This window comes from Streptomyces sp. NPDC101234, assembly GCF_044767525.1.
Lineage (GTDB): Bacteria > Actinomycetota > Actinomycetes > Streptomycetales > Streptomycetaceae > Streptomyces > Streptomyces sasae.
In genome coordinates this window covers 394,849-449,229 of the sequence record NZ_JBIWOA010000005.1, presented here as the reverse complement: position 1 = coordinate 449,229, position 54,381 = coordinate 394,849, and the positions used below count along the sequence as shown (strand labels likewise).

57 protein-coding genes and 2 pseudogenes are annotated in these 54,381 nt (G+C 69.7%); 34 read left to right on the top strand and 25 right to left on the bottom strand.

All coding sequences use genetic code 11. The features are described from left to right. Positions 1 to 440: 440 nt before the first annotated feature. Positions 441 to 854 (bottom strand): PIN domain nuclease, encoded by a 414-nt coding sequence (locus ACIRR9_RS12725; RefSeq protein WP_403750517.1) that lies wholly within the window; start codon positions 852 to 854, stop codon positions 441 to 443. After that, positions 851 to 1,105, bottom strand: a complete 255-nt coding sequence (locus tag ACIRR9_RS12720; RefSeq protein ID WP_403750515.1) for a type II toxin-antitoxin system VapB family antitoxin — start codon at positions 1,103 to 1,105, stop codon at positions 851 to 853. Before ACIRR9_RS12720 ends, ACIRR9_RS12725 begins: the two co-directional genes overlap by 4 nt. A gap of 246 nt (positions 1,106 to 1,351) precedes the next feature. Here ACIRR9_RS12720 and ACIRR9_RS12715 point away from each other — a divergent pair, with 246 nt between their 5' ends. The 5 genes from ACIRR9_RS12715 (at position 1,352) to ACIRR9_RS12695 (ending at position 6,495) form a co-directional block, all read left to right on the top strand. Continuing rightward, positions 1,352 to 2,059, top strand: coding sequence for an MFS transporter (locus ACIRR9_RS12715; protein ID WP_403750513.1), 708 nt, complete (start codon positions 1,352 to 1,354; stop codon positions 2,057 to 2,059). A gap of 204 nt (positions 2,060 to 2,263) precedes the next feature. Then, positions 2,264 to 3,175 (top strand): M56 family metallopeptidase, encoded by a 912-nt coding sequence (locus ACIRR9_RS12710; RefSeq protein WP_403750511.1) that lies wholly within the window; start codon positions 2,264 to 2,266, stop codon positions 3,173 to 3,175. Positions 3,176 to 3,584: 409 nt separating this feature from the next. Next, on the top strand, positions 3,585 to 4,166 hold the full coding sequence (locus ACIRR9_RS12705; protein ID WP_403750509.1) for a hypothetical protein: 582 nt from the start codon (positions 3,585 to 3,587) through the stop codon (positions 4,164 to 4,166). A gap of 128 nt (positions 4,167 to 4,294) precedes the next feature. Then, entirely contained in the window at positions 4,295 to 4,744 is a 450-nt protein-coding gene (locus ACIRR9_RS12700) for a hypothetical protein (RefSeq protein ID WP_403750507.1), read from the top strand. A gap of 107 nt (positions 4,745 to 4,851) precedes the next feature. Beyond that, positions 4,852 to 6,495 (top strand): multicopper oxidase family protein, encoded by a 1,644-nt coding sequence (locus ACIRR9_RS12695; protein WP_403750555.1) that lies wholly within the window; start codon positions 4,852 to 4,854, stop codon positions 6,493 to 6,495. A gap of 260 nt (positions 6,496 to 6,755) precedes the next feature. Here ACIRR9_RS12695 and ACIRR9_RS12690 read toward each other — a convergent pair whose 3' ends face one another. The 3 genes from ACIRR9_RS12690 to ACIRR9_RS12680 form a co-directional block, all read right to left on the bottom strand. Beyond that, the gene (locus tag ACIRR9_RS12690) at positions 6,756 to 7,127 is read right to left on the bottom strand and encodes a BlaI/MecI/CopY family transcriptional regulator (RefSeq protein ID WP_403750505.1); all 372 of its coding nucleotides are present in this window, start codon (positions 7,125 to 7,127) and stop codon (positions 6,756 to 6,758) included. Between the two features lie 549 nt (positions 7,128 to 7,676). Continuing rightward, positions 7,677 to 8,090 carry a PIN domain nuclease gene (locus ACIRR9_RS12685; protein ID WP_403750503.1) on the bottom strand — a complete coding sequence of 138 codons (414 nt, stop codon included), beginning with the start codon at positions 8,088 to 8,090 and terminating at the stop codon, positions 7,677 to 7,679. After that, entirely contained in the window at positions 8,087 to 8,341 is a 255-nt protein-coding gene (locus ACIRR9_RS12680) for a type II toxin-antitoxin system VapB family antitoxin (protein ID WP_403750501.1), read from the bottom strand. The genes ACIRR9_RS12685 and ACIRR9_RS12680 overlap by 4 nt, the downstream gene beginning before the upstream one ends. Positions 8,342 to 8,639: 298 nt before the next feature. On the opposite strand from ACIRR9_RS12680, the gene ACIRR9_RS12675 reads away from it, so the two are divergent. Further along, positions 8,640 to 9,677 (top strand): LacI family DNA-binding transcriptional regulator, encoded by a 1,038-nt coding sequence (locus ACIRR9_RS12675; protein WP_403750499.1) that lies wholly within the window; start codon positions 8,640 to 8,642, stop codon positions 9,675 to 9,677. On the opposite strand, the gene ACIRR9_RS12670 is transcribed toward ACIRR9_RS12675, so the two are convergent. The 4 genes from ACIRR9_RS12670 to ACIRR9_RS12655 are packed head-to-tail and all read right to left on the bottom strand — an operon-like array spanning position 9,640 to position 14,282. Then, entirely contained in the window at positions 9,640 to 11,025 is a 1,386-nt protein-coding gene (locus ACIRR9_RS12670; protein WP_403750497.1) for a glycoside hydrolase family 32 protein, read from the bottom strand. The genes ACIRR9_RS12675 and ACIRR9_RS12670 overlap by 38 nt on opposite strands. After that, positions 11,022 to 11,876: a carbohydrate ABC transporter permease gene (locus ACIRR9_RS12665; RefSeq protein WP_403750553.1), complete on the bottom strand. Its 855-nt coding sequence runs from the start codon at positions 11,874 to 11,876 to the stop codon at positions 11,022 to 11,024. Before ACIRR9_RS12665 ends, ACIRR9_RS12670 begins: the two co-directional genes overlap by 4 nt. Positions 11,877 to 11,925: 49 nt before the next feature. Beyond that, complete coding sequence (locus tag ACIRR9_RS12660) at positions 11,926 to 12,876, bottom strand: carbohydrate ABC transporter permease (RefSeq protein WP_403750495.1); 951 nt, start codon at positions 12,874 to 12,876, stop codon at positions 11,926 to 11,928. Further along, a complete protein-coding gene (locus ACIRR9_RS12655) occupies positions 12,873 to 14,282 on the bottom strand; it encodes an extracellular solute-binding protein (RefSeq protein WP_403750493.1) in 1,410 nt (469 codons plus the stop codon). Before ACIRR9_RS12655 ends, ACIRR9_RS12660 begins: the two co-directional genes overlap by 4 nt. A gap of 177 nt (positions 14,283 to 14,459) precedes the next feature. Here ACIRR9_RS12655 and ACIRR9_RS12650 point away from each other — a divergent pair, with 177 nt between their 5' ends. Further along, positions 14,460 to 16,046, top strand: coding sequence for a glycoside hydrolase family 32 protein (locus tag ACIRR9_RS12650; RefSeq protein ID WP_403750491.1), 1,587 nt, complete (start codon positions 14,460 to 14,462; stop codon positions 16,044 to 16,046). Between the two features lie 189 nt (positions 16,047 to 16,235). On the opposite strand, the gene ACIRR9_RS12645 is transcribed toward ACIRR9_RS12650, so the two are convergent. Then, positions 16,236 to 17,402, bottom strand: a complete 1,167-nt coding sequence (locus ACIRR9_RS12645) for an alpha/beta fold hydrolase (RefSeq protein ID WP_403750551.1) — start codon at positions 17,400 to 17,402, stop codon at positions 16,236 to 16,238. A 3-nt stretch (positions 17,403 to 17,405) separates the two neighbouring features. On the opposite strand from ACIRR9_RS12645, the gene ACIRR9_RS12640 reads away from it, so the two are divergent. Then, entirely contained in the window at positions 17,406 to 17,693 is a 288-nt protein-coding gene (locus ACIRR9_RS12640; protein WP_403750561.1) for a hypothetical protein, read from the top strand. A 124-nt stretch (positions 17,694 to 17,817) separates the two neighbouring features. Here ACIRR9_RS12640 and ACIRR9_RS12635 read toward each other — a convergent pair whose 3' ends face one another. Both ACIRR9_RS12635 and ACIRR9_RS12630 read right to left on the bottom strand, forming a co-directional pair. Beyond that, entirely contained in the window at positions 17,818 to 18,477 is a 660-nt protein-coding gene (locus tag ACIRR9_RS12635; RefSeq protein WP_403750489.1) for a response regulator, read from the bottom strand. Next, positions 18,462 to 20,483 carry a histidine kinase gene (locus ACIRR9_RS12630; protein ID WP_403750487.1) on the bottom strand — a complete coding sequence of 674 codons (2,022 nt, stop codon included), beginning with the start codon at positions 20,481 to 20,483 and terminating at the stop codon, positions 18,462 to 18,464. The genes ACIRR9_RS12635 and ACIRR9_RS12630 overlap by 16 nt, the downstream gene beginning before the upstream one ends. Before the next feature lie 404 nt (positions 20,484 to 20,887). Between ACIRR9_RS12630 and ACIRR9_RS12625 the strand changes: the two genes are divergently transcribed. Continuing rightward, positions 20,888 to 22,045 (top strand): serine hydrolase domain-containing protein, encoded by a 1,158-nt coding sequence (locus ACIRR9_RS12625; protein WP_403750485.1) that lies wholly within the window; start codon positions 20,888 to 20,890, stop codon positions 22,043 to 22,045. A gap of 214 nt (positions 22,046 to 22,259) precedes the next feature. Beyond that, the gene (locus ACIRR9_RS12620; RefSeq protein WP_403750483.1) at positions 22,260 to 22,757 is read left to right on the top strand and encodes a hypothetical protein; all 498 of its coding nucleotides are present in this window, start codon (positions 22,260 to 22,262) and stop codon (positions 22,755 to 22,757) included. A gap of 49 nt (positions 22,758 to 22,806) precedes the next feature. On the opposite strand, the pseudogene ACIRR9_RS12615 reads toward ACIRR9_RS12620, so the two are convergent. Then, positions 22,807 to 23,504 (bottom strand): annotated as a pseudogene (locus ACIRR9_RS12615) (response regulator). Then, positions 23,501 to 24,787 (bottom strand): sensor histidine kinase, encoded by a 1,287-nt coding sequence (locus ACIRR9_RS12610; RefSeq protein WP_403750481.1) that lies wholly within the window; start codon positions 24,785 to 24,787, stop codon positions 23,501 to 23,503. Before ACIRR9_RS12610 ends, ACIRR9_RS12615 begins: the two are co-directional and overlap by 4 nt. 134 nt (positions 24,788 to 24,921) lie before the next feature. Here ACIRR9_RS12610 and ACIRR9_RS12605 point away from each other — a divergent pair, with 134 nt between their 5' ends. After that, complete coding sequence (locus ACIRR9_RS12605) at positions 24,922 to 25,281, top strand: class I SAM-dependent methyltransferase (RefSeq protein WP_403750479.1); 360 nt, start codon at positions 24,922 to 24,924, stop codon at positions 25,279 to 25,281. Positions 25,282 to 25,500: 219 nt separating this feature from the next. Here ACIRR9_RS12605 and ACIRR9_RS12600 read toward each other — a convergent pair whose 3' ends face one another. Together ACIRR9_RS12600 and ACIRR9_RS12595 are read right to left on the bottom strand one after the other, a co-directional pair. Beyond that, complete coding sequence (locus tag ACIRR9_RS12600) at positions 25,501 to 25,914, bottom strand: PIN domain-containing protein (protein ID WP_403750477.1); 414 nt, start codon at positions 25,912 to 25,914, stop codon at positions 25,501 to 25,503. Further along, positions 25,911 to 26,174: a type II toxin-antitoxin system VapB family antitoxin gene (locus tag ACIRR9_RS12595; protein WP_403750475.1), complete on the bottom strand. Its 264-nt coding sequence runs from the start codon at positions 26,172 to 26,174 to the stop codon at positions 25,911 to 25,913. The genes ACIRR9_RS12600 and ACIRR9_RS12595 overlap by 4 nt, the downstream gene beginning before the upstream one ends. A 217-nt stretch (positions 26,175 to 26,391) precedes the next feature. Here ACIRR9_RS12595 and ACIRR9_RS12590 point away from each other — a divergent pair, with 217 nt between their 5' ends. Next, positions 26,392 to 27,810 (top strand): MFS transporter, encoded by a 1,419-nt coding sequence (locus tag ACIRR9_RS12590; RefSeq protein WP_403750473.1) that lies wholly within the window; start codon positions 26,392 to 26,394, stop codon positions 27,808 to 27,810. A 441-nt stretch (positions 27,811 to 28,251) separates the two neighbouring features. On the opposite strand, the gene ACIRR9_RS12585 is transcribed toward ACIRR9_RS12590, so the two are convergent. Continuing rightward, a complete protein-coding gene (locus ACIRR9_RS12585) occupies positions 28,252 to 28,422 on the bottom strand; it encodes a helix-turn-helix domain-containing protein (protein ID WP_403750471.1) in 171 nt (56 codons plus the stop codon). Between the two features lie 154 nt (positions 28,423 to 28,576). Here ACIRR9_RS12585 and ACIRR9_RS12580 point away from each other — a divergent pair, with 154 nt between their 5' ends. From ACIRR9_RS12580 to ACIRR9_RS12570, 3 genes are read left to right on the top strand one after another with little or no spacing between them, the layout of a single operon-like run. Continuing rightward, a complete protein-coding gene (locus tag ACIRR9_RS12580) occupies positions 28,577 to 29,650 on the top strand; it encodes a cupin domain-containing protein (RefSeq protein WP_403750469.1) in 1,074 nt (357 codons plus the stop codon). Next, entirely contained in the window at positions 29,647 to 30,477 is an 831-nt protein-coding gene (locus ACIRR9_RS12575) for a fumarylacetoacetate hydrolase family protein (RefSeq protein ID WP_403750467.1), read from the top strand. Before ACIRR9_RS12580 ends, ACIRR9_RS12575 begins: the two co-directional genes overlap by 4 nt. Further along, positions 30,474 to 31,199 carry a maleylpyruvate isomerase family mycothiol-dependent enzyme gene (locus ACIRR9_RS12570; RefSeq protein WP_403750465.1) on the top strand — a complete coding sequence of 242 codons (726 nt, stop codon included), beginning with the start codon at positions 30,474 to 30,476 and terminating at the stop codon, positions 31,197 to 31,199. Before ACIRR9_RS12575 ends, ACIRR9_RS12570 begins: the two co-directional genes overlap by 4 nt. 150 nt (positions 31,200 to 31,349) lie before the next feature. Here the strand turns inward: ACIRR9_RS12570 and ACIRR9_RS12565 are convergent. Beyond that, positions 31,350 to 31,583: pseudogene (locus ACIRR9_RS12565) on the bottom strand (LLM class flavin-dependent oxidoreductase); the annotation flags it as partial. 34 nt (positions 31,584 to 31,617) lie between these two features. Here ACIRR9_RS12565 and ACIRR9_RS12560 point away from each other — a divergent pair. From ACIRR9_RS12560 to ACIRR9_RS12540, 5 genes are all read left to right on the top strand, one after another. Further along, the gene (locus ACIRR9_RS12560; RefSeq protein ID WP_403750463.1) at positions 31,618 to 32,448 is read left to right on the top strand and encodes an Lrp/AsnC family transcriptional regulator; all 831 of its coding nucleotides are present in this window, start codon (positions 31,618 to 31,620) and stop codon (positions 32,446 to 32,448) included. Between the two features lie 523 nt (positions 32,449 to 32,971). Next, complete coding sequence (locus ACIRR9_RS12555; RefSeq protein WP_359279715.1) at positions 32,972 to 33,355, top strand: VOC family protein; 384 nt, start codon at positions 32,972 to 32,974, stop codon at positions 33,353 to 33,355. 54 nt (positions 33,356 to 33,409) lie between these two features. Continuing rightward, the gene (locus tag ACIRR9_RS12550) at positions 33,410 to 33,832 is read left to right on the top strand and encodes a VOC family protein (protein WP_352046073.1); all 423 of its coding nucleotides are present in this window, start codon (positions 33,410 to 33,412) and stop codon (positions 33,830 to 33,832) included. Positions 33,833 to 34,016: 184 nt separating this feature from the next. After that, positions 34,017 to 34,616 carry an NADPH-dependent FMN reductase gene (locus ACIRR9_RS12545; protein WP_403750461.1) on the top strand — a complete coding sequence of 200 codons (600 nt, stop codon included), beginning with the start codon at positions 34,017 to 34,019 and terminating at the stop codon, positions 34,614 to 34,616. 72 nt (positions 34,617 to 34,688) lie between these two features. After that, positions 34,689 to 35,963, top strand: coding sequence for an FAD-dependent monooxygenase (locus ACIRR9_RS12540; protein ID WP_403750459.1), 1,275 nt, complete (start codon positions 34,689 to 34,691; stop codon positions 35,961 to 35,963). 82 nt (positions 35,964 to 36,045) lie between these two features. Here ACIRR9_RS12540 and ACIRR9_RS12535 read toward each other — a convergent pair whose 3' ends face one another. Further along, positions 36,046 to 36,834: an IclR family transcriptional regulator gene (locus ACIRR9_RS12535; RefSeq protein WP_403750457.1), complete on the bottom strand. Its 789-nt coding sequence runs from the start codon at positions 36,832 to 36,834 to the stop codon at positions 36,046 to 36,048. A gap of 71 nt (positions 36,835 to 36,905) precedes the next feature. Beyond that, positions 36,906 to 37,661: an IclR family transcriptional regulator gene (locus ACIRR9_RS12530; RefSeq protein ID WP_359279720.1), complete on the bottom strand. Its 756-nt coding sequence runs from the start codon at positions 37,659 to 37,661 to the stop codon at positions 36,906 to 36,908. Between the two features lie 130 nt (positions 37,662 to 37,791). Between ACIRR9_RS12530 and ACIRR9_RS12525 the strand changes: the two genes are divergently transcribed. The 5 genes from ACIRR9_RS12525 (at position 37,792) to ACIRR9_RS12505 (ending at position 41,910) form a co-directional block, all read left to right on the top strand. Next, on the top strand, positions 37,792 to 38,529 hold the full coding sequence (locus ACIRR9_RS12525) for a class II aldolase/adducin family protein (RefSeq protein ID WP_403750455.1): 738 nt from the start codon (positions 37,792 to 37,794) through the stop codon (positions 38,527 to 38,529). 14 nt (positions 38,530 to 38,543) lie between these two features. Then, positions 38,544 to 39,200: an MBL fold metallo-hydrolase gene (locus ACIRR9_RS12520; RefSeq protein WP_403750453.1), complete on the top strand. Its 657-nt coding sequence runs from the start codon at positions 38,544 to 38,546 to the stop codon at positions 39,198 to 39,200. A 5-nt stretch (positions 39,201 to 39,205) separates the two neighbouring features. Further along, entirely contained in the window at positions 39,206 to 39,850 is a 645-nt protein-coding gene (locus ACIRR9_RS12515; RefSeq protein WP_403750451.1) for an RraA family protein, read from the top strand. Between the two features lie 87 nt (positions 39,851 to 39,937). Further along, positions 39,938 to 40,591, top strand: a complete 654-nt coding sequence (locus ACIRR9_RS12510) for an RraA family protein (protein WP_403750449.1) — start codon at positions 39,938 to 39,940, stop codon at positions 40,589 to 40,591. Positions 40,592 to 40,866: 275 nt separating this feature from the next. After that, on the top strand, positions 40,867 to 41,910 hold the full coding sequence (locus ACIRR9_RS12505) for an alpha/beta hydrolase (protein ID WP_403750447.1): 1,044 nt from the start codon (positions 40,867 to 40,869) through the stop codon (positions 41,908 to 41,910). A 35-nt stretch (positions 41,911 to 41,945) separates the two neighbouring features. Here ACIRR9_RS12505 and ACIRR9_RS12500 read toward each other — a convergent pair whose 3' ends face one another. Beyond that, a complete protein-coding gene (locus ACIRR9_RS12500; RefSeq protein ID WP_403750445.1) occupies positions 41,946 to 42,563 on the bottom strand; it encodes a TetR/AcrR family transcriptional regulator in 618 nt (205 codons plus the stop codon). A 95-nt stretch (positions 42,564 to 42,658) separates the two neighbouring features. On the opposite strand from ACIRR9_RS12500, the gene ACIRR9_RS12495 reads away from it, so the two are divergent. Both ACIRR9_RS12495 and ACIRR9_RS12490 read left to right on the top strand, forming a co-directional pair. Beyond that, complete coding sequence (locus ACIRR9_RS12495) at positions 42,659 to 43,885, top strand: LLM class flavin-dependent oxidoreductase (protein ID WP_403750443.1); 1,227 nt, start codon at positions 42,659 to 42,661, stop codon at positions 43,883 to 43,885. Positions 43,886 to 44,003: 118 nt separating this feature from the next. Further along, a complete protein-coding gene (locus tag ACIRR9_RS12490) occupies positions 44,004 to 44,351 on the top strand; it encodes an antibiotic biosynthesis monooxygenase family protein (RefSeq protein ID WP_403750441.1) in 348 nt (115 codons plus the stop codon). 33 nt (positions 44,352 to 44,384) lie between these two features. Here the strand turns inward: ACIRR9_RS12490 and ACIRR9_RS12485 are convergent, their stop codons facing one another. Next, on the bottom strand, positions 44,385 to 44,660 hold the full coding sequence (locus tag ACIRR9_RS12485; RefSeq protein WP_403750439.1) for a hypothetical protein: 276 nt from the start codon (positions 44,658 to 44,660) through the stop codon (positions 44,385 to 44,387). Between ACIRR9_RS12485 and ACIRR9_RS12480 the strand changes: the two genes are divergently transcribed. Both ACIRR9_RS12480 and ACIRR9_RS12475 read left to right on the top strand, forming a co-directional pair. Beyond that, complete coding sequence (locus ACIRR9_RS12480; RefSeq protein ID WP_403750559.1) at positions 44,632 to 44,883, top strand: hypothetical protein; 252 nt, start codon at positions 44,632 to 44,634, stop codon at positions 44,881 to 44,883. The two genes, ACIRR9_RS12485 and ACIRR9_RS12480, sit on opposite strands and share 29 nt — an antisense overlap. A 467-nt stretch (positions 44,884 to 45,350) precedes the next feature. Continuing rightward, complete coding sequence (locus ACIRR9_RS12475) at positions 45,351 to 45,974, top strand: TetR/AcrR family transcriptional regulator (RefSeq protein WP_403750437.1); 624 nt, start codon at positions 45,351 to 45,353, stop codon at positions 45,972 to 45,974. A gap of 396 nt (positions 45,975 to 46,370) precedes the next feature. On the opposite strand, the gene ACIRR9_RS12470 is transcribed toward ACIRR9_RS12475, so the two are convergent. Both ACIRR9_RS12470 and ACIRR9_RS12465 read right to left on the bottom strand, forming a co-directional pair. Next, positions 46,371 to 46,847, bottom strand: a complete 477-nt coding sequence (locus ACIRR9_RS12470) for a hypothetical protein (RefSeq protein ID WP_403750435.1) — start codon at positions 46,845 to 46,847, stop codon at positions 46,371 to 46,373. Positions 46,848 to 47,054: 207 nt separating this feature from the next. Next, the gene (locus ACIRR9_RS12465; RefSeq protein ID WP_403750433.1) at positions 47,055 to 47,264 is read right to left on the bottom strand and encodes a response regulator transcription factor; all 210 of its coding nucleotides are present in this window, start codon (positions 47,262 to 47,264) and stop codon (positions 47,055 to 47,057) included. Positions 47,265 to 47,604: 340 nt separating this feature from the next. On the opposite strand from ACIRR9_RS12465, the gene ACIRR9_RS12460 reads away from it, so the two are divergent. After that, complete coding sequence (locus ACIRR9_RS12460) at positions 47,605 to 48,387, top strand: hypothetical protein (protein ID WP_403750431.1); 783 nt, start codon at positions 47,605 to 47,607, stop codon at positions 48,385 to 48,387. Positions 48,388 to 48,653: 266 nt separating this feature from the next. Here the strand turns inward: ACIRR9_RS12460 and ACIRR9_RS12455 are convergent, their stop codons facing one another. Continuing rightward, a complete protein-coding gene (locus ACIRR9_RS12455) occupies positions 48,654 to 49,808 on the bottom strand; it encodes a substrate-binding domain-containing protein (protein ID WP_403750429.1) in 1,155 nt (384 codons plus the stop codon). Positions 49,809 to 50,321: 513 nt separating this feature from the next. Between ACIRR9_RS12455 and ACIRR9_RS12450 the strand changes: the two genes are divergently transcribed. Genes ACIRR9_RS12450 through ACIRR9_RS12435 form a run of 4 tightly spaced genes read left to right on the top strand, consistent with a single transcriptional unit; the run spans position 50,322 to position 54,362 of the window. Then, the gene (locus ACIRR9_RS12450) at positions 50,322 to 52,853 is read left to right on the top strand and encodes an ATP-binding protein (protein ID WP_403750549.1); all 2,532 of its coding nucleotides are present in this window, start codon (positions 50,322 to 50,324) and stop codon (positions 52,851 to 52,853) included. Between the two features lies 1 nt (position 52,854). Beyond that, positions 52,855 to 53,310 carry a roadblock/LC7 domain-containing protein gene (locus ACIRR9_RS12445; protein WP_365349054.1) on the top strand — a complete coding sequence of 152 codons (456 nt, stop codon included), beginning with the start codon at positions 52,855 to 52,857 and terminating at the stop codon, positions 53,308 to 53,310. A 31-nt stretch (positions 53,311 to 53,341) separates the two neighbouring features. Continuing rightward, positions 53,342 to 53,800, top strand: a complete 459-nt coding sequence (locus ACIRR9_RS12440; protein ID WP_403252255.1) for a DUF742 domain-containing protein — start codon at positions 53,342 to 53,344, stop codon at positions 53,798 to 53,800. Then, the gene (locus ACIRR9_RS12435) at positions 53,748 to 54,362 is read left to right on the top strand and encodes an ATP/GTP-binding protein (protein ID WP_365349010.1); all 615 of its coding nucleotides are present in this window, start codon (positions 53,748 to 53,750) and stop codon (positions 54,360 to 54,362) included. Before ACIRR9_RS12440 ends, ACIRR9_RS12435 begins: the two co-directional genes overlap by 53 nt. Positions 54,363 to 54,381 lie beyond the last annotated feature (19 nt).

The window sequence follows — 54,381 nt, the reverse complement described above, 5'->3', positions numbered from 1 at the left end:
GCACACGTCAGGGCAGACAAGAAGCACCTCGGCGCACGCCACGACATTTACCACGCCCCCGGCGCACACCGAAGGTGCGCTGGGTCGCTGACCTGCGCTGACGTGTTCGCCTGACGTCGGGGCAGGTCTCCGTAGGCGGTGTGTGCGAGGGGCTGGACGCCGAATTCGGGATGCTGGCGGGACACGAGGAATCGGGAGTGCCGTCGGGTGGTCTTCCAGTCCGCTGTGCTGCCAGTGGTGCTGGGTGCGTGCGGTGGTCTGTCCGAGTCCGCCGTGGCTGGTCCGAGGCGAGTGCCGGGGATGACGGCCCGTACTGGAAACGGCCCAGCTCGCAGGGTCGGTGCGCGCACGGAGCGAGGACCGTTCGACGGTGGCGTGCGACCCTGGGCGAGTACGGTCGGCGAGAGGCTTGAGGCCGCCCCCGTGCGGCCGCGCAGGCTCTACTGCCTGAGGTCGATCATGCGGACCGGTTGCCCTGTGGTGCGGGCGATGGTTTCGAAGTCGCGGTCGTGGTGGAGCAGGGTGAGTCCTGTCTCTTCCGCAGCGGCGGCCACCAGGAGGCCGACGAGGCCCGCGCTGCGGTGCTCCCCCTTGTCCGTCAGTTGTTCCTGGACGATGCGGGAGCGGCGGTAGACGCCGTCGGGCATGGGGCACCAGGTGTAGTGGGCGTCGAGGGCCGCCTTTGCGCGGGTGCGGTCTGTGGCTGACCGGGCTGAGTGCAGGACTTTCAGTTCGGTGAGGTCGCAGATCGCGACGAGGCCGGCGGCGATCCTGTCGTCCCGTTCGGTCGTGTTCTGGCGGAGCAGGACGTGGGCGAGGGCGGAGGTGTCGATGAGGTGGTCGGCGACGGTCACTCGTCCGCTCCGGCGCTCGGGACGTCACCCGCACCCGTGGGTCGGTATGCGGCCTTGTCCAGCAGCAGGTCCATGTCCAGGGCGCCGTCGGCCGCCAGGCTGCGGGCCTCTTCGAGTGCGCGCAGACGCCGGTAGCGGGCGGTGACTTCCCGTAGGGCGGTGTTGACGGTGTTGCGCTTGGTGGTGGTGCCCAGTTCCTTGGCAGCCGCCTCCAGCGCCTCGTCGTCGAGATCGATGACCGTGCGACTCATGATGTCATCCGCCGTATGCGGGCTGGGTATATCACGATGCTTGATCCTTTATATATCGACCGGACTTCAGGGTGGAGATCGCCGTCGAGCGCGCGCGGCGTGCAGCCTTCGAGTGATCACGTGCCTGCTCGGCACCTCTGCCCTGTGGCATCTCTTCCGCACGCCGGGGGCGCCGCAGCCCCGGGAGGGGCACATCGACGCCGGCGTGTTCCATATCCGTGAACCCGCGCACACCGAGTTCCTGCCGTGCTGCCGCTGCTCGGCGCCCTCGTCCTGTACGGCGCCTTCGCCGCCGTGGAACGCACCAGCCGGGTCCCGCTGATGGACCTGCGGATGTTCACCCGGCGCCCGGTCGTCGCGGGCGCGTTCCTGATGCTCGTCGCCACCGCTCTGCTGATCGCCTTCTTCTTCCTCGGCTCGGTCTACCTGCAGCGGCTGCGCGGCTTCAGCCCACTGAGGATGGGGCTGGTGTTCCTGCCGGTGGCCGTGGCGACCGGTATCGGCGCCCATCTCGGATCCCGGCTGGTGGGGTGGATCGGCAGCCGTCCCACCGCCGTGGTCGGCATGGCGATCGCGGCGGGCGGCAGTGTCCCGCTGACCCGGCTGTCGGCCGGCGGCAGTGTGTACGCCGGACTGCTGCCCGGCCTGGTGATCGCCTCGTTCGGCCTCGGCGCGGTCTTCGTCACCGCCACGACCACGGCACTGGCCATGGTCGCCCACGAGGAGGCGGGTCTGGCCTCGGGCGTCGTCAACACCTCCCGCGAAGTGGGCGGTTCGATCGGCGTGGCCGTCATGTCGACGGTCGCCGCGGCCGGCATCGAGCGCGGTTCGACCGGCGGCTTCACGGACGCCTTCACGCTCAGCGCGGTCGCGGCCGTGGCGAGCGCGCTGGTCGCCCTGGCGCTCGTACCGCGCGGGAAACCGCAGCTGACCGGGGGCCCGCACGTCCACTGAGACCTCGGCGATGGCGGTGGCACAGGCCGCTGCCATCGTCGGCCGCCCAAGGTGCCGACGCGGGAGGTCGGCGAGCGGCGGAGGCTCAGAGCCGGACAACCCGGACCCGGCGGGCGCTCTGGCCGGTTTCGTGGGACAGATGAGTACGGTGGAGGTGGACGCGCTACGCTCGGCGCTCCGAGCGGTGAAGAGGCGGAGCAGCGCATGATCACAGCCGCGGGGCTGGCCGGATACGCGGTCCTGGTGGGTGTCGTGGTGCCGCCCCTGCTGGCCAGGGCGCCGTGGGCGCACCGGGCGCCGGCTGCCGCGGTCCTGGCGTGGCAGGGCCTCATGGTCACGTTCGTCGTCGCCACCGCCCTCTCGGTGTACCACGTGGTGACGGCCGAACAGCATGTGCACGACGGAGTGATCGGGCTGCTCACCGCGTGCGGACTGTCCGCGGACGCCTCTTCGGCGGGCGACGTGCCCCCCTCCTTCGACGACGCCTTGGCGATCGCGGCACCAGTCGCGGTCGTCCTGCTGCCGGTCGGATGGCTGGTCCGGTGCTCCTTGCGTGCGCGACGTGCCCGCAACCGCCAGCTGGACGTGCTCACTCTCGTCGGCGAACCCGCGCCCGAGTACGGCGCCACGATCGTCGACCACGGCATCCCCGCCGTGTACTGCCTGGGCGGGCGCCGCGCCCGCGTGGTCGTCACCAGCGGCGCGCTGGACGTCCTCACCGAGGAGCAGCTGCGGGCCGTACTGGACCACGAGCGCGCCCATATCGTGGGCAGGCATCACCTGCCGAAGATCCTGGTGGACGCGTTCTCGCGCGCGTTCCGCGGCCTGCCGCTCGCCCGGCACGCCAAGCAGCAGACGAACCTGCTGCTGGAGATGGTCGCGGACGACCGCGCCCTGCGGCATCACTCCAGGGACGCGCTGGCGGCGGCGATGTGCGAGGTCGCGGCGGGACGAGCGCCGGCGGCGGCTCTGGGTGCGGGTGGATCGGGAGTCCTCATCCGGCTGCGGCGCGTCCTTGCGCCGCAGCCCCGGCCGCACCGCGTGGCATGGCTGGGCATCATTGTGGCCGCGGTCGCGGCTCCGCTGCTGCCCCTGACGGTGGCGTGCGTGCCCTGACTCCTGTATCAGCCTCCCTTTCATGTTGGCGTGGCACGTGTACACGAAGGGGTAACTGCTCACGCACGGCGATCGCGGCCTCGTCCGGGACGACGTCCGGATACACGTACCCTCGCTCTGGCCTCCCAGCTGGTTCGCCCATACATGGATGAAAGCTGCCGGATCGCGGCGATGCCCTGGTCGGTGCTTGCGGCGACGGGTGCGAGGCGGTGCGGCCGACGAAGGCCGCCCGGGCCGGCCTCGTCCTGATCACCACCCCCGTGGCGACCGCACTGTCCAATGACGAGATCGCCGTGCGGCTCCGAGTAAAGGCCTCGCCATGTGTGTCTGCTGTGTCTGAACGGTCCGCTGTCCGCGAACGTACTAAGTGCATCAGTAGATAATCCGTGTGACAACAAGGGAGAACTCCGTGTCCCGGCACCGCATTGCACTCGTCATGGCCTCGGGCGTCGCCTCGGCGTTGCTGCTCACCGCGTGTGGGTCGTCCAGTGACAACTCCGCGAACACCGGCGCGGCCGCACCTGCGGCCTCCGCACCTGCGGCCTCCGCGCCTGCGGCCTCCGCGCCTGCCGAGACCGCGACGCCCGCCGGCGGCGGCACGTCCGCCCCGAGCGGCGGCACGGGCCACATGGTCAGCACGAACATGCTGATGTCCAAGACGATGTCCGGCATGGGGGCGGTGGTCACCGACGCCAAGGGCTTCACGCTCTACCGCTACGGCAAGGACCAGGTGAACATGTCTATGTGTACCGGTAGTTGTGCGGAGACCTGGATGCCGGTCATGGCCGACGGCACCCCTCAGGGGATGGGCGTGCAGGCCAAGATCGGGGTCCTCACCCGTGACGACGGCATGAAGCAGATCACCCTCGCCGGCTGGCCGCTGTACCGCTACATGGGCGACACCAAGGCCGGTGAGATGAACGGCCAGGGCAAGGACGGCACGTGGTTCGCCGTGACACCGGCGGGCAAGAAGACGGCCGCCTCGGGGTGAGGGGCGCTGCGCGCCCTGCGGAGGCTGGTTTTCGGCCGACGTTGTGTGTGCAGCTCGCTTAGTAGAACCATATACCCCAGTGGGTATAGTGGGTGGGTCGTGTCAGACACAACAGGGCGCGGAAGGCGATGACGACAGCCACAGACCGGCAGGCCGGACCCCGAGGCGGCGCAGCGCGCTGCGCGCGGGCCGTGGTCGTCGCGCTGCTCGCCGCACTCGCCGTACTCGTCCACCACGACACGACGTCCGCGGTCGTGCCCGCCCACTCCATGACCGCGATGGCCGGCATGGATCACACCTCCGCCGCCATGACCCCGTCGGCCGCCTCGGCCGCGCACGGCACGGTCCTCAAGGCCGGGAACATGGCGATGGGCGATGACGGCGGCGCCTGCTCGGGGCCCGGCATGCAGCACTGCTCGGCCGGGGACGTGGGCACGGCGAAACTCCTGCCGCCGCCTGCCGCTGTCACCGTCGTCCGGTCGGATGCCTTCCCTTCCATGTCCGCCCGGCGTGATCCGACCGGGACGGCGTACCGTGCGCCGCCCGCTCTCTCCGTCCTCTCCCGGTTGCTGATCTAGGCCGGACCCCGCGAGCCGCCCCCGCGTCCCCCTGGTACGCGAGCGGTGCTGCCCGCGCGCGGTCCGGCCGACGGCACATCGAGTAGAGGACTCCCCACGTGAACGACATGAACAGCATCAACCGCCGCTCCGTCCTGCTGGCCGGGCTCGGCATCGCGGGCGCGGGCGCGCTCGCCGCCTGCAGCAGCGGCTCCGACAGCTCCGCCCCCTCCCTGGTCAGCCCCGATGACGCGGCGGTCGCCGCAGTCGAGAAGAAGCGCAAGACCACCGGCAGGACGCAGCAGGTGACCCTGACCGCCGCGCGCGCCATGCTCGAACTCGGCGGCGGGGTCACGGCGGCCAGTTGGGCCTTCGGCGGCCGGACCCCCGGCAAGGAACTGCGGCTGTCCGTGGGCGACACGCTCGCCGCCGAGCTGTCCAACCAGCTGCCGGACAAGACCACCACCTCCATCCACTGGCACGGCATAGCCCTGCGCGCCGACATGGACGGCGTACCCCCGGCCACCCAGGCCGCCGTCCGCGCCGGCAGCAACTTCACCTACCGCTTCGTCGCCGACGCCCCCGGCACCTACTTCTTCCACCCGCACGTCGGCGTCCAGCTCGACCGGGGTCTGCACGCCCCGCTGATCGTGGAAGACCCCAGGGAACCGCTCCGGTACGACGACGAGTGGGTCGTCGTCCTCGACGACTGGGTCGACGGGGTCACCGGCACCCCCGACGAGGTCTTCGCCGAACTCAAGCAGGGCATGGCCGGCATGGGCATGGGGGGTATGGACATGAGCGGCGGATCCAGCGCCGGCCCCAGCAGCTCCTCCAGCGACGACATGGGGGGCATGGGCGGGATGGACATGAGCATGAACAGCGGGAGTTCGGACGCGAGCGCCTCGCCGTCCGGCTCCGGCGCCATGTCGACGAAGTTCGTGCTCATGGGGGCCCGGAGCAAGCTGCTCGGTGGCGACGCGGGCGACGTGAAGTACCCGTACCACCTGGTCAACGGGCGTGTCCCCGCCGACCCGGACGTGTACACCGGCAAGCCGGGCAAGCGGGTGCGGCTGCGCATCATCAACGCGGGCGGAGACACGGCCTACCGGATGGCGCTCGGCGGGCACAAGCTGACCATCACCCACACCGACGGATACCCCGTTCAGCACCAGCAGGTCGACGCCCTGCTCGTCGGCATGGGGGAGCGGTACGACGTCCTGGTCACCCTCGCGGACGGTGTCTTCCCGCTGGTCGCCCTCGCCGAGGGCAAGGATGCCAACGGTATGGCGCTGGTCCGAACCGGTTCCGGCAGTGCACCGATGCCGAACGTCCGCCCGGAGGAACTCGACGGAAAGATCATGACCGCCTCCGAGCTGAAGGCGGCGGACGACGTCCGACTGGCGACGAAGAAGGCCGACCGGGTGCACCGAATCGAACTGACCGGCGGCATGGGCAAGTACAACTGGGGTATCAACGGCAAGCGGTTCGACATGAGCAACCCGACCGCGAACCCCATCCTGGTCAAGCAGGGCGAGCGGGTCCGCCTGGACTTCGTGAACAGGACGACGATGTGGCATCCGATGCACCTGCACGGCCACACCTACCAACTCGGCACCGACGGCCCGCGCAAGGACACCACCATCGTGCTGCCGAAGAAGACGGTGTCCGTCCACTTCGACGCCGACAACCCCGGCCAGTGGATGCTGCACTGCCACAACGCCTACCACGGTGAGGCGGGGATGATGGCGCTGGTGGCCTACCAGGCCTGACGAGCGCCGGATCGGGCTCCTCCGTCCGCACCGCTGAGGGCGGCGTGGCGTCTGTGTACGGCCGCAGGATCGGCTGGGCGGGAAAGAGGGCCCTGACCCTCTGAGTGACGGTCGGGTCTTCGAGGAGGCGTCGCTGTGGGTCCAGTTTCTGGGTGGCGACCGCCTGGCCGTCCCCTGCGGGCGGGAGCGTGTCGTAGCGCGGCGATGCGACGATGCTCAGGTCCAGCGGCCTTCGTGCCCCTGTCCTCCGGCGGCGCCAGTCACGTGTCGGCGCGTTTTCCCGCGTTGCGCAGGGCCTTGCGGAGCGCGCTGATCTCGGCGGAAGACATCTGGTCCACGAAGTGGGTCAGCGCCACCGGGCGGTCCTCGCTGGTGCTCAGGGCGTCCTCCATGAGGGCGGCCGCGTACTCCTCCCGCGTGCGGACCGGTTCGTACAGCCAGGCCCGGCCGTCTTTCTGCTCGCGCACCAGCCAGCCCTTGCCGTGGAGGATGTTGGCCACGGTCATCACGGTGGTGTAGGCGACGGGCCGGGTCCGGTTGATGTCGTCGACGACCTCACGCACGGTTGCCGGGCGCCGCCACCTCCACAGACGGTCCATGATCTCCGCCTCTAGATCACCCAGCCGTCGCATGCCCAGCGTCTCCTTCTGTACCGCGGTAATAGGGGTCATCGTAAAGGCTGCGGTACGGCCGGTGGGGTGGCCCGAGTGCGGACGGCCGGACGCGGCCGTCGCGAGCCTGTCGGCGGTGCCACGTGCTGTCGTCGGCCGTCGACCCGGGACGACCGGAACCTGGAATACCGCGCACGTCGAAAACACCTCTTCACCAGCACGGCTTCCGGAGCGGAACCTCTGCGCGGTGGAAAGGAAATCCGTTGCTCGCGGGTTCGGGGTACGGCGCCGAACCGGGAGGACGGACCTCGCGGCGGCCTGGCTCGTCCGTCCAGGACGTGCCCGGGACGCAGGCTGGACACAAGGATCGGAAAAAGACTGACAAGGGTCGAGAAGGACTGAGGTGGAAATGTCTCATCTGAGGTGTGGATTCAGGGCTTTGGTGAAAGGGACTGAATCCGCGGCGCGTGAGTTCGACTCCGTTACCGTCAGCTTTGGTTCGCATCGCCCTGACCCGGGCGGATCCGCGCTCGCGCGAAGCCTGGTGTCTGTCCGGACGGCCCCCAGGGTCTACTGCCTGAGGTCGATCATGTGGACCGGCTGTCCTGTGGTGCGGGCGATGGTTTCGAAGTCGCGGTCGTGGTGGAGCAGGGTGAGTCCGGCTTCCTCGGCGGCGGCCGCCACGAGGAGATCGACGGGACCCGCGCTGCGGTGCTCTCCCTTGGCCGTCAGCTGTTCCTGGACGATGCGGGAGCGCCGGTAGACGCCGTCGGGCACGGGGCACCAGGCGTAGTGGGCGCCGAGGGCCGCCTTTGCGCGGGTGCGGTCTGTGGCTGACCGGGCTGAGTGCAGGACTTTCAGTTCGGTGAGGTCGCAGATCGCGACGAGGCCGGCGGCGATCCTGTCGTCCCGTTCGGTCGTGTTCTGGCGGAGCAGGACGTGGGCGAGGGCGGAGGTGTCGATGAGGTGGTCGGCGACGGTCACTCGTCCGCTCCGGCGCTCGGGACGTCACCCGCACCCGTGGGTCGGTATGCGGCCTTGTCCAGCAGCAGGTCCATGTCCAGAGCCCCGTCGGCCGCCAGGCTGCGGGCCTCTTCGAGTGCGCGCAGACGCCGGTAGCGGGCCGTGACTTCCCGCAAGGCGGTGTTGACGGTGTCGCGCTTGGTGGTGGTGCCCAGTTCCTTGGCAGCCGCCTCCAGCGCCTCGTCGTCGAGATCGATGACCGTACGACTCATGATGCCCTCCGCCGTATGCGGGCTGGGTATATCAGGGTACTTGATCCTTTATATACCCTGGGCTTCGGGGCGGAGAGCGCACTGGGGTGAGGTTGGGGGCTGACGGCCATACCGGGTTCTTGGTCGACCGAACTGCGCCAACACCAGGGGCAGACGTGCTCACGTCCGACCCGGCCCTCAGGGCCCGGGATCTCCCGTGTGCAGGGGCGTCCCCCGCGGATAGGGTGGACTGTGATCGACAGGGACGGGCTGGGCGAGGGCGGCGGGCGGCGTGGGTGGTGCCGAGGACGGCAGGAGCATGGGCACCGGGCGCCCGACGTCACGGGACGTGGCCCAGCTCGCCGGCGTGTCGCACACCGCGGTGTCCTTCGTGTTCAACGGCCGTGCCGAGGGCAACCTCTCGCCCGCCACCCAGGAACGCATCCGGCAGGCCGCCGCCCAGCTGGGCTATCGCCCCGACCCCGTCGCCCGCGGTCTGCGCCGCCGTCGTACGGCCGTGATCGGGCTGGTCACCGACGAGATCGCGTCCTCGCCGTTCGCCGGTCGACTGCTGCGCGGAGCCATGGAGACCGCCTGGGACAGCGACCATCTCGTCCTCACCGTCGACTCCGGCGGTGACCCGGCCAAGGAGGACGCGGCCGTCGCGGAACTGCTCGACCGGCGCGTGGACGGCATCATCTACGCGGCCATGTCACTGCGCCGGGTGCGGGTCCCGGAGGGCCTGCACCGCACCCACTCCGTGCTGGCCAACTGCCTGCCAGAGGACGACTCCCTGCCCGCCGTGGTCCCCGCCGAACGCGCAGGCGGCCGTGCCGCGGCCCGGCTGCTGCTCGGCGTGGGTCACCGCCGGCTCGCCGTGATCGGCGGACTGGACGACATCGCCTCGGTGGAACGTACCCGCGGCTTCCGGGACGCGCTGCGCGCCCAGGGCGTCACCGTGCCCGAGGAGTGGATCGTGCGCGGCGGCGGCGAGATCTCGGCGGGATACGCGGGGGCGCTGCATCTCCTCGACGGGGTCGCGCCGGGCAGCCGCCCGACGGGCGTCCTCTGCTACAACGACCGGGTCGCGGCGGGTGTCCTGCACGCCGCGACCCGGCTCGGGATCGACGTGCCCGCCGATCTGTCGGTGGTCGGCTACGACGACCAGGAGCACATGGCCGCGTTCCTCACCCCGCCGCTCACCTCGGTCGCGCTGCCGCACCGGGCGATGGGCGAGGCGGCGACCCGGCTGCTCCTGGACGCCATCGACACCGGCCGGACGCCGCCCGCGACCGTCCGGCGCCTGGCCGGAGCCGTGGTCAGCCGGGCCTCCGTGGGTCCGGCGCCCACCCGGTGACCCGGGCACCCGGCCCGTCGACCGTCAGCTCGGCGATGTCGCCGGGGCGCCGGTAGACGCGCTCGGTGACCATCGTCCGTTCCGCGACGAAGAGTTCGAGGAGTGAGCCGTCGACGAGCACCCGGAGCGCGAGTTCCGGTGCCTTCGGCACGTGCACGGTGATCGGGGCGGAGCCTTCCCTGCCGGTCCGGGGCCAGGCGCTGCGGTCGAGGTGGACGGTTCCCCTGGCGGGGTCCGCCCGGACGGTCAGCTCCCGGCCCGACGCGTCCTGGAGCAGGCTCACCGTGGTCGGTTCATATGCGGTGATCGTCAGGTCGTACGTCTGCGGAAGCGGAACCCGGTCCGGTGCGGTGACGAACGGCTCGGCCGGGCGCAGCAGGTCGAGTTCCGGAGCCGGGCGGACGCGCAGCGAACCGTCGGGGTGCACGTCGACGACCCGCGGCGCGGTGAGTACGCCTGCCCATCCGGCCCGGTGCACCTCCTCCTGCGGGCGGGCCTCCCACGACCAGCCCCACAGAAGTGCGCGGTCCGGCTCCTGGAGTACGGCGGGGGCGTAGAAGTCCCGCCCCTGGTCGAGCCTGCCCCCGGTGCGGGGCACAAACTTCAACGCGTGCCGACCTTCGGCCTGTAGACGGCCGGTCAGATATCCGGTCGAGCACGGATCTCCGTCCCACAGGGACAGGAGAAGTACGTGGTCGCCGCCCGGTGTCCGGGACAGCTGCGGGCACTCCCAGCCCACCGCCCCCTTGTCACCGAACACCCCTGCGGCCACCGGGTCGTTGCCGTCCAGCAGCACGCCGGCGAACCGCCAGTCGGTCAGGTCGTCGCAGTCGTAGAGCAGGACGGACGGGGTGCCGTCGGCGTGCCCGGCCCCGACGAGGGCCCAACGCCGGTCCGCGTGGCGGAAGATGAAGGGGTCGCGGAACATCACCACGTCCAGGCCCGGTGGTGGTCCCGTCACCACCGGCGTCGGCAGCGGCTGCCACTCGGTCAGCCGTTCGTCGTCCGGGTCCGCCGCCCGCGCCAGGCAGATGGTGCCGAGACCGGTGTGGCCGTGGTCGATTCCCGTGTAGACGGCGGTCGGTGTGCCGTCGTCGTCGACCACGCAGCCGGACCAGCAGCCGGCCTCGTCCGGGCCGCCGGGTGTCGGCGTGAGGGCGATCGGGTGGTGGTCCCAGTGGGCGAGGTCGCGGCTGGAGGCGTGGCCCCAGTGGATGTCGGTGTGGACCGGGGAGTTGGGGTTGTACTGGTAGAAGAGGTGGTGGCGGTCGCGCCAACGGAAGGGGCCGTTGGGGTCGTTGATCCAACCGGCGGGCGGACGGACCCTGAAACGGGGGATGTGGCTCAACGGTTGACTCCTGCCGAGGTGATGCCCTCGCGCAACGGGCGCTGGCCTACGACGAACACGGCGACGGCGGGGAGCATCGACAGCACGACCCCGGCCAGGACCACCGAGATCGACCCGGTGCCGAGGTTGCCCTGGAGGGAGACCAGGCCCAGCGGAAGCGTGTAGTTCTGGCCGGAGGTCTCCAGGATCAGCGGACGGAAGAATTCGTTCCAGTGGTAGTTGAAGGCCAGCACGCCGACGATCGCCAGGCCGGGAGTGGCCAGCGGCGCGTACACCGAGCGGAAGATCCGCCAGGGCCCCGCGCCGTCCAGCATGGCCGCCTCGCCCAGGTCCTTCGGCATGCCGAGGAAGTACTGGCGCATCAGGAAGGTGCCGAAGGCGGTCGGGAAGGCCGGGATGATCAGGCCGAGGAGCGTGTCGGTGAGGCCCATCGACTTCAGCACCAGGAACACGGGCACGATGGTGACCTGCAACGGCACCATCATGGTCGCCAGGACCAGGCCGAACAGCGGCTTCTTGAAGCGGAACTCCAGGCGCGCGAAGGCGTATCCGGCCAGGCCCGCCGTGATCATCTGGCCTACGGCGATCAGCGCCGTCACGAGAGTGGAGTTCAGGGCGAGCAGCCATACGTCGATCTGCTGGAAGACCCCGTGGTAGGCCGCGGTCGTCGGGTGCGTCGGGATGATCCGCGGGGGCAGGTCGAAGGACTGGGCCGGGGTGCGCAGGGAGGTGGAGACGGTCCAGATGACCGGGCCGAGCGTCACCAGGGCGCACACGGTCAGTGCGGCGATCCGGGTCCAGGGGGAGAGTGAATACCGTAGGCGGCTCAGGGCCGGGGTGGCCTGGTTCACAGGGCTCATAGGGCTTGTGGGGCTCGTGGCACTCATGCGGCTCACCGGCTCACTGGTAGTGGACGAAACGCCGGCTGAGCCGGAACTGGACGGCGGTGACCGCCATGATCAGCGCGAAGAGCAGCACGCCCACCGCGGATGCCTCACCGAAGTTCAGCTGCTCGAAGGCCCGCTCGTAGATCACCATGACCACGGTGCGGGTGGAGTCGCCGGGCCCGCCGTCGGTGAGGACGTACGGCTGCTCGAAGACCTGGAGGGCGTTGATGATGCCGACGACCGACGCGACGAGCAGCGTCGGCGACAGCAGCGGCAGCGTGATGCCGAGGTGCTTGCGCAGGCCCTTCGCGCCGTCGAGGGCGGCGGCCTCGTGGATCTCCTTGGGGATGTTGTTCAGACCGCCGACGAACAGCAGGAACGAGAAGCCGAACTGCTGCCAGACGTAGACCAGGATCACCGTGGCCATCGCCGCGTGCTCGGAGGTCAGCCAGGGCACGGGCGCGATGCCGACCAGGCCGATCAGCCAGTTCACCACCCCGAAGTCCTGGTTGAACAGGTACTTCATCACGACCGAGATCGACGCGGCGGACAGCACCAGCGGGAAGAAGAACGCCGAACGGAACACCGACCGCAGCCAGACCGGCATCCGCCCGTTCAGTGTGATCGCCAGCGACAGCGCGATCAGCAGTTGCAGCGCGACCGCGACGACCATGAAGAGGAGCGTGTTGCGGAAGGAGACCAGGACGGTCGAATCCGAGAACATTGTGCGGTAGTTGGCGCCGCCGGCGAAGCGGGGCGGGTCGATCACGTTCCAGTGGAACAGGCTCAGCACGATCGACCCGATGATCGGTACGACCGTGAAGACGACGATGCCGACGACCGTGGGCGCCAGGAACAGCGTGGCCAGCAGCCGGGCGCCGCGGTCGCGGACGGAGGGCCGGGCGGCGGCTACGGGGGGCGTGGTGGGTCGTGAACTCACGGCCTGAACCTGGGTGTTCGTCATATCTCACGCTCCATGGCCTGCTCCAGGTCGCCCTGCATCCGGCGCAGCGCGGGGCCCACCGCGCGCGGCGAGGCCAGCGCGGTGCCGGTGTACTTGAGGAGGACGTCGGTCACCTCGGCGACCTGCGGCGGCGCGGGGATCGGGCCGGTGTCGGGGAACCGGTCGAGGGTGTCGTAGAAAACCTGCCAGTGCGCCGGGCCGCTCTCGGCGTAGCGGGCGGCGTTCAGCATCGAACGGCGGGCCGGGGTGGTCTGGTTGCCCCGGAACAGCCGGGTCATGGTGTCCTTGCGGGCGGTGTACTTGATGAACTCCCAGGCGGCTTCCTGCTTCTTGGAGGTGCGCAGCAGCGCGTAGCCCGCCGCGCCGAACTGGTGGCGCTGGGTACGCCAGCGCGGGAAGTACTGCACGTCGTAGTCGGCGGCCCGCATGCCGGCCAGCTGCAGGCCGCCCGCCCAGAAGCCGCCCGCGGGTGTGACGCCGACGCGGCCGGTGGAGAACACGCCGACCAGGTTGCTGCCGTTGCCGCCCTCGGGCCGGGTGCACAGGTTCTCCTGGACGAGGGTGGCGAGATAGTCGTACGCCTCCTCGACCCGGTCGGCGGTGGCCTGCGGGGTCGTCCAGCGGAAGCCCCCGCCGCGCCCCTGCCGGTCGGCGGCCGGGTAGAAGGTGTCCCACAGCCAGGAACCGCCGGGCGCCTTCGACTCCTTCAGCAGGTTCGTGCCGTTCGCGAAGAGCCAGGGCACCACGCCGCCCCACAGCCGGTTGGTCCAGAAGTACGGCGTGAAGTGCGTGTCGCTCGCCCGCTTCATCTCCCGCAGCAGCGCGGTGAAGTCGTCGCGGCTCCAGTCTGCCGCCGGGAAACCCGCGCCCGCCCGCTTCAGCACCTGCTGGTTGAGGTACATGTCGGCGGCGTTGAACTCCATGGGGAGCTGGTAGAGGTTGCCCTCGTACATCATCGACTCGACCAGCGAGGGGTGGACGTCGGCGAAGTACTCGCGCAGCTCCGCCGCGTCCCGGCGTACCCAGTGGTCCAGCGGCACGCCGAGCTGCCGGGCGAACAACTGCACGCCCTCGGTGGCCACATAGACCAGGTCGGGCGCGGTGCCCGCGGCGATCTGGGTGAGGATCTTCGCGAAGAAGTCAGACCAGTCGACGGCCTGCACCGCGTTCACCCGCAGCGGGATGTCGGGGTGCAGACGGTGGAAGCCCTTGGCGAGGGCGTCGACGGTGGCCGGGTCGAAGGCGGAGCCGAGGGTGGCGACGACGAGGGAGCCGTCGTCGCGGCCGGGGATGTCGGCGCCGGTGAGCCGGTCCCAGCTCACGGCGGTACCGGCCAGGGCGGCGGCTCCCGCCCCGTACGCGCCGTACCGCAGCAGTGTGCGGCGGGGGATGTGCGAGTCAGTCATCGAACGGGCCTAACTCGTGTTAGTTCAGGGACGATGTCCAGATGATGTGAACCGGGCCAGAGCACTGTCAAGGGTCGGGAAGCCTTGACCTTTAACGAGTTAGGTCTACAGTCCTCGTTCACACGAGCCGCTGTTTCACGCCAAGTGCGTGGTGCTTCATGAAAGGGGCGATGCGTCATGCCCGGAACCTCGGGGATCCCCGGGATCTCCCGGAGAGCGTTGTTCGCGGGGTCGGCCGCCGGTGGAGCCGCCGTACTGCTGCCCACGGGAACGGCCACGGCCGCACCGAAGGCCAAGCCCAAGCCCAGGGCCGAGTCCTCCGCAACCGGCCCGAGTTACCGCGCCGCGTACCACTTCACGGTTCCCGACCAGTGGAAGAACGACCCGCAGCGGCCCGTCTGGATCGACGGCGAGTACCACTACTACTACCTCTACAACGCCGACTACTTCACCGGCGCCGTCGGCACCGCGTGGCGGCTGGCCACCACCGAGGACCTGGTCTCCTTCACCGACCGCGGGGTGGCCGTGCCCAAGGACACCACGCCCAACGGCGATCTCTGGTCGGGCTCGGCGGTGGTCGACACCGGCAACACCGCCGGATTCGGCGCCGGCGCGGTCGTCGTCATCGTCACCATGTCCCCCGGCGGCGGCACCGACCACCAGGAGCAGTTCCTGTACTACTCGACCGACGGCGGGCTGACCTTCAGCAACTACGGGACCGACCCGGTCCTGCCCAACCCGGGTGTCGCCGACTTCCGCGACCCCAAGGTGATCCGGGACGAGGACCGGGGCCGCTGGGTGATGCTCCTCGCCGAGAACGACAAGATCGGCTTCTACCACTCCGACGACCTCAAGTCCTGGGCGTACGTGGACGGTTTCGTCCACGACGGCATCGGTGTCCTGGAGTGCCCCGACCTGTTCCGCATCACCGCCGGCGACGGCACCGTCAAGTGGGTGCTCGGCGCGAGCACCAACGGCAAGGGCTCGGGGCTGCCCAACACATACGCCTACTGGACGGGATCCTTCGACGGCAGCGCGTTCACCGCTGACACGAGTGACCCGCAGTGGCTCGACCACGGCTGGGACTGGTACGCCGCAGTGACCTTCGAGAAGAGGGACGCGAGCGGCGCGGTGGACGCGGCCGCTCGGTACGCGATCGGCTGGGTGAACAACTGGGACTACGCCAACACCACCCCCACCATCGACTGCGACGGCTTCAACGGCACCGACTCCGTCGTCCGCGAGGTCACCCTGAAGCGGGCGTCCGACGGCACCCACTACCTCGCCTCCCAGCCCGTCGCCGGTCTCGACGCGCACGTGTCCCGCACCGTGAACCTGGGTGACGTGGCCGTGGACGGCACGAAGCTGCTCGACTACACCGGCATCTCCTACGAGGTGACGACCGAGATCGCCTGGTCCCAGCTCACCGGCGCCGGCCTCCAGTTGAGGCGCTCCCCGGACGGCGGCCGGCACATCGACGCCGGGATCTACGCCGACTACGCCTTCCTCAACCGGCGCAACACGGTGAACGCCGACACGTCCGGCAAGTGGCAGGAGAGCCACACCCCGTTCGACCCGTCCGCCGGCACGGTGAAGCTGCGCATCCTGGTGGACCGTACCTCCGTGGAGATGTTCGTCGACGACGGCCGCTACGTGCACACCAGCCAGGTGTTCCCGTACCTGCTGGACACCCGGCTCGCACTGTTCACGATCGGTGGCAGCGCGGTGTTCCGCAACACGGTGATACGCGAGTTCTCGGTGTGAGGCCGGCCAGGTGCGCGCGCTGACCGTACGCGTGAACCTGATCGGCACGACGGCACCCCGCGACGGACCAGCCGGCCCGGCATCCGGGCCGACCCCGGCTGACTCCGGAACGGGCCGCCCGGTCCTGCCCCGACCTCCCATCGCCTTCCGAGATCAGATCGACAAAGGGCGCCAAGATCCTCAGCGGGCTCATGTTCCGTCGGCCGTGGGAGTTCGACTCCGTTGCTGTAGAAGTTGGTTCGGATTGCTCTGACCTGTGCAGGGTCGATCACACGGACCGGCTGCCCTGCCGTGCGGGCGGCGGTTTCGGAATCGCGAAGTCGCCCGCCATCTGCGCTCGACGCCAGGCCGGCACGACACTCCCTGCGACTCGACCGCCCGTTTTGGACTCAGCCGGTGCCCGTCGGTAGCGGTTCGTCCAGGAGGAAGGCTCGCAGCAGTGCGGTGTAGCGGCCGGGCTGTTCGCCTGAGATGGAGTGTCCGGCTCCCTTGACGGTCACCAACTCGGAGCCTGCAAGTGTGTGTTGGTACTCGGCGGTCACAGCGGGCCTGATGAAGTCGCACTCCCCTCGCATGATCAGGGAGGGGACGCGCAGGGTGCGCAGACGGGGCCGGGGGTCGGGAAGCCGCTCGAAGTCCCTGACGGTCATCTGGTTGCTGTAGAAGCCCTGAGGGTTGTCGTGCGCCGTGGTGGGCGCAGCCCCCTGGCACGAGGTGCTGTCCTTTCCCTGGAGGGCGACCTCGTGCATCCAGTGGTCGACCTCGCGGTCGCCGACCATCGCGTGCGCCGCGCGCGGGTTGATCTGGAGGAGCAGACTCGCCGCGATGATGCGAGGTGCGCTGTTCAGCCGGTCGAGTCGGGCCTTCTGTGCGGGGGAGAGGCGGTTCCAGGGTTCCCCGGCCTGGGAGCCGGGGTATTGACGGCCCCACAGCGCGCGGCGAGGTGAAGACCGCTTTGGCGACGTGCTCGGCATGGGCGGCCAGGTACTGGGCGGTGAGTGATCCGCCCCAGGACTGGCCGACCAGGATGATCCGGTCGGCGCCGAGTGTGCGCCGGATCGCTTCCAGGTCGGCGACCTGGCGGGCGACGGTGTACCCGGTGACGTCCCGCAGCCGTGTGGAGCGGCCGGCGCCGAGCTGGTCGTAGGAGTAGACGTCGAAGCCGTCCGCCGCGAGTTCACGGCCCCCGGTGGGGACGCCCTCACCGGGAGTGCCCGGACCGCCGTGCAGGAAGATCACCGGGGTCGGTCTGGCCTTGCCGGTGGCGGGGGCGTGGACGTAGGCGATGTGTGAACCGGTCGGCAGATCCCAGAACCGCACGCCGGGCGGGGCGGGGGCGGCCGTCGTGATGGGCATCGGATGGAGGACGGTGACGGCGGCGAGGACGGCGACGGCCGCGGTCAGGCCGACCGCGAGGAACGCGGACGCCCGCAGGGCCGGGCGGCGGGCGAGGCCGAACAGGGCGAACGCCGCCCGGCCCAGCAGCCCGCCGGCCAGGGCGCCGCAGACGAGGCCGACGAAGACCAGGACCGACACGCTCGCGGTGACGAACGCCGCGGCGAGGAAACCGGCCACCGCCACGGCAGGGGTCAGCAAGAGCGCCAGGAGCAGCAGGACACCGCCGGCGACACGGAGAAGTATGCGTGACATGTCTTCGAGGCTAGGAAGCAGACGCGGGCGATCCGTCCAGCTCAGGGACGGTCCCGCCGCGTCCGAGGGCCGCCCTGCGGCGGGGCGGCATCCCCGCCTCACGGCGGGGTGCCGGTTCACCTCACGGCCCGCCGCCGGGGCGGATCAGCCCCGTCTCGTACGCAGCGATCGTCGCCTGCACCCGGTCGCGTACGCCGAGTTTGCCGAGGAGGACGGAGACGTGGTCCTTCACGGTGGCCGGACTCACCCCCAGCACCGCCGCGATCTCCGCGTTGGACAGCCCCCGCGCGACCTGCCGCAGCACCTCCGTCTCGCGCGGGGTGAGCAGGTCGAGCCCGGCCGTGTCGAGCGGGCCGGGCCCGGCCGTGAAACGGTCGATCAGCCTGCGGGTCACCGTCGGATCGAGCAGCGCGGCGCCCCCGTGGACCACCCGTACCGCGTCGATCACCCGCTCCGGCTCGGTGTCCTTGAGCAGGAAACCGGCGGCTCCGGCGCGCAGCGCGGCGAACAGGTAGTCGTCGAGGCCGAAGGTGGTGAGCACCAGAACACGGGTCCCAGGGCTGCGTTCGGTGATCGCTGCGGTCGCCGCGAGCCCGCCGATCCCCGGCATGCGGAGGTCCATCAGCGCGACGTCCGGCCGCGCCGACAGCGCGAGTTCGACCGCCGTGTCGCCGTCCGCCGCCTGACCGACGACGCACAGGTCGGGTTCGGCGTCGAGGATCGCCGCGATCCCGGCCCGTACGACGGCCTGGTCGTCCGCGACGGTCACTCTGATCGCCATGGGAACGCCTCCGGGAGCCACACGCGTACCGCACCGCGGTCGGTCGTCGAGAGGGTACCGCCGGCGGCGTCGGCGAGGGCGCGCAGCCGCCGCTCCACCGCGGGAACGGCGGGTGCCGGACCGGAGACCTCCACGCCGTCGGGGAGCGTGCGCACGGTGAGGGTGACGCCCACGGCCATGAGCGCGGAGGCGGTCCGGTACGCGAAGACCTCCACGGCGGCGGGCAGCGGACGGCGTGCTCCGACGTACCGGACGACGGCGCCGTGGCGCGCGGCCAGCGCGGTGATCCCGGAGACGGTGGGCGGAGGGGCGTCGTCCGCGTCGTCTGTGTCGTCCCCTGTGGGCAGTCCCGACAGCAGGTCCCGCAGCGCGGTCAGTCCGGCGCGGGCCTCTTCCCGCACGGCCCGCAGGTCCCCTTCCTCCGCCGCGGCGACGACCGCCCGCGCGTGCCGGAGCGCCGTGGCCCGCAACGCGGTGGCGAACAGCAGACGCTGCGCGGACACCGCCGCGTCGGCGTCCCCGTCGAGCAGGACCCGCCGCCGGGTGTCCGCGGCCCGCAGCCGCTCATGCCGCCGGGCGGTCCGGCGCCCCCACGACCAGACGGCGAGGGCGGGGAGGGCCAGCGCGCCCGCCAGTACGGCCCAGGCCGCCGTACGGCCGCCGGTGATGCCGCTGCCGCTCGCCAGCGCGAGCCCGCCCACGGCGGCCACGGCGAGCGGCGCGCACAGGCCTCGGCGCCACGGCAGACGCACCCCGACGCTGTGGACGAGCGTCAGCTCGACCCACCCGTACACCAGGAAGATGTCGCTCACCGGCGGCTGGGTCCAGCCCGCCCGGTCACAGGCCCACCACAGCAGCAGCGCCGACAGCACCGCCGCGAGCGCGCGGCCGGGCGCTCGTGAGCGCCAGGCCAGCGGCACGGCATGCAGGCCCGACAGCACGACGGTCACCAGCGCGGGCAGCACGGTGCCGAATGGAGCCGGTACGTCGGCCGACAGCAGGCTCGCACCGAGCGACAGCGCGATCGCCAGGGCCACCAGCGCGTAGTCGAGCGCGGCCGTCCCACGCCACAGGGGCCACCGGCGGAGGGGAAGAACCGTCGCCGCGGGCAGCGAGGCCCGCACGCTCCAGCCCGCTCCCGCGTCATGAGGTCCGGCGCGGAACGTCCCGCCTGTCGCGGTGACCGTGGCCGCCAGCCCCGCGAGACCGCGCCCGGTCCCCAGGCCCGGCTCGGCGGCCGTACCGCCGTCGTCCGTGACGGTGACGACGAACAGGTGATCGCCGCCGGCCCGTACGGGCTCGTCCCGGTCGTCCGTCGGCTCGATCCGGACGCGCACGGTCGCGCCCGCGGCGTACCGGGCCGCGTTGGTCAACGCCTCCCGGACGACCCGGTACGCCGCTTCCGTACTGCCCGCCGGTGCCTTGTCGACCGTGCGCCGGTAGTCCACCGCGTGTGCGGCGGCCAGCGCGTCCACCTCGGTGAAGCCGGCCGCGGTCGCGTCCAGCTTGGTGAGGCGCTCCAGTTCGCGGACGGCCTCCCGGCCCGCCTCGTCGGCGTGGCGCAGCGCGTCACCGGTCCGTACCCGGTCGGCGAGCCTGAGCGCGGCGCCCGCGGCCACCACGATCCCGGTCAGCCGATGCGCGGCCACGTCGTGCAGCTCCGCCGCCAGCCGGTCCCGTTCTGCCAGCGCCGCGAACAGCGGGACCGCCGCCGTGCCGGCCTCGTAGTCCGCCCGCGCGGACCGGCGGGCCGACCGGTGCCGGCGGGAGCGGCCCGTCGCCCAGACGACCGCCACCACCCCACCGGCCGTCAGCGCGACCCCTGCCACGTAGTGCGGTGGTTCACCGCGTAGGGCGGGGATCGCGGCGACGGCCAGCGTGAGCACGACGGCTCCCGTGAGGGAGGAACCGGCGGTCCTGCGTACGGCCAGTAGATGGACCGTGATCAGCGTGCAGACCGCCGCGACGAGGGCGAGGACCCACACGTGCCCCGCGAAGCCGTTCATCGCACCACGCCGACGACGGGCGACCGCTCGACGCTCCCCATTCCGGCAGACTAACCCGGCTTTTCCGGTGGGGGTGATGAGACGTCGTCGACCGTCGACCGGCGCGAGACGGAGGGCACTTTCCACGTGCGGGGTATGAGGTTGCGTCCCAAGATCCAGGTCAGTGCCGACGGTTCGGGGGCGGTCCCCCAGGCCAGGAAGACACTTTCGCGTTTCCGCCACAACAGCCGCCGTGCCCGACCGAAACGGCGAAGCCAGGGGAACCCTGATCCCGGCCTCGGGGCGGGCGGACCGTTGTTCGGGGAAATCCCTTCGTCCCCCGGGTGGATTCGTCGTACTGGCGTGGACGGGCACCATCGTCCACGCCGACGGGGAAAACAGGGAACAGCGAGGGCGGGAGAACCATGAGGGGCTCACGATTCGGGGCGTTGGCACTGCTGACGGCGTGCGCGCTGGTTCCCACGGCGGGCGGCGCGGTCGCCGCACCACCCGCCGTGATACCGGACACGACCGCGTTGCAGGCGGCGCTGGACCGGGTGACGGCGACCGGAGCGATCGGCGCGGTCGCCGAGGTCCGGCAGGGCGACGCCGTATGGCGCGGCAGCAGCGGCAAGTCCAGGATCGGCGGCCGGCAACCGGCCCCCGCCGACGGCCGCTTCCGCGCCGGAAGCGTCACCAAGACGTTCACCGCCACCGTGGTGCTCCAACTGGTGGGCGAGGGGCGACTGCGCCTGTCCGACACCGCCGAGCGGTGGCTTCCCGGACTCGTCCCCGTCCCCGGAGGCGACCGGATCACGGTCCGGGACCTGCTCCAGCACGCCAGCGGCCTGCCCGAGTACACCGACGGACTGCTCGACGGCGACGCCCCGCGTGACCGCTTCCGCACCTGGACACCCGTCGAGCTGGTCCGACGGGCCGTCAAGGACGGCGACCGGGACCGCCCTCTGCTGTTCCCGCCGGGCACCGATCACCACTACTCCAACACGGACTACATCGTGCTCGGCATGATCGTCGAAAAGGTCACCGGCCGCTCGTACCGCACCGAGATCGACCAGCGCATCATCCGGCCCCTCGGACTCCGCGACACCCGCCTGCCGGGCGCCTCTCCCTTCATCACCGGACCCCACTCCCACGGCTACGAACCGGTGGAGAAAGCGGACGGGACACTCGTCCCGGTCGACTACACCACCGTCGACATGTCCGTCGCCGGCGCCGCGGGCGAGATCATCTCCACCACCGCCGACCTCGACCGCTTCTTCCGCACCCTGCTCGGCGGTGGTCTCCTGCGCCCGGCCGAGCTGCGTGAGATGACCGTCGACCCCAGCGGCGGCGGCTGGGGCCTGGGCCTGGAGATCGCCACGCTCCCCTGCGGCACGATCGTGGGCCACGGCGGCGGCACCCCCGGCTACCGCACCATCTCCTTCCACACACTCGACGTCACCCGCCAGGTCACCGTGGACTGGACCGACTGGGGCACCGACGCCGCCGCCGACCCTGCGGCCCTCGCCCTGATGACCGCTGCCCTGTGCCCCTCTGACACCCGGTCTGCCACGGTGTCCTGACGCGGAGGCCGGGACTTCCGCGCCGACGCTGCCGGCCCCTTCCCGCCAGGCCTGTGTCCGCGACCTGGAACGGTGTGCGCGACCCGGCGTCCCGCCCCGTCGAACGCGATGCCGTCGCCCGTCGGTGCGGGTGAATCCGAGCACGTCGCGGCCTCGGGCTCATCCTGCCGACCCTCGGTACAGGTCTCGGTCACACCGCGCCCAGGCTGCGGGCGTGGATTACAGCGAGCTTGAAGCGGACGTTCTGCGGCTGGTCGTCGGGGCGACCGAGGCAGGCGTTCGTGCCTTCGGCGAGGAGACGGTCACTCGTCTGGTGCGGCCGGAGCTGCTGCGCGGTGCGGCCGAGGACGAACTCACCGAAGCGGCCCGGACGGCACTGGCCACCGCGTGCGCGAACGTCCTGACGATCAGCGCCGCCGAGCTGCACGACGAGCTTGCGACGATCTATGACGGCATCCTGGTCGACGACGATCTGGACCCTGGAGTCCTCACCGCCATCACCGCGTTGGCGCACTGGAAGAGCTACCTGGAGCAGAACCGGCGCGGCGAGCTCTACGAACTCGCCATCCGTTCCATCGAGGACATCGACCACGAGGTCTCCGCCGACCTCGACGACTTCCTCGCCACACCGGAGATGGCCGCCGAGTACGAGCGCATCCGCCGGCTGCTGGACCCCGGCGCAGGGCAGGAACGCGGGACCCAGCAAAGGTAGTTCTGGAACCACGGCGACACGGGTGGCCTGGCGCTCTGCCCGTCGCTGTTCAGTCCCCGGCCCGTATCAGGCCGCTCTCGTAGGCGAAGATCACCGCGTGGATGCGGTCGCGGAGGCCGAGTTCGGTCAGGATGCGGCCGAGGTGGGTCTTGACGGTCGTCTCCCCGACGAAGAGACGGCCGGCGATCTCGCCGTTGGCCAGCCCCCGGGCGACCAGGGCGAGGACTTCCCGTTCCCGGTCGGTGAGCGCGGCCAGGCGGCCGCGCTGGGCCGGCACAGACGCGGGGGAATCCCGGACGAAGCGTTCGACCAGGCGCCGGGTGAGTGAGGGAGCCACCATGACCTCGCCCCGCAGCACCGCCCGGACGGTCACCAGGATCTCCTCGGCGGGGGAGTCCTTGACGAGGAAGCCGTTCGCACCGGCCCGCAGGGCCGCGTACGCGTACTCGTCCAGATCGAAGGTGGTGACAACGAGGATCTTGGGCCCATGGGGTTGCGCGCAGAGGTGTTCGGTCGCGGCCGGCCCGTCCGGACCGGGCATACGGACGTCCATCAGGACGAGGTCCGGTTCCAGGGCGGCCACGCCCGTGATCGCCGCGTGGCCGTCGGCGGCCTCGCCCACCACGGTGAGATCGGGCCGGCTGTCGATGACCATGCGCAGTCTCTCCGGATCAGTTCCTGGTCGTCGCAGATCAGCACCCGCGACGATGCCGGAGCGGGAGTCGGGGTCGGGGCCGGGCCGGTCATGGGGTCGCCGCGCTGGGCTCGGGCCCGGTGGGGCGCAGGGTGGCGGTGACCCGGTAGCCCCCGTCGGGTGTGGGCCCGGCGTCGACGCTCCCGCCGTACAGGGCCGTGCGTTCGCGCATGCCGGTGAGTCCGTGACCGGAGGAGAGCGCTGGGGCTGGGTGCTCCGGGACGGTTCCCCGTCCGGCTCCGGCCGAGTTCTCGACCCGGACGCGGACCAGCCGCCCGGGCCCCTCGGTACCGGTGTCGACCCGTACGTGGATCCTGGCGTTCGGCGGCGCGTGCTTGACGACGTTGGTGAGCGCCTCCTGCACGATGCGGTACGTCTGCGCGGTGAGATCCGCCGGGAGGCCGCCCCGCTCTCCGCGCAGGTCCAGTCGGGCGCGCGTGCCGTTCGTGTTGAGGCGCCCGACCAGCCGCCGCAGATCGCCCGAGAGCGACTCGGCGGCCCCACCGTCACCGTCACCGTCACCGGGGCCGGGGCCGGGGCCGTCGGCTGGGGCGTCCGTGTCGGGGGTGCGCAGCACGTCCAGCAGTCGGCGCAGTTCGTCCAGGGCCTCGCGGCCGGTCGCGCTGATGACGCCGAGGGTGCGGTCGACGACAGTGGGGTCGGCGTGCCGCATCAGCCTGCCGCCCTCGGCGTTCAGCACCATCACGCTCACGCTGTGCGCGAGGACGTCGTGGATCTCGCGGGCGATGCGTGCCCGTTCCTCGGCGACGGCGACCCGGGCCAGGGCGAGTCGCTCCGACTCGGCGAGCGCGGCCCGCCGTTCGAACTCGGCGACGTAGGCGCGCCGGGCGCGGACGTACTCGCCGAACACCCAGGCCCCGGCCAGCAGGAGCCCCACCGCGAGCGGGGTGAGCCAGGCGCCGCGGGCGCCCGGACCTCCGTAGTCCCGCTGCCACGCCGGGATCCACAGCAGCACGCAGCCGGCGATACAGAGTGTCGTCGCCGCGGCGGCGCGGCGCAGGCCGCGGACCGTGAGGGTGGCCAGGACCGCGGCCAGGGCGACGGCACCGCGTCCCGGTTCCTGTCCCCACACCTGTCCGAGGTACTGCGCCCAGAACGCCGCCGTCACCAGGGCCGCGACCAGCACCGGCCGGTGGCGGCGCCACAGCAGGGGCAGCACCAGGGCCACGTACACGCCCGCCTGTACCCAGACGGGCCGCCAGCCGGGCTGCGGGCGGATCACCGGAGGCACGGCCACCAGCACGACCAGCAGCACATCCGTCAGCCACGGATGGCCGCGGCGCAGGCGGGGCAAGGTCTCGATCAGCCGTTGCACCGCCTCACGCTACGGCCGGGGGCCGCTCCCCGGCATCGTCCTGGCGGGCGTCACCGGGTCCTCCCGCAGTCGTACGGACAGCGGTCGGCCATACGACGTGCGGCCCCCCTCGGGGCGCTTCCAGCATGGCCGGCATGTCGATCACCACCGAGTTCCTCAGACGGCCCCTCATGACCGGTGCGGTGGCGGCCAGTTCACGGCGGCCGGCGTACGCGATGACCGAGGGCATCGGGCTGGAGCGGGCCCGGCTCGTCGCCGAGCTCGGCCCGGGGACCGGGGTGTTCACCGACGCGATCCTGGCCCGGCTCGCTCCCGGCGCACGGCTCGTCGCGGTCGAGCTCAATCCGGTGCTCGCCGCCCGGCTGTCGGCCACCCGGCGCGACACACGGCTGACCGTGGTCCAGGGATCGGCGGCCGAGCTGGCCGCCGTGGTCGGTGAACCGGTCGACACGGTTCAACTCTGTGGCCGTCGGTCTGCGTTGGGACCGCTTTGACCTGCGCGGACGTGTCGGCCTGCGGCTGGAGGACGGCGTCGTGGGTGGGCTGTGCGAGCGTCTGGACGTCGAATTCTGGACGCCGGCTGGACGCGAGGATCCGGAAGTGGTGTCGCCCGGTGACCCATGGGTGTCGGGAGACGGCCCAGGTCGCAGCGGACTGACCGCCAGGCGGCAGGGTCGGTCGGAAGCTCGGCGTCCGTCGGCATCGCGCGAGCTTTACTGTCTGAGGTCGATCGTGCGGACCGGCTGCCCTGTCGTGCGGGCGATGGTTTCGAAGTCGCGGTCGTGGTGGAGGAGGGTGAGTCCCGCTGCTTCCGCGGCCGCGGCCACCAGGAGGTCCATGGGGCCCGCGCTGCGGTGTTCTCCCTTGGCGGTCAACTGTTCCTGGATGACGCGGGAGCGGTGGTGGACACCGTCGGGCATGGGGCACCAGGCGTAGTGGGCGTCGAGGGCCGACTTCAAGTGGGCGCGGTCCGTGGCCGAACGGGCCGAGTAGAGGACTTCCAGTTCGGTGAGGTCGCAGATCGCGACGAGGCCGGCGGCGATCCTGTCGTCCCATTCGGCCGTGTTCTGGCGGAGCAGGACGCGGGCCAGGGCGGAGGTGTCGATGAGGTAGTCGGCGACTGTCACTCGTGCGCTCCGGTGTCGTGGTCATCGTCCGCCGCGCCCGCGCTCGTGGGGCGGTATGCGCTCTTGTCCAGCAGTAGGTCGATGTCCAGAGCGCCCTCGGCCACCAGTTCGCGGGCCTCGTCGAGTGCTCGCAAACGCCGGTAGCGGGCCGTGACTTCCCGCAGAGCGGTGTTGATGGTGTCGCGCTTGGTAGCGGTGCCGAGCTCTCTGGCAGCTGCTTCCAGTGCCTCGTCGTCGAGATCGATGACCGTGCGACTCATGATGTCCTCCTTCGCTCGCCGACTGTCATATATCAAGTTGCTTGATCGTTTATATATTGGCCGGTGCGGACGGGGAGGGTCGCGTCATCACGGAGGGGTGCCGCGCGGGTGGCCGGAGACTGGTGCGGTCTCGGTCGTGAGTCGTAGAGAGCGGTCGGAAGTCGTAGGACGAACTTCCGATGTACGGGCGTACGAGCCGGTCGGCAGCATTACAGGCATGCTGGAAACGACTGACGTAATTCGGACTTCTGCCCGTACTGCACCTCCCACTTGGCTGGTGGTGACGCTCGCCTGTGCGGGTCAGTTCCTGGTCGTGCTGGACATGTCCGTCGTCAATGTGGCACTGCCGTCGATGCGAGCCGGACTGGGACTGAGCGCGCAAGGTCTGCAGTGGGTGGTGAACGCGTACGCGATCGCCTTCGCCGGGTTCATGCTGCTGGGCGGGCGGGCAGGGGACCTGTACGGGCGCAAGCGGATGTTCCTCGTGGGGCTCACGCTTTTCACGCTGGCCTCGCTCGGTGGCGGGCTGGCGCAGGAGGGCTGGCAGTTGCTGATCGCGCGGGCCGTGCAGGGGCTCGGAGCCGCGGTGCTCGCGCCGTCGACCCTGACGATCGTCACCTCCGCCGTCCCGAACGGCACCGCGCGGATGCGTGCCATCGCGACGTGGAGCGCGGTGGGTGCGGGCGGTGGGGCCGCGGGCGCCCTGGTCGGTGGTGCGCTGGTGGACGGGGTGTCATGGCGGTGGGTGCTGCTGATCAACGTACCGGTCGGGGCGATGGTGCTGGCCGGCTCGCTGCGGTGGTTGACGGAGAGTCGCAACGGCGACCGGCGGCGCCTCGACCTGCCGGGCGCGGTGCTGGTGACGGCTGGGTTCGCGACCCTCGCGTACGGGATCTCGCAGTCCGAGTCCGAGGGCTGGACGGCGACTTCGACCCTGCTGCCACTGGTCGCCGGCCTGGCTCTGATCGCGGCGTTCCTGCTTGTAGAGGCGCGTACGGCGGCTCCGCTGATGCCGCTCGGGCTGCTGCGGCTGCGGTCGGTGTCGTCGGCGAATGCGGCCATGTTCCTGAACGGGACCGCGGTGTTCTGCATGTGGTTCTTCGTGACGCTGTACGCCCAGAACGTGCTCGGGTATACGCCGCTCCAGGCGGGTCTCGCGCAGGTGCCGAGTTCCCTGACGGTTGTGCTGGCCGCTCAGCTCGCACCGCGTTTCATGCGGGTGCTGGGGCCACGGAACCTGGCGGCAATCGGCGCGGCGGTGGCGGCGGCGGGCTTTTTCCTGCAGTCCGAGATGACTTTTAAGGGGGACTGTCTCACCGACATCGTACTGCCGGGAATCCTGATGATGCTGGGGTCCGGGCTGACGGTGACCCCGCTGGCCGCGCTGGCCACATCAGGGGTGGCATCGGGAGAGGCCGGTCTGGTGTCCGGACTGGTCAACACCTCGCGTATGTTGGGCGGCTCACTGGGACTCGCGATCATGTCGACGATCGCGGCGGCCCGTACGGGAGGCAGCGGCAACCCTCGCGCGCTGACGGCGGGGTACGCGCTGGTGTTTCGGACAGGAGCGGGGGTCATGGCCGCCGCTGTGGTGCTGATGCTCCTGTGGCTGCCGCGGGAGCCCTCCGACCGGTGAGGCTTGGTGAACTGCTTTTGGCGTGACCGAGACCAGCGCCTTCGTGGTGCCAGGGCCGGCACCGGCCGCCAAGCGGATTGCTTCCCGGGAGACCGGTCCGATGGCCGGCCGCCGCGCGTCACAGTTCCCGACCGATTTCCTGCACAGCTGCGAGCAGTGGCTGAGCCAGGTCCGCGAGCTGAGCGCGGGTGCATCGGACGGAGAGAGCCGCCATGGCTACGGCGGCTACGGCGGCTACGGCGACGCCTACGGTCGCGCACACACGTGCCGACGGCGTGCACTCCATGCTCGCTCTCTTGGGCGTGCCGGTGCGGTGGCTGACACGCAGCGCCTCGGGGCCCTCCACGCCGTCCGCGCAGGTAGTGGGTGGGCGACAGCGATCAGATCGGGGTGTGGGGTTGACCGGTCCCCTCGGATCGCCCGCAGGGTCGGCCCTGGCCGCTAGACCTTGGGGCGGTCCTGCACAGCGAAGCCCTCGGCGACGAGCATTGCGAGGACCCGGTGGGCGGTGGAGCGTGCCACCCCGAGTCGTTCTGCGACCCCGGTTACTCGGAGTTCGTCGAGTTCGTGCAGCAGCTGGACGCCCCGCAGGGCGTTGCCGGCAGCGCTCACGGGAGACGTGGAACTGGATGAACGGCTACTGAATTCTTCACAGTGGAATTGTGGGTGTCATTAATTCCTTTGAGAGGAAATACCCGCGTAGCGTCGGGGCACCGGAATCGAATGCGCTTCCGGCGGTTGCCGAACACACAACGTGGAGGTTTCCGTGACCGACACCACCAGCGAGGCCGAGCAGAAGCTGCTCGACGAGCTGTACGCAGAATTCGAAGAAGTAGGTCTCATACCGCTGTGGACCCAGGTTGAGAACCTCATGCCGATGTCGCCCCGGCCCGCGGCGGTCCCGCACCTGTGGCGGTGGGCACAGCTGCTCCCCATGGCACGGCGTTCCGGGGAACTGGTGCCGGTAGGGCGTGGTGGTGAGCGCCGCGCCATGGCCCTGTCCAACCCAGGTCTTCCTGGGCTTCCCTATGCCACTCCGACCCTGTGGACCGCGATCCAGTATTTGGGGCCGCACGAGACTGCGCCCTCGCACCGGCATTCTCAGGGCGCCTTTCGGTTCGTTCTCGAAGGCGAAGGCGTCTGGACCAACGTTGATGGTGACGCGGTGGCGATGCGGCGGGGTGATCTGCTGCTCACGCCGAGCTGGGCTTTCCACGAACACCAGAACGTCGGCGACGAGCCGATGGCCTGGCTCGACGGCCTCGACATCCCGCTCGTCTCGCAACTCGACGCCGGATTCTTCGAGTTCGGCCCTGACGAACTCTCCACCGCCGCCACCCCGCGGCGTTCTCGGGCGGAGCGACTGTGGGCTCACCCCGGACTGCGCCCGATCAGCCAGCCCGACCGCCCCAACTCGCCGCTGGCCGCCTACCGTTGGGAACACACCGACGCCGCCCTGAACGCACAGCTGGAACTGGAGAACGAAGACGCGCCCGGTGTGATCGAGCCTGGCCACGCCGGAATCCGCTTCTCCAACCCCACCACGGGCAGGGACGCCCTGGTCACGATGCGCACCGAGATGCGCCGGCTGCGGGCCGGGACCCGGACCGTCCCGGTGCGCTCGGTCGGCTCCGCGGTCTGGCAGGTGTTCGAGGGCGAGGCAATCGCCCACGTCGGGGAGAAGGTCTTCGAGATCGCCAAGGGCGACCTGTTCGTCGTCCCGTCCTGGTGCGAGGTCTCGCTCACCGCCCGCACCCGGACCGATCTCTTCCGGTTCAGTGACGAGCCCGTCTACGAGGCCCTCGGCCTCGCCCGGACTTCCCGAGGAGAACACAAGTGAAGCTCTCCACCATCCGGGTCGACGGCGCCACGCGCGCCGTACGCGTCGACGGGGGGACGGCAGTGGACCTCGGCGAGAGCGACCTGGTCTCCTTCCTGCGCCACGACGACTGGGCGGCGCGGGCCGCGCGCGCCGACGGAGCCGTGTACGAGGGGGCCTTCGACTACGCCCCGGTGGTGGTTGCCCCGGAGAAGGTCGTCTGCGTCGGCCTCAACTACCGCAACCACATTCTGGAGATGGGCCGCCAACTGCCCTCGCACCCCACACTGTTCTCCAAGTATGCGCGGGCTCTGATCGGCGCCCACGACGACGTGATCCTGCCCGTGTCCTCCACCCAGATGGACTGGGAGGCCGAACTCGCCATCGTCATCGGGGCGAAGGTGCGGCACGCCGTCCCGGAGGTGGCGCGGACCGCGATCGCGGGATACACCGTGCTCAACGACGTCACCGCCCGCGACTGGCAGTACCGCACCACCCAGTGGGACCAGGGCAAGACCTTCGAGGCCACCACCCCCATCGGACCCTGGCTGGTGACCGCCGACGACCCGGCGGTGGCCGGTCAGGGCCTCAGCCTGACCTGCGAGGTGGACGGCGACACCGTCCAGAAGGCCGACACCGCTGACCTGGTCTTCGACCCGGCAACACTGGTCGCCTACCTGTCCGAGATCATCACGCTCGTGCCCGGCGACGTCATCGCCACCGGCACCCCGGGCGGGGTCGGCCACGCCCGCAAGCCCGCCCGCTACCTCCAGGACGGCTCGGTCCTCGTCACCCGGATCGAAGGGATCGGCGAGTGCCGCAACACCTGCCGCCAGGAGACACGGTGAGTACCGTGCCCGGGGCGACGCTCGACTGGGCGGCCAAGGGCACGGCCGCCTTCGAGGCCACCGTGGACTGGCTGACCGACTCGGGCTTGACCAGGCCGTCCTGTCTGCTGGGCTGGAGCAGGGCTCATGTCATCGCCCACGTGGCCCGTAACGCCGATGCCCTCGTCAACCTTCTGACCTGGGCGCGTACGGGGGTTGAGACACCGATGTACGCGGATGCTGGTCAACGAGCGCACGAGATCGAGGCCGGCGCACGACAGTCGGCCGACGCCCTGCGCGCTGACCTCCTCACGGCTGACGCACGACTGGCCGGAGAACTCGCAGGCCTGCCGGACGCGTGCTGGAGTGCGACCGTACGGACGGCACGGGGACGCGCCGTCCCCGCCTTCGAGGTGCCGTGGATGCGGGTGCGGGAAGTATGGGTCCACACCGTCGACTTGAACGTCACCACCTTCGACGACGTCCCGCGCGAGGTGTGCGCGGCGCTCATCGACGACGTGGCCGCTGCCTTCCGGACCCGGCGCGACAGCGCACGCGTCGTCCTGCGGTCCGAGGACAGCGACGCCCGTGTCTGGAGCCTGGGCGCGCCAGGCGGCGCGGAGCCGGTCATGGTGAGCGGTGACCTTTCGAGCCTGGCGGCCTACGCGACCGGACGCCCCGTGCCCGGCCCCCTGCACTCACAAGGGCCGGGATCTGTGCCGAAACTGCCCGCGTGGTTGTGAGCGAGCGTGAGACGGTCGCACCCTCCTTTCTGCCAGCGGCACACCAAAAGCGGAAAAACCTCGTCGCGACTACAGCAACTCGGCGAGGCGGTCCACCTGATGGGGGTCGACGCCATGGCAGTACAGCATGACCTCATCTGCGCCCAAGTCGGCGAACTCGGCGAGGAGCGCGGTATCGCGCAGTGGAGCGAGCAGCACCTCGGTCTGGACGCGGATACGGGAGGTGGCGCCGGCCAGGACAGCGAGTGTGATCAAGGGTTCGGGGTTGTCGTAAACGAGCCGGTCGAGCAGGCCGAGTGTGCTGAAGGGCCCGGCTTCGGCACACTCGGCCCAGGTGTGAAGGGTGTCAGGTGCAGCGATGGGCAGGCCGATACGGACGTCCATGAAGGGAACCTCCAACGAGAAGGATTCGGGTGGGGTGGGGCATCGGGTCGGACCTCTGGCCGACTCCCTGGTCAGGCGGCAGGACATAGCCCATGCCAATCTGTCCTCCGGCGGCTCCGAGATCATCTGCGTGATCCGGGCACCCGTCGACGCCGAGCGCGAGGATGTCCTGCTGCGCCAACTACCGCGCTCGGCCTCCGTCCTTGACGTCACCATCGACCTGGTCCTGCACAGCTTCGGCCAGACCGACAGCCGCGACTGGACCGGCTACGGTGCAGGCCTGACCTCCGACCAGGTCAAGCGACTCACTGGCAGCGACCGAGCCCTCACTCCCACCGGCCGCCCGCAACCCCCGACGGACGAGGACAGCCTCTTGCTGAACGCCCTCGCCGAGGACGGCCGCACCACCCACACCCGACTCGCCGAACTCACTGGCTGGTCGAACACCCGGGTCGCCCGCCGCCTGGACGCTCTGGAGACCTCCGGCACGCTTTTCTACGACGTCGACCTGCTGCCCGAACGCCTCGGACACGCACTGAACGCCACGCTCTGGCTCCGCGTCGCTCCCGCCTGCCTCAATCAGGCCGGTGAGGAGCTCGTTCGGCACCCCGAGGTAGCCTTCGCAGCTGCCGTCAGCGGACGGCACAACCTGATGGCTACCGTCATCTGTCGTGACGCTGAGGACTTCTACCGGTATCTCACCACTCGCGTCGCCACGATCGCAGGCATCGACGCCTACGAGGTGAGCATCCGCGTCCGCCGCCTCAAACAAGCCGCCTCACTCATCCACCACGGTCGCCTCGTCCGCCCGGCGCCCGCACCGGACCTCAGGACCCGGGCCGGCCGGATGCACGACGGCCGCTGAGAGCACGCGTCGGGACCGGCGCCAGGGCGCGCAGGCGAAGCCGGGTTCCGCACACGGTCCGAGGTCGTAAGACCATCGACGCATGGCGTGCGATATCAGCCCCCAGTAGCGTGACAGCGTCTTGTACCGGTGCGCGCCAGCCGAGCCATGGCCGCCCGCGACTCACCCGTGCGGGCTCGGGCTCGCAGAAGGTCCGAGTCCGGGTCGATTGCTCACGCGGGAGCCAAGAAACCCCTGCAGAGCGTCGCGCCCGCGTTGCACATCTGAAAGCAGAGAAGTGGCGATCACAAAGAACGCTGAAACAGTGCGCGTCTGATGTGCAGGAGTAGTCAAAATGCTGCCGGACGGCCACCCCGGATAACGTCCAGCAGATCCTCGGTTCTGCACAGCGAAAAAGCTGGGGCACACTCTGCCGTCGCCGTCGACGGTCAGTTCTAATGGTTCTTATTGGTCAATGCCTCATCGCTGACATGGCGAGCCGCTAACGACTTCAACCGTGTGGCAACGACCCGACAGGAGGAGCATGTATTTCGGAGGACTCAACCACGCTCACATCAAGGTGAGCGACGTCGAGCGATCGGTGAAGTTCTACACCGAGGGTTTCGGCATGGTGGTCGCGGAGAGCGGTTTCGACGGAAAGCTGGTCACCCTCACCTCGCCCGGCATCGGGGACAACCTGACGGTCAGCCAAGGCGTCCCCTCGGGGCTCCTGGACTTTACCGGCGATGCCGAACCCGGTACCAGTGGCGGCGTCGATCACATCGGGTTCGCTCTCAAGAACGTGTCGGATCTGGACAACGCCATCGAGGCGCTCGTGGAACTGGGTGCCACGCTGGTGTGCACGTTGCGCCCGAACAAGGAGTCCGCGTTCCTTCGCGATCCGGACGGCTACGTCATCCAGATCTAGCGTCCCGCCACCCCACAGCCCCCTCAAGGCTCATCACCCGCCGGAGAAAAGAAAATGCAACTGAACCACACGATCTACAAGGCGCGGGACAAGTACGCGACGGCGCGGTTCCTCACCGATGTCGTCGGCCTGCCGGAAGCCGAGAGCTTCGCCAAGGACCGCTTTCTGATCCATCACCTGGACAACAACGTCTCGGTCGACGTGGGGCAGGTGGACGAGCCGTTCGACCCCGAGCACTACGCGTTCCTCGTCACCGAGGCCGAGTTCGACGAGATCCTGGCCCGTGTCCAGGAGCGGGGTATCGACTACTACCCCGACCCCTTCTACGACGTCCCCGGCAGCATCAACTACAACGATGGCGGTCGCGGCATGTACTTCCGGGATCCCAGTGGACACGACCTGGAGGTCATGACGACGCCGTACGGCGAGGACTCTGCCTCCGTGGGTCGCGTGCACACCATGAACAACCCCGGCTGACCAGACCTTCACCAGTTCTCGCTTCACCACGAGAACGTGGTCGAGTTCGAGTTCGCCGGCAAGAAGACCGGACGGCGGGGTCGAGGGAAACGACACCCTGACCCCGCCCAGCGATGTCTGACGTGATGACCTGCAACCCCGCTGACGCGGGCGATCCCGTCGCCGCGGCGTCACGAACAAGGAAGTGCGCACTGTGGACGCGACGCCTCGCCTGGCTCTCATCATCGGATCGACCCGGCCCACGAGATACGCTGACAAACCAGCGGACTGGCTGTTGAGGCACGCCATGTCCCGCAGCGACGTCAGGCTCGACAAGCTCGATCTGCGCGATTTCGACCTGCCGCTCTTTGCGGAGACGGCATCCAATCTGCACATGCCGAGCCAAGACGCACGGGTGCTTGCCTGGCAGGACGCGGTCCGCCAGTACGACGGCTTTGTCTTCGTCGTCGCGGAGTACAACCACTCGATCACCGGGGCGCTGAAAAACGCCCTTGACCAGGCCTACGTGGAATGGGTCCGCAAACCCTTCTCCGCGTTGGGGTACGGCAGTGTGGGCGGCGCCCGGGCAATCGAGCACCTGCGCGGCATAGCCGTGGAACTACAGATGGTTCCCTCCAAGTTCACCACCCACATCTGCGGCAGCGACTTCTTCAAAGTCCATCCCTTTGGTGAGAACGCGCCGATCAATGCGATCGAAAGCGCCCTCAAACCATCCGTCGACGCAATGCTGGACGACCTCGTGTGGTGGGCAAGAGCCCTCAACACCTTCCGAGAGACGGCCTGATCCGCTGCACCGGAAACGCGGTCCGCCGACGACGACACCACCACTCTGGCCCTGAGCAGAGGAGACAACCGGATGAACCGGGCAACCACGTCGGACGTCATCGTCGTCGGCGGTGGAATCGGAGGCCTGGGCGCTGCGCTCGGACTGAGCCGCCAAGGCCTCCACGTCACCGTCTACGAGTCGTCACCCGAGTTCGGCGAAGTCGGTGCCGGCCTTCAGATCGCCCCCAACGGCACCCGCGTCCTCGACCAGTACGGCCTGCTCGACGAAGTCAGACGACATGGAGTGTCTCCCGACGCAATGGTCATGCTCGACGCGATCGAGGGCACCGAGCTCACCCGGCTGGACCTACGCGACCTCGAACACCGCTACGGCTACCCCTACCTGGTCACCCACCGCAGCGACCTCCATGGAGCCTTGCTGCGGGCCTGCCAGGACGCCGAGGTCAAGCTGCTCACCGATCACAAGGTGACGGAGTACGAGAACATCCCCGGTGGCGCGCGCGTCCACTTCGAGAGCGGAAGTACGGCATCCGCCGACATCGTGATCGCCGCCGACGGGCTGCACTCGACCGCTCGCCGTCAGTTCGTCGGCGACCGGACGGTCAACTCCGCCTACGTCGCCTACCGAGGTGCCGTGCCGATCGAGCAGGCGCGCGACAACCACATCTTCGAGGACTCCGTCGTCGTCTATGTGGGGCCCCGCTGCCACTTCGTCCAATACCCCTTGCGTGGCGGCGAGATGTTCAACCAGGTCGCCGTCTTCGAGTCGCCGAAGGCACTGGCCGGCATGGAGGACTGGGGGACACCCGACGAACTCGACCACGCCTTCGACGGAACCTGCCAGGCGGTACAGGACGGACTTCCGCTGATGTGGCGGGACCGACGGTGGCGGATGTACGACCGCGACCCGATCAGGAACTGGGTGTACGGCAACGTCGTGCTCCTCGGTGACGCCGCGCACCCACCTCTCCAGTACATCGCCCAGGGCGCGATCATGGCTTTGGAGGACGGGTGGGTCCTCGCCGAACACGTCAGCCTGCAGCAGCGGTCACGACACCGGCCAGGGGCGGGAGTCGATTGGCGCGAAGTCACCCGCGCCTACAACGAGGTCCGGCCGGCACATTGCGAGCGTGTCCAGCTGACCAGCCGGAAGTGGGGTCGGCTCTGGCACCACGATGGCGCTCAGCGGGAACAGCGCAACCTCCTGCTCCGGGCCCGGGACACCTACGACTACACCTACACCGACTGGCTGTACGGCCCCACTGCCCTGACCACGGATCAAGAGCCGCGGATCTACCCCAGCATCGCGCTCGGAGCGGAGTCCATGCGATCCGCTTCGCGGTGACACCGGCCCTCGGCCTTCAGCGCGGGCTTCCGCGCAGCGGTTGTGTGCCCCGCCGAGCCTTCGCTCTCGGCGGGTGCGCCTGTCAGCCCGGCCTGTTCGCCGACCGCAGATCCTCCTCGATCGCTGAGGCTGAAGACTTCAACGTGTCGAGCAGGATCGGCAACCGATCAGGCTCGTATCGCACCGACGGCATGGAAAGCGACAGGCCGGCGATGGGGCGGTCGTCCGCGCCACGAACGGGCACGCCCACCGCGACCAGTCCCCGCTCGGACAGTTCTCTGTTGACGACATGGCCGGATCGTCGAACATGGGACAAACGGGCCTGCAGCGCGGTGAGGTTGGGACGGTCCGGGGAGTCGTCGGGGAATCGCCGTACCGCGTAGAGCTCGCTCAGTTCATCCGGCGGGAGTGCGGCGAGGAGGAGTAGCCCGCCGGTGGTTCGGTGCGCGGGGAAGACCATGCCTTCGCGGGAGCCCACGCGCAGTGCCTGGGAGGACTCCGCGCTGGCGATGAACCTGACGGTATCGCCGGTACGGATGATCAGATTGGCAGTTTCGCCCTGCGAGTCGGCGACGTGGCGAAGGTGCGGCACAGCGGCGGCGCGCAGGGCCGCCACGAGCGATGGGGACTGTACCGACAGCTCAAGGACGGGGCCTGCGCGGTAGGTGCGATCGTCGTTCTGTACAGCGAAGTCACGGTAGACCAGCATGGCCAGCAGACGGTGTGCAGTCGAGCGGGCGACGCCGAGGCGGTCCGCGATGTGCGAGACGGTCAGCCCGCCTTCGAGTTGCAGCATGATCGCAGCGCGCAGCGCGTGGTCCACACTGTTGATGGCATAGGGCGGCGGCGCCTTGAATGCGTTTCTCGCCATGTTCTGCCCTTTCTACGCCTTGGGATGTGACAGTCGCTCGGACTTGTACGCCCGAGCGAGGTTCAGGCAGCTCACAGTTGAGCGCCCAACTCCGCCGCCGACGACCGCAGTGCTGCGACGGCCTGCTGCTCGACCGCGTCGGTGAGGCGGTCCAGCGGCATGGCGACGCTCAGGGCGGCCCGGGGCTCACCGGCCGCGTTGCAGACCGCCACCCCGACGGAGCCGACACCGTTCTCGCTCTCGCCGCGACTGGTCGCGTAGCCCCGTTCACGGGTCGCCGCGAGGTCCCGTTCGAGCGCGTGGGGATCGGAGATCGTCCGCTTCGTGACCGCTACGAGATCGGCGTGGCCGTACAGCGCCTGGAAGCGATCGGGCGGCAGTGCTGCCAGAAGGGCCTTGCCCACGGAGGTCGCGTGTGCCGGGAGGAGGCGTCCGGTGCGACTGGCGACCCGCAGCGCGTGGATGCTCTCCACGCTGTCGACGAACACGACATCCCGTCCGGAGAGGACGACCAGATGGACCGTCTCACCGGTGGCTTCACGCAGCGCCTCAAGGTGGGGTCTGGCCGTGGCACGCAGATCGGTGACAACCGACGCCAGCGCCAGGCATGTCGGGCCGAGGCGGTAGCCGCCGGTGCTCGCGCGCTGGAGGTAGCCGCGAGCCGCGAGCGTCGCGACCAGCCGATGTACGACGGTTCGATCCAGGCCGACCGCCGCGGCGGCCTCGGCGACGGTCAGGGAATCACCGGTGTGCGCCACTGCTTCGAGGATCTGCAGCCCGCGGTCCAGGGTCTGGGCGATCGGCGCCGGTGCTTCACGGCCACTCATCGGAAACCACCTCTTGACGACTCGGAAAACCCCATGCTACATGTGATGTGCCAATTTAGCACGGCACTGTGCGAGTATCGCACATCATAGTCGGGTCGGTCGCTTCGGTCGACCCGCCCAGGAGGCGAATGTGGACAACGAGATACGAAGAACAGTCGCTCTGGCGTCCCGTGTTCTCGGCGCGGCCGGCCACGGGGACCTGGTGTGGGGGCACGCCTCGTCCCGGGACCCCGGGTCGGACGCCGTATACATCAAGGAAGCCGGCTGGGGCCTCGAAGAGGTGCTTCCAGAACGCGTCCATCTCGTGGACGCGGCCGGGACGGTCGTCGACGGATCGGGTCCGCGGCACAGCGAGTACCCGATCCACACCGAGATCATGGCGGCACGTCCGGACGTGGGCGGGGTGGTGCACACCCATGCGCCGTACGTCCTCGCACTTGCCGCTGCGGGACAGCCGTTGCTTCCGGTCAGCCACGCGGCCAACTACTTCGCGCCGCACGGCGTTCCGCGCTTCACCGGCACGGCCGACCTGATTCTCACTCCCGACCTCGGCAAGGAGGTCGCGGCTCGGCTGGGTGAGGCCTCCGCCGTGTTTCTGGTGAACCACGGGATGGTCACCGTGGGCCCGGACCTTCCCACCGCCACCGTGGCCGCGATCCTGCTCGAACAGGCCGCCAAGCAGCAGCTGCTCACGCGCACGTTCGGCGGTTGGGCCACCTGGTCCGACGAGACGGAGTCGGCGTCCAAGCGGGCCCACATCCATTCCGACACAGCCGTTCGCTCGGTGTGGGACTACCTGGTGCGCGGGCTCACCACTCGGTCGGCGCCTGCGGCCGACCTGCCCGAGGGACTGCTGACGACCACATGAACAGAAGGAAGACAGTGCGGCTGACACACCTTGGCCACTCATGCGTTCTGATCGACGATCCGGCCGGCTCCGCCGGCACCGTACTGATCGACCCCGGAACCCTCGCGGACAGCATCGACGCCATCGGTGACGTCGACGCGGTGCTCATCACCCATGAGCACCCTGACCACCTCGAACTGGCGAAACTGCACCAGTTGCGTCGAGCCAACCCCCAACTCGAAGTATTCGTGAGCCCCGGCGTCCCCAGCATGCTGCCGCCCGACGAGCGCGAGCGAGCCGTCGTGCTCTCAAGCGACGACGTCGCCCGAGCGGACATCGCCGGCTGGGACGTGACGGCGAGGACGACACCCCACGCGACCATCCATCCGGCACTGCCGGAGCTGACGAACAACGCCTACGGAATCGGCCGGCGCATCTGGCACCCAGGTGATGCGCTCGTCGTACCCGACCAGCCTGTCGACATTCTGCTGCTTCCCATCGGCGCACCATGGATGAAGCTGTCGGAGGCGGTGGACTACCTGCGCGCCGTCGCGCCGCGTCTGGCGGTCCCGATCCACCAAGGTGGCCTGGCCCCGGCTCATCGCGAGCTTCACTGCGACCTGCTCGCCAAGTTCGCCCCTGCCGACACCGAACTCCTGCTCACGCCGACCGGCGTACCCGTGGAGCTGTGACGCACATGCCATCTTCTGACCGTGCGGAGCGGCCCGAGACGAGCGAGATCACCGTAGGATCCGCTTCCCTGTATGAGGCCGCGGGGAAGGTGGGTGCCCTGCCGGCCGTCATCCGATCCATCCATCCGGGCATGCGGGTAATCGGGCCGGCCCTGCCGGTACGCAGCCCGGCCGGCGACAACCTCTGGCTGCACCGTGCCATTTATGCCGCCGAGCGCGGCGATGTTCTGGTGGTCGACACCGGCTCCGGCCTGGAGCACGGCTACTGGGGCGAAGTGATGACAGCCGCCGCGCAGCATCGCGGCATCGCGGGCCTGGTCATCACCGGCGGGGTTCGCGACTCGGCCGAGCTGATCGCGCGTGGGTTCCCCACCTTCGCGGGTGCGGTCAGCGTCCGCGGAACCACGAAGAACCCCCAAGGCGACGGGGACGTCGGCTCAGCGGTACGCATCGGTGACGTGGTCGTGCGGCGTGGAGATCTCGTGCTGGCCGACGACGACGGCGTGGTGGTGCTTCCCGCCGCGGACGCGGTGAAGGCACTCGCGGAAGCGGAACGGCGCGACTCGGCCGAGGCCGACATCATGACCCGGCTGAGCGCCGGCGAGACCACGATCGACATCTACGGCCTCCCGACGGAACACACCGGATGAGTGGGGCCGTCAGCCGTTACGGACCTCGAAACCTCCATTCTGTGGCCGACCGTCGGCAATCTCCGTTCGCAAGGAGCGACCATGCAGATGCGGGCTGAAGACGCTCAGCATATTTTGAAGACCCTCAGCACCACGGACGTCAGCGACGCCCTCGACCGCCTGGGCATCGACGGACAGTGCCTCGGCATCGCGCCGCTGGACCGCAGCTTCCGACTGGTCGGGCAGGCCTGGACGCTGCGCTACGCGCCCGCGGGCGTCGATGCGGGCACCGTGGGCGACTACATCGACGACCTCGCCGCGCCGCAGGTCGTCGTCATCGACAACTCCGGCAGGACGGACGTCACCGTGTGGGGTGACCTGCTGACCTCCACCGCATCCCGAAACGGCGTGGCCGGCACGGTGATCGACGGTGTCTGCCGCGACGTCGACCGCTCACTGGAACTCACCTATCCCATCTACTCCCGCGGCAACTTCATGCGCACGGGCAAGGACCGGGTCCGAGTCGACTCGATCGGCGAGCCCGTGACCATCGGTGGTGTGCGCGTCTCGCCGGGCGACTGGCTGCTCGGCGACGGGGACGGCGTGGTCGCCATCCCGGCAACCCGGACCGAAGCGGTGCTCGAAGCCGCTGTGGGGATCAGAGACGCCGAAGCGCACATCCGCCGAGCCGTCGAGCACGGAGCAACCTTGCGCGACGCGCGCGCCGAGTTCGGCTACCACCGGCTCCAGACTCCGCGGTGAGTCGGAGCAGAGACGACTGCCGCCCGGGAGACACGCAGTCACAGCGGCGAACCGGGGTGTGCGAAGCAGGTTCGCGAGCATGAGACCGGCGGCCTTGTCGTTCGAACGGTGCATGCGGCGCCGAGTACCTCGGCCGAGGGCCGAGGTCACGACCACTGCTGTACCGCTGTTCGTGCCGGGTGGCCCACATTGAGCCACCCGTCGTCGTCCGTGACCGTGCCCGTCGGGCCGGTCTCGGCCGCACCCAGCCAACTTCCGAAAGGGTGATCTCCGACTTGTCCAAGAGAATCGACAGGCTGCCCGGTTCCCTCCGTGCTGTCGTCGCGGTGGCCGGCGCTCTGACGATCACGACCCTGAGCGTCGTCATGCCGGACCCGGCCGATGCCGGTGGGGACGGCTCCGGCTTCAGCCGCCACACGGTCACGCAGGAGGTCTCGCTCACCGACGGGGGACGGGCCGACCAGGTCCTCAGTTCCGTGATCTACGAACCGGAGGGCCGGCATGTCCGAGGGGTCCAGGTGCTCCTCCCCGGTGCCACGTATGACCACCGCTACTTCGACCTGAAGACCTCCCGCGGCTGGGTTTCCCAGGCACGGGATGCTGCGGGCGACGGGTGGGTCTCCGTCGTCGTCGACCGTATCGGGACCGGCAGGTCCAGCCGTCCGGCCGCGGACGAGGTGAACAACACCAGCCAAGCCACGACCGTTCACCAACTCGTCACGAGGCTCAGGGCCACCTACGAGGGGCTGCCCGTCGCATTGGTGGGCCACTCTCTGGGCAGTGCGGTGGCAATCCAGGAAGCGGCGACCTACAAAGACGTCGACGCGGTCGTCGTCACCGGACTGCTGCATCACGGAGGCGGCGCCGCGGGGCTCTTCGGCACCCTGAACCACCCCGCCGCCGAGGACCCGGCCTTCGTCAGGCGTCCCGTGCCGGCGGGCTATCTCACTACCCGGCCCGGCCTGCGCCACCTCTTCTACTGGCCCTTCAACGCCGACCTGACCACTGTCGACGCCGACGATTCGGTGAAGCAGACCGCCACCGAGGGCGAAGTCTCCGACTTCACGGAGGAACAGTCCGCCGGGCACTTCGCCAAGGGCGTCGTCGTCCCGGTGCTGTCGGTCGTGGGTGAGCACGACACCTTCTTCTTCGATCCTGCCGATCGCGACAGGACCGTCGCCGCGGAGCCGGCCGCCTATCCGGCCAGTCCCCGTGTCGAAGTGAAGGTCGTCCCCGACGCCGGTCACGACCTTGCCCTGCAGCGCAACGGTGAACGCACCACCGGCTGCATAGACGCCTGGCTGAACCGGAGACTGTGATGCCGGCCGGGCCGGTGATGCTCAGGCCGAAGGCGTCAGGTGACGGCCGCACGCGCGTCACGTTCCTCCGCAGGCACGGCCCGGTGGGCGCGCAGAAAGTCGTCCACGACGTTCTCGACGAACTCACGCGTGATGTCCTGCCGCCCCAGGAGTCGCTGGAAGACGAGGGGCCCGGCCAACTCGGCAATCGCCTGTGAGACATCGACGTTGTCGTCGACGTCCCCGCTCTTTCCCGCCGTGCGGACGATCTGTGCAACGGTGCCTGAACAGGCCTCGTACAGCTCGCCGCACAGCTGCGCGAACTCCGCGTCGCGCGAGGCCCGGTCCATGATCGTGGTCATCGGTCGCTCCAGCGAGGGGCTGCCCAGCTGTACCCGGAAGCCGTCGAGTTCCTCGATCAGATCCTCGCGCGTCGCACCCGTCGGGGTGTGGTGGGTCACAGCGCAGTTACGCAGCAGAACGTCGCGGAGGAAGTGCTCGATGGTCGGCCAGTGCCGGTACAGCGTGGTGCGGCCCACCCCGCTGCGCTCGGCCACCGTCACATAGGTCACGGCTTCCGCACCTTCCGACCGCAGGATCTTCTGGCCGGCGTCCAGGGCCGCCGCCTGCGAGCGTGCCACCTGCGGATTGAGTCCGCCGTCCGATGGTGTCATGACCCCGATTCTTACAGATGGAACAGCTTGCCCCAAGTTCAGGCATGGGGCATTCTGTTCCAGTCGGAACATGTTGTTTCAACTTGGGAGCCTCGATGAAGACATTGATCATGTGTGCCACGAACGTCGCCGCATCGCCCGAGGAGCGACGTGCCCGCCGGCCGATCGCCCGTGACACCGACGCCTACCAAGGGATGTTGCGCAGTTACGGAGACATCGCCGGATGGGCCGACGAACTGGGCTTCGACGGTCTCGGCAGTACCGAGCACCATTTCCAGACCGAGGGCGGCGAGACCATCCCCAACGCCCTGCTGTTCTACGCAAAGCTCGCGGCGCAGACCGAGCGGATCATGTTCGTCCCCCTGTCCATCATCCTTCCCGCGCAGAACCCCATTCGCGTCGCCGAGGACCTGGCGTTGTTCAGCCACATGTACCCCGGCAGGATCGGCGTCGGCTTCGCCCGCGGCTATCAGACCCGCTGGATGCAGACGTTGGCCCAGGACGACGCCGTCACCTCCATGCAGCCGGACTCCGACGCACGCAACCGGGAGATCTTCGACGAGTACCTGTCGATCGTGGAGCGGGCCTGGGACGAGGACTCCTTCCAGCACAACGGCAAGCACTTCCAGGTTCCTTACCCGGCCGAGGGCATCCGGAACTGGGCACTGGCCGACTGGACCCGCGCCTACGGCAGCCCGGACGAGGTCGACGCCGAGGGCACGGTGCACAAGATCGGTGTGCTCCCCAAGCCTCTGCACCGGCCGACGATCTTCATCCCCAACACCTACTCACGGCAGACCGCGATCGACGCCGCACGCCACGGCCGGACCCTGCTGTCTCTCGCAGGCGTCGAGCACCTGGGCCCGCTCACCGAGCAGTACCAGGACATCGCCCGCGAAAACGGCCGTGATCTGCCGCGGGGAGAAGGCGTCGGCATCGTACGGAAGATCGTCCTCGGTGACACGTTCGACGAGGCATTCGATCTCGCGGTCCGAACCGCCGGCTACTGGTACCAGAACTTCTTCCAGGCGTTCGGCATCAACGAAGCCTTCCGGATCCCCTCTGACGCCCCGGACCGGCGCCTGGACCTGGGCGACGCACGGGCACTGACCCGCCGCATGCACGAGACGGGCGCGCTCCTGTGCGGCACCCCGGACCAAGTACGCGACGATCTCGAGAAGACGGTCCAGGCGGGCGGCGGCCGACTCGATTGGCTGGTCTGGGAGTTCTGGGCACAGGCCCTGTACGGCGATGACGCACCGGAGATCCAGCGCGGCCAGCTCAAGGCCTATGCCGAGCAGATCATGCCCGCATTCCGCTGAACCGCGCCCGCCGACAGGCGGGTAGCACGACGTCGGCGCCGTGGCCGCAGACTCCGGCGATCACCGCCGCTCCCCGGGTCGCTGACGAAGCCATCCACTGAAATGTGAGGAGACAGAGTTGAACGACAACACCGGACCTGTCACGTTCATCAACGTCTTCGAAATGCCCGCGGAGCAGGTTGACGCCTTCGTCGCGCGATGGCGCGCCCGCGCGCACATCATGGGCAACGCCCCCGGCTTCCTGGGTACGAAACTGCACCGGGCGATGTCATCGGAGTCCCGATTCCAGGTGATCAACGTCGCGCGCTGGGCGAGCCGCGAGGCATGGGAAGCCGCCCAGACGGCACTCCGGGAGCCGGGTGCTCCTCCGAGCCCCTTGGATGACCCGGCGGTAGAGGTTTCCGCGAACCCGGCCCTCTATGAGGTGGTCGCCGATGTCGGCGAGCCGCCGGATCAAGCCGACTGAGCACGCTGACCCGGTACAGCCGTCCGGCACGGCTCAGCCGGACGACCACGCAGATACCGGAAGCGGCGGCAGGCCGGACCGCACCGGGATTCGCCGTCGCGCTGGTGTCCATGGCCGCCACGCTGCATCAGCGGCGATGCGCGGGAGGCCGACCCTCCGGAAACACTGGATATGGCGGGCCACGTCGGGGCGGCCGTGTTGGCCGGCGGTCGGGCTGTCGAACATCGGTGTGTGCAGGGCTCGGGCCGGCGGATTGCTCACGATGACATCCTGGCGGCCGTTGCGTACGAACGCCGAGGACAACGTCATGGAGTCCAGCGGCCACTGGATGCGGGGCGGAACCTCGACGTCCCTGCGGCGGGACGACGTACGGCGGGCAGGCCGGGCCGCGCGGGCCAGGTCGAACGAACTCGCGGCGGCGCCGAAGGAGCTCTGCTCCGTTCCTGACGCCGGACACGTGGACCTCTACGACAAGACCGGCCTGATCCCGTTCGACAAGCTGGAGGAGTTCTTCACGAAGAACCTCGCGTGATCAGCCTCTGGAGGCCGGGGCCCTGCGCCGGGGCCCCGGCCTCCGGCGAAGCGGAGGCGGCGCACACAGCCGGTTCGCCCGTGCGCTGCTCTGGCAGCCGGCCTAGGCCCAAGTGCCGAGTCGGGTTCGGGCTGGGGCCGGTCCCGCCTGGTGGGATGCGTCGCTAGCGTTGCCGACCAGCCGAAGCACACGCGTGACATGACGGACGGGCGGATCTGTCCGCTGCACCCAACCGAGCCGGTGGCCTGCCCGCTTGTCATAGATGTATCGAGGAGACCGATGCCCCGGATCGACTACACGTACCTCTGCGAGTTCGACCAACTGGAGGAGGGCGTTCCGTGGCGCTTCGAATTGGAGCGTGGCGTCGCTGTTTTCCCCTCGACCCTCCGGCGACCCGCCCGTTCCCGTCTATTCGGTGCAAGTGCAGTACGGGCGCGTGTACGTACGTGGGATACCGCGGAGGAGCGATGAAACAGCCACCGCACGATGTGACGGCGGAGCGGGCGGACGCCGTCCGCAACCGAGCCCGGTTGCTGGACGCGGCCACCCGGCTGGTGGCCGACAGGGGAGCCGAACACGTGACCATGGACGAGGTCGCCCGGGAGGCCGGGGTGGGCAAGGGCACGCTCTTCCGCAGGTTCGGTGATCGTGACGGACTGCTGCTCACGCTGGTCGACGACGTCGAGGCGCAGTTCCACGAGGCCTACACCTCCGGTCCCCCTCCGCTCGGGCCGGGCGCATCGCCGGGCGATCGGTTGACGGCGTTCGGTTGTGCGCTGATCGAGCGGGTCGCCGACGGCACAGACCTGGGCCCCGCGCTGGGCCGCCAGATCCCCTGCGACCGCCGCCACACCTCGCACTACGGCCGGGCCTTCCACCACCACGTCTCGTCACTCCTGAAAGAAGCCGGAATCGACGGTGACCACGACATGCTCGCCCACGCCCTGCTCGCCTTCGTGAACCTGGAAACGCTTGACCACCTGCGCAACGATCCCCAGGTCACCACCGAGCGGCTGCGACGCAGCTGGGCCGATCTGGTGCGGCGGGTGGCCGGCATCGCCGACGCGGAAGGCCTCCAAGCCGCACCCTGACCGGCAACGCCGTCGACGGGTCGGGCCGCCGACACCGCCGTCATGGCGGGAAGACGTTTCCGACGCCCGCGACTGCACGGGCTGGGAAGGGCGACCGTTCCTTCGACGGCTGCGTCCCGCCCTACGGGGTGGTGCCGACCGGCCCGGAGGTCTCCTCCCGGGCCGCGGCTCACCGAGGAGTTGATGCCCGACGTCCTCGACGGCACCGCCGAACCTGGGAAGCTCTGCGGTGCGGCGCCCGACTTCGACGGTGCCGGACCGGCCCCTGGCGCAAAGAGCGTTGCTGACACCGGCCCGGGCAGCCGCACAACAGGAGGGTTCTCGCCGGCTTCGCAGGCAGGTGGCATCGACGACGAAGCCGACGAGAGTCTGGTTCCGGCAGTGCCGGATACGTGGTCAGATTCCGGAAGCGGGATCCTCCACCAGTTCGGCCGCGGTCTCCTGGAATTCACGGAGCACAGCGTGGAAGCCACTCGCACCCCACAACGCATGCCCCGTGACAACCACGAACACCGCCGTCATGTGCACCGCCCCGACCAGGTCATGGCGCGCCATCGCGAGCAGTGCCGACTCGTCTCCGTCGGCCCACGCCCGTGCTGCCGCGCCGATGGCGAACTCGTAGTGGGGCGGGGCCGCGGCGGAAACCTCATCCACATACCGAACCAGGTGGCACAGCTTCCACCGTTCGCCCGTCAATTCCATGATGCTGATGGTCGACCGCAGTAGGCCGCTCAGGACCGCGTACACCTCGATCCAGCGGTCGTCCTCCAGACCGGTCAGCGCGTCCCCCACCGCGACGGCATCGTGGTTCGCGTAGCCCCGGACTGCTTCCAATGCGCGGTCGTGGGTGGTATTTCGCGCTGCGTCGCTCATGAGATCGACACTAGTGACTGTCCGCACTGCGGGAATCGGTCTCTTGGCGCAACCTGCATCGGAAGAAAGCACTAAGCCCTCCTCAGTAACACCGTTCCCTGTCGCCCGGCGCCCTTCCGGCTTCTGGTGGAGGAGGACGGTGTTGCCGAGTCGTTTGAATCCAACCCTGCGACAGCGTGGTCGGCGGAGCGGCGGGTGGCGCGGCCTCTACGTGATGTCCAGCAGACCCCGGCGTACCGCTTCGGACACCGCGGCCGCCCTGTTGTCCACACCGAGCTTCCGGTAGACGCGGATCAGATGCGTCTTGATCGTGGCCTCGCTCAGGTACAGGGACTGCGCGATCGAACGGTTGCTGTTCCCCTCCGCCATCAGCCGGACGACCTGGATTTCCCGCCCCGTCAACTCAGTGGAAAGCATGTTCACTTGGGTCACCAGCCGATCGACCAGCGGGTGAGAGGCCCATGCCGCCCTCGGCGGTGCCGCGTACCGCCCGGAAGAGTTCCTCGGGCGGTCCCGCCGCTGAAGCCCCTCATCAAGGGTGCGGATTCAGGTCTTCGGGTCACGGGGCTGAATCCGCTGCACGTGAGTTCAAGTCCGTTTCCGCCGACGCTGGTTCGGATCACTCCTACCCGCGTGGATGTCTTGGTCCGGTGCGAGGACGGGGCACCGAGCCCGGCGTGCGATTCGAGGCGTGGCCATGGCATTCGGGTCGGACACCAAGAGTGCGCAGGTGATTACGCTGTGCGATAAAAGTGTCATGGTGGAGACCCTGACGGCCACGGCCGCCGAAATCAGGATCAGCTATTCCGGCGACGAGGCCCGGCGGGCGATCGCTGCGCTGGGGCTCCAGGACGGCGAGGGCCGTCGCCGCACCATCTACTTCTGTGACAGCCCGAGGAAGGGCGGCGACGGCATCTCGCTGCCCTTCCTCAAGCTCGGGGTCATCTTCCGCCTGCGCGTGGACTCCGAGGACCACGGGGACAGGCGCGAAATGGACATGACGGTCAAGCTGCGGCCGTGTCCGCCTCTGCCGCCGGAGTGGCAGAAGGACCTCGGGGACGAGGACGAGGGCTGGGAGTTCAAGATCGAGGAGGACCGGACCGGTCCCGCCTTCAGACCCCTGCTGTCCGCGTCGCTGCAGGCCGACCGGAAGGCCGACGAGGAGCTCGTGGAGTCGGCGCTCAGGCCCGAGCGCGGGGCGTTGGACGAGCTCCTCACCAAGCCGCACCGCCACCTGTTGCGGGATGCGGTCGCATTGGGGAAGGGAGACCTCAAGGGCCTGAGGGCACTCGGCCCGGTGCACGCGGTCAGGTGGAAGCAGGACTGGGACACTCTGCCCCACTCCGTGGCCGTCGAGGAGTGGACCGTCAAGGACCTGCACTTCGTCGAGGTCTCGGTGCGTGCGGACATCGCCGACGCGATCAGGACCGAGGAACTGCTCGCACAGGCTCTGCGCGACCGCGGCGTCGACCTGCCGCGAACCGGCGAGATGAAGACCCGGCTCGTGTTGACCGCCCTCGCCCGCGACCTGGAATTCTGACGGCGCCTCAGCGTGAAGAACGACTCGACCCGGAGCTGCCGGCGGCCGACGGCAGTGTCCTGGGCGTCGCCGCGTCCGACAGGACGGGAAAGGGCGGTCGATACACCGTCACGCCCTCGCCGTCCTCCTCGAAGGAGTGCGTCCGGCATCGGGACAGGCCGGCCGGAGGCTCATCCACGATATGGGAGCGGGGTCGACAGGCTGGTCGGGCCGTGGGCGAGCAGCACCGTCCGCGTCACCGCGACGCTGTCGAAGGGCAGGCATGGCTACTTGCCCCACACCTTGCGGTACGCCTCGCGGTAGCCCTCGGAGTCCCAGGACGGTGTGCCGCCGCTGTTGGCCGCGGTGGTGATGTGGGCGGGGGCGACGTACCCGCTGGACGGCTTGCCCGCGAACGCCCGGTTGAACTCGTCGATGATCTGCCACCCCTGTTCGGACAGCGGTTCGGGCACGGTGGCGGCCTGGAACTCCTTGCCGTTGATGCGCTGGAAGGCCGACGGGTCGCCGTCACCGGCACCGATGTTGAACGGGGCCCCCGCGCCGTTCTTTCCGGCGGCCCGCAGGGCGGAGCCCGCGTAGTCGAAGTACAGGTCGTTGATGGCGGCGGAGTAGGTCCACCTGGTGCCGAAGCGGGCGGCGAGGGAGGAAACCCTGCCGATGGTACGGCTGTTGGCCTGGGAGATCGGGATGTTCTCGTAGCTCAGCAGCGTCACGCCGGAGCAGGTGGCGAGTTCCTTCCTGATCAGGTCGGACTTGTGCTTGGCGAACGGGATGGTGGCGTCGGTGAACAGCACGACGCCCGCACGGCCGTCGGACTGCGCGATGATCCAGTCGGCACTGAGCCTCGCCACGTCCTCGACCCTCGTGGTGATGTTGCTGAACAGCTTCGGGTTCGCGCTGGGGCCGGGGGCGCCGACGGCGTGCCAGCCGATCAGCGGGATGCCGGCCGCGTTCGCCCGCGCCACCTGGTCGGCGGTGGCGGAGGGATCGAAGCCGCCGATGACTATGCCGTCGGGCTTGAGGGCGAGGGCCTGGTCGAAGGCGGTCCTGAGCCCTGCCTGCGTGCCCTGGCCGTTGATGGTGCGGACGTGCCAGCCGATGATGTCGGCGGCCTCCTGGACGCCCTTCGCGACGCCCTCCACGCCGGGATTGGTCAGCGTCTGGGCGATGTAGACGATGCTCCGGTCCGGGACCGCCGCGGGCCCGCGGGTCGGTCCGGACCAAGGGGCGTTGACGTCCTCGGCAGCCTTGACGTCCCGCTTGGCCCGGGAGAGGGCGCTGGGGCAGCCGGGTCCGGACGAGCCGTCGGAGGTCGCGCTGACGGATGCGGCGGTCGTGGAGCCGCTCTCGCAGCCGGCGACGAGCGTGGCGGTGGCCAGGAGGGCGGTCGCCGTCAGGGCCGCCTTGTAGGTGGGGTGCACGAGGTCTCCAACACGGGGCATGAGCGGGCAGGCAGGGCTGGGTGAGGACAGGATTTTCAGGGTCTGGCGACGGCTCCGGCGGGTGATCCGTCCGCGGGCCCGCCGCGCCTCGGACGGAGCAGCCTGCGGCGACTACGGCATGGTGGCTGATTCCGAGCGGTGGCTCGGAGTGACGGGGGCGGCGGCGTGCTTGCTGCCGAGGATCATGCTCAACCGGTCGGTTCGCGTCAATTCCCCCCGCTCGGCACCATACATCGGCCGACGGCTTGCGATACGACGCGTGCCACCGCAGCCAAGACGTCACGGTTCGTTGACCGCCAGTAAGAATTTCGTGATCAATTTTTGATGATCACAAACCTGTGCAGTCGCTGAGGGTGCAGTTACGCTCACGCAGCCGGTTTCGGTCAATGGCGCGATCTGTTCGTTCCTCTAGGCGGCGAACTTCCGGGATCCGTCATGTCCGTTGCCGGTCGCCGGCGGTCCAGTACGACGCGGCCGCCGCAGCTCAGCACCATGTCGAAGGAGGCCCGGGTGTCCGGGAACAGAGGCAACCCGCCGCCCGCCCCCGAGCCGCCGGGGACGGCCGACGGGAGTCCGCAGCCGCGTCCGGCCGCGGTGGGCTTCCTCGACCGGTGGCCCTTCCGCCGCAAGCTCAACGTCCTGGTGGTCGCGCCCATCGCGGCGGTCGGCGTGCTCCTCGGAGTCGCCGCCTACGGCCAGGCCCAGCAGGCCCGGGACGCGGGCCGGATCGCGGAACTGGTGCGCGACAGCGAACAGGTCGCGAAGCTCATCAACGACGTACAGGCCGAACACCAGCAGGCGCTCGTGCTGTCCGTGCAGTACGACGAGACCGGCCCCGGAGCCGCTCTGCCGCAGACCGCCGACTACCGCCGGGCGCAGCGGAACACCGATGCGCAGGTCGCCGCCGTGCGTACGGCGTTCGCCTCCGGCCTGCCGCCCGAGGAGGTGCAGGCGCTCGACTACATCCGCCGTCTCGGGGTCCTGCGCGACAGGCTGGAACGGGGCTACGTCGCCGTCGCCGACATCGACCCCGCGTACGCTTCCGCGGTCGACTACCTGATCGACGGCATCGGTCTGGAGGGTTACTCCGGCACTTCGTCGTCCACGGTCACGGCACTTCTCGACACGGAACTGCGCGCCGACGCCGCCCACGCGTCCTTCGAGAGCGCGGTGTTCTCCGCGCAGACCCGTGACGCCAACGCCCTCAACGAGTACAGCCGCGCGGTCGCCGCCCATGCCCTCTACGACCAGCAGTCGCGCCGGTTCCAGCAGATCGCCGCACCCGCCCAGGTGCTGACCATGGAGGGCATCGAGCGCAGCGCCGAACAGAACGGGGTCGAGGCCCAGTTCGCGCAGCTGCAGATCGATCCCGGTGCCCTGCAGGGCAAGACGCCCGCGCAACTGCGCACGGAGATCGCCGCCGGGACGCGCCAGTCCGGGACCCGCCTCGGCATCACCCGGTCGTTGATCGAGCAGACCGCGGCCGAGGCCGACACCGCCTCCGAGGGAGCCCTGCGGGACGCGCTGTACCTGCTCGGTCTGGCCGTTCTCGGCTTCACCGTCTGGCTGGCCTTCTGTGTCCTGGTCCGGCGCTCGGTCGTACGTCCCCTGGTGGCCCTGACCGGCGCCGCCCAGCAGGTGGTCGACGTGGCGGGCGAGGAACTGGCCCGGGTCGCGGACGACGAGTCCGACGACACCACCCCGCTGCAGCCGCGGCCGATCCCCGTCCCGGTGCGGGACGAGATCGGCGGACTGGCCGAGGTGTTCAACCAAGTGCAGGTGACCGCCGCGCAGTTGCTGGAGCGCCAGGTGCTGAGCCGCCGCAACGTCGCCGAGATGTTCGGCAACGTCGGTCACCGGGTGAGCATCCTGACGACCCGTCAGCTGTTCCTGATCGATGCGCTGGAACGCGAGGAGACCAACCTCGAACTCCTCGAACAGCTGTACCGCATCGACCACATCGCCGTACGCCTCCAGCGCAACGCGGACAGCCTGATGCTGCTCGCCGGCATCCGGGAGAGCGGCATCGAGTCCCGGCCGACCCCCCTGGCCGACGTCATCCGGGCGTCACTCGCCCAGATCGAGGGTTATGAGCGGGTCTCCTTGCGGTCCGGGACGGAGGTCACCGTCGTGCCCGACATCATCGGTGACCTGACGCTGATGTTCGCCGAACTGCTGGAGAACGCGGTCGCGTTCTCCCCCTCCCACACATCCGTCGAGGTGGTGCTCCGCCCCGGCACCGACGTCACCGAGGACGGCGGGGCCCTGATCGAGATCATCGACCACGGCCTCGGCATGGACGCCGAACGCCTCGCCGAGGAGAACGCCCGGCTGATCCGCCGGGAAAGGCTGGATCTCGCGCCGACCGAGGTGCTGGGTCTCTTCGTGGTCGGGAGCCTCGCCCGGCGCTGGGATGTGCGGGTGACCCTGATCCGTACGCCGGGCGGCGGCGTCACCGCCACCGTGTGGGTGCCCGCCGCGCTCCTCTCGGACGTGAGCCCCGTGGACCTCCCGGAGCCCGTGACCGCGGGCCCGGTCGCGAACGTGACGCCGTTCCCGGCGAGGACGGGGAAGGGGGCCACCGGGCCGGTACCGGCGCCCCCGCCGGCCGCCGCCCCCGCGGTCCCCCCGCAGCGGCCGGGGGCTCCCGCGCAGCGCGGTGAGCTCCCCCGGCGCGTCGCGCCCCCCGTCGGCGCCGGGCCGGCCGGCGTGGCGGAGACCGTCGCGCGGACCGACGCGGAGCGAACCCCCGCCCCGGACGGAACGCCGTCACCTCGTCCCTCCCGGCCGCTGCGCCGGCGCGAGCGGGGAGCGACACTCGCCCGGACGGCCGCCCCTGCCGACCGGACATCGTCGGCCGAACGGCAGCCCCTGGACGCCGAGGCCGTCCGTTCGGAACTCGACGAGTTCGAAGCCGCGGTACTCCAGGCGGAGCACGACTACGACCATGCTCCGACCGAGCCCGCACCATCTCAGCACCAGAAATCCCAGAAGGAGCCGGGCAGTGGCCACGCCGACAGCTGACATGAGTTCCGAGCAGCCGGAACCGACCGACCTGCGCGCCGCCGCGGCCGATTTCACCTGGCTGCTGGAACGGTTCGCCACAGATACCGCCGGTGTGTCCGACGCCATCGCGGTGTCGTCCGACGGCCTGCTGATCGCCGCCTCCCAGCGGCGCGACCAGGCCGACTCCGAACGACTCGCCGCGATCGTGGCCGGTCTGACGAGTCTCGCCGCGGGCGCATCCGGAAACTACGGTCTCGGCCGCCTCAACAAGGTCATCCTCGACCTGGAGCACGGCCATGTGCTGGTGTCGGCCATCGGAGCCGGCGCCGTCCTCGGCATCGTGACCTCCGAGGCCGTGAAGCTGGGCAACATCGCCTACGCGATGACCCTCTTCGCCAAACGGGCCGGGGCCGCGCTCACTCCCCAACTGGTGCTGGAGCTGAAGAACAGTGTCGGCGCGGCGTCGGCGCACTGACCTTCCCCGGGCCGGGGGCACGCGTGCAGGCATGTCTGAAGGGATCGTGATGTCCGTCGTCGGACCACCGCACGAGGCAGCAGGGGACGGTGAGGTCTCGCCGGAGCCGCGTCGCCGCGCCCCCGCGATCCGGCCGTTCCTGCTGACCGCCGGCCGGGTGTCGGCAGGCGGTAACGCCCCGCCGATGCCGGTGGAGGCCCAGGTGGTGTCGACCTCGGCCGGGCTCCTGGCCCTTTCCTCGCTCACTTTCGAACACCAGGACATCGTCGCGGCCGGCCGACGACCGCTGTCGGTGGCGGAACTGGCCGCCGGGCTGCGACTGCACCTCAACGTGGTGCGGGTGCTGGTCGAGGACCTGTGTGCCGCCGGGCATCTCGCGGTCCATCGGCCGAACGCCGCGATCGCCCAGGATCTCTCCGTACTGCGAAGGGTTATCGATGGTCTCCGTGCCGTTCCCGACTCACGGGACACACTCCGTGACACCAGCTGAACAGCCTCCGACACCGGTCAAGCTGGTCATCGCCGGCGGCTTCGGAGTCGGCAAGACCACGACCGTGGCCTCGATATCGGAGATACGGCCGCTGACCACGGAGGCCGCGATCACCGAGGTCGCGGCGGGAGTGGACGACCTCACCCACACCCCGGGCAAGACCACCACCACGGTCGCCATGGACTTCGGCCGCGTCACCATCGACCCGACACTGAAGCTGTACCTGTTCGGCACCCCGGGGCAGGACCGGTTCGGCTTCATGTGGGACGACCTGGTGGAGGGCGCCCTCGGCAGCCTGGTCATCGTGGACACCCGCCGACTCGACGACTGTTATGCGGCGGTGGACTACTTCGAGCACAGGAACGTGCCCTTCGCGGTCGCCGTCAACGCCTTCGACGGGGAGGTCGAACACGACCTGGAGGAAGTGCGGTGGGCGCTGGACATCGCCGAGCACGTACCCCTGATCGTCTTCGACGCACGGAAGACGGGCTCGGTCCGTGACGCGCTGCTGACCGTACTGGAGGTCGCCGTGTCCCGCGCGGAGGCTGCCCTGTCGCCCTGACGGCGGGCACGCCTGGATG

What these genes read in the sequence shown, in the direction of transcription:
- ACIRR9_RS12720 (WP_403750515.1), bottom strand. Translation starts at nt 1,105, where the DNA reads ATGAGTCGCACGGTCATCGATCTCGACGACGAGGCGCTGGAGGCGGCT.
- ACIRR9_RS12710 (WP_403750511.1), top strand. Translation starts at nt 2,264, where the DNA reads ATGATCACAGCCGCGGGGCTGGCCGGATACGCGGTCCTGGTGGGTGTC.
- ACIRR9_RS12700 (WP_403750507.1), top strand. Translation starts at nt 4,295, where the DNA reads ATGACGACAGCCACAGACCGGCAGGCCGGACCCCGAGGCGGCGCAGCG.
- ACIRR9_RS12695 (WP_403750555.1), top strand. Translation starts at nt 4,852, where the DNA reads ATGAACAGCATCAACCGCCGCTCCGTCCTGCTGGCCGGGCTCGGCATC.
- ACIRR9_RS12690 (WP_403750505.1), bottom strand. Translation starts at nt 7,127, where the DNA reads ATGCGACGGCTGGGTGATCTAGAGGCGGAGATCATGGACCGTCTGTGG.
- ACIRR9_RS12680 (WP_403750501.1), bottom strand. Translation starts at nt 8,341, where the DNA reads ATGAGTCGTACGGTCATCGATCTCGACGACGAGGCGCTGGAGGCGGCT.
- ACIRR9_RS12675 (WP_403750499.1), top strand. Translation starts at nt 8,640, where the DNA reads ATGGGCACCGGGCGCCCGACGTCACGGGACGTGGCCCAGCTCGCCGGC.
- ACIRR9_RS12660 (WP_403750495.1), bottom strand. Translation starts at nt 12,876, where the DNA reads ATGACGAACACCCAGGTTCAGGCCGTGAGTTCACGACCCACCACGCCC.
- ACIRR9_RS12655 (WP_403750493.1), bottom strand. Translation starts at nt 14,282, where the DNA reads ATGACTGACTCGCACATCCCCCGCCGCACACTGCTGCGGTACGGCGCG.
- ACIRR9_RS12650 (WP_403750491.1), top strand. Translation starts at nt 14,460, where the DNA reads ATGCCCGGAACCTCGGGGATCCCCGGGATCTCCCGGAGAGCGTTGTTC.
- ACIRR9_RS12645 (WP_403750551.1), bottom strand. Translation starts at nt 17,402, where the DNA reads ATGCCCATCACGACGGCCGCCCCCGCCCCGCCCGGCGTGCGGTTCTGG.
- ACIRR9_RS12640 (WP_403750561.1), top strand. Translation starts at nt 17,406, where the DNA reads ATGGAGGACGGTGACGGCGGCGAGGACGGCGACGGCCGCGGTCAGGCC.
- ACIRR9_RS12635 (WP_403750489.1), bottom strand. Translation starts at nt 18,477, where the DNA reads ATGGCGATCAGAGTGACCGTCGCGGACGACCAGGCCGTCGTACGGGCC.
- ACIRR9_RS12630 (WP_403750487.1), bottom strand. Translation starts at nt 20,483, where the DNA reads ATGAACGGCTTCGCGGGGCACGTGTGGGTCCTCGCCCTCGTCGCGGCG.
- ACIRR9_RS12625 (WP_403750485.1), top strand. Translation starts at nt 20,888, where the DNA reads ATGAGGGGCTCACGATTCGGGGCGTTGGCACTGCTGACGGCGTGCGCG.
- ACIRR9_RS12605 (WP_403750479.1), top strand. Translation starts at nt 24,922, where the DNA reads ATGTCGATCACCACCGAGTTCCTCAGACGGCCCCTCATGACCGGTGCG.
- ACIRR9_RS12595 (WP_403750475.1), bottom strand. Translation starts at nt 26,174, where the DNA reads ATGAGTCGCACGGTCATCGATCTCGACGACGAGGCACTGGAAGCAGCT.
- ACIRR9_RS12590 (WP_403750473.1), top strand. Translation starts at nt 26,392, where the DNA reads ATGCTGGAAACGACTGACGTAATTCGGACTTCTGCCCGTACTGCACCT.
- ACIRR9_RS12555 (WP_359279715.1), top strand. Translation starts at nt 32,972, where the DNA reads ATGTATTTCGGAGGACTCAACCACGCTCACATCAAGGTGAGCGACGTC.
- ACIRR9_RS12550 (WP_352046073.1), top strand. Translation starts at nt 33,410, where the DNA reads ATGCAACTGAACCACACGATCTACAAGGCGCGGGACAAGTACGCGACG.
- ACIRR9_RS12540 (WP_403750459.1), top strand. Translation starts at nt 34,689, where the DNA reads ATGAACCGGGCAACCACGTCGGACGTCATCGTCGTCGGCGGTGGAATC.
- ACIRR9_RS12535 (WP_403750457.1), bottom strand. Translation starts at nt 36,834, where the DNA reads ATGGCGAGAAACGCATTCAAGGCGCCGCCGCCCTATGCCATCAACAGT.
- ACIRR9_RS12530 (WP_359279720.1), bottom strand. Translation starts at nt 37,661, where the DNA reads ATGAGTGGCCGTGAAGCACCGGCGCCGATCGCCCAGACCCTGGACCGC.
- ACIRR9_RS12515 (WP_403750451.1), top strand. Translation starts at nt 39,206, where the DNA reads ATGCCATCTTCTGACCGTGCGGAGCGGCCCGAGACGAGCGAGATCACC.
- ACIRR9_RS12510 (WP_403750449.1), top strand. Translation starts at nt 39,938, where the DNA reads ATGCGGGCTGAAGACGCTCAGCATATTTTGAAGACCCTCAGCACCACG.
- ACIRR9_RS12500 (WP_403750445.1), bottom strand. Translation starts at nt 42,563, where the DNA reads ATGACACCATCGGACGGCGGACTCAATCCGCAGGTGGCACGCTCGCAG.
- ACIRR9_RS12495 (WP_403750443.1), top strand. Translation starts at nt 42,659, where the DNA reads ATGAAGACATTGATCATGTGTGCCACGAACGTCGCCGCATCGCCCGAG.
- ACIRR9_RS12485 (WP_403750439.1), bottom strand. Translation starts at nt 44,660, where the DNA reads ATGACGTTGTCCTCGGCGTTCGTACGCAACGGCCGCCAGGATGTCATC.
- ACIRR9_RS12475 (WP_403750437.1), top strand. Translation starts at nt 45,351, where the DNA reads ATGAAACAGCCACCGCACGATGTGACGGCGGAGCGGGCGGACGCCGTC.
- ACIRR9_RS12470 (WP_403750435.1), bottom strand. Translation starts at nt 46,847, where the DNA reads ATGAGCGACGCAGCGCGAAATACCACCCACGACCGCGCATTGGAAGCA.
- ACIRR9_RS12465 (WP_403750433.1), bottom strand. Translation starts at nt 47,264, where the DNA reads ATGCTTTCCACTGAGTTGACGGGGCGGGAAATCCAGGTCGTCCGGCTG.
- ACIRR9_RS12460 (WP_403750431.1), top strand. Translation starts at nt 47,605, where the DNA reads ATGGTGGAGACCCTGACGGCCACGGCCGCCGAAATCAGGATCAGCTAT.
- ACIRR9_RS12450 (WP_403750549.1), top strand. Translation starts at nt 50,322, where the DNA reads ATGTCGAAGGAGGCCCGGGTGTCCGGGAACAGAGGCAACCCGCCGCCC.
- ACIRR9_RS12445 (WP_365349054.1), top strand. Translation starts at nt 52,855, where the DNA reads ATGAGTTCCGAGCAGCCGGAACCGACCGACCTGCGCGCCGCCGCGGCC.
- ACIRR9_RS12440 (WP_403252255.1), top strand. Translation starts at nt 53,342, where the DNA reads ATGTCTGAAGGGATCGTGATGTCCGTCGTCGGACCACCGCACGAGGCA.
- ACIRR9_RS12435 (WP_365349010.1), top strand. Translation starts at nt 53,748, where the DNA reads ATGGTCTCCGTGCCGTTCCCGACTCACGGGACACACTCCGTGACACCA.